Source organism: Actinomadura sp. J1-007 (genome assembly GCF_009793335.1).
Classification (GTDB): domain Bacteria; phylum Actinomycetota; class Actinomycetes; order Streptosporangiales; family Streptosporangiaceae; genus Spirillospora; species Spirillospora yumaensis.
This window is the reverse complement of sequence record NZ_WING01000002.1, coordinates 793,001-848,849: the sequence shown is the minus strand read 5'-3', so window position 1 is coordinate 848,849 and position 55,849 is coordinate 793,001. Positions and strand designations below refer to the sequence as shown.

Below are 55,849 nucleotides of genomic sequence, written 5' to 3'. Positions count from 1 at the left end.
CGGCGTTGTTGTTGACGACCTGCGCGGCGGCCGCCGCGGGGCACGCCGCGAGCAGCGCGTCGAGGGCGCCGCGCCCGCGCGGGCCGCGGCGGCCGGTGGACAGGTCGTACTCGACGTCGGCGCAGCCCGCCGCCGCGGCGACGGCCTCGCGGGCGGCGGCCGACAGCGGCGCCCGGCCGAGGTTGGTGTGCAGCAGGACGCCCGTGGCGTTCAGAACGGGCCCGAGGGACGCGGCGCGCGGGGCAGCCCGTCCAGCGCGGCGGCCACGACGTCGGCCGGGCCGATCTCGCCCGCCCGGACGCGTCCCTGCGCCCGCGCGACGGCCTCCTTGACGATCGTCCCGCCGAGCGCCCCGACGGCGTCGGCCAGCCGGGGTCGGCGAGGACCGCGTCGGTACGGGGCACGCCGCGCCGCGGATCGGGGTCCCGCGGCTCCGGCTCAGGGGGTTCGCCGGGCAGGGGGTCACGCAGACGGAGGTCCACGTCGAGCAACCCTATGGACGCCGGGGCCCGTCGCGGAAGCCGATCCGGCCCATACTCTGAGATCACTAATCTCACATCGCACACGTAAACCAGATGCCGGGACGAATCGTCGCCGGCGTGCTACGGCCGTCCCGCCACAGCGCTCCCGCGCTCCCCGAAAGCCCCGGAGACCACCCTGAGACCGCCCCGGAGCGCGGGTGGCTGCGCCGGGGACGGGACGGGAAGAGGCGGGACGGGAAGAGGCGGGACGGGAAGAGGCGGGACGGGAAGAGGCGGGACGGGAAGAGGCGGGGCGGGAACGCGCCGGACGAGCCGGACGAGCCGCCAACGCGACGGGCCGTGGGAGGGGCTCAGGGTTGGCGTTCGTAGTGCGGGTCGGCGGGGAGTCCGCACTGGTCGCTCAGCGAGTCGGCGTGCGCGACGAAGTCGTCGACCATGCGGTGGACGAGGCCGGCGAGCAGGCGGCGCTCGTCCGGGGACCATCCGGCGAGCGCCTCGTCCATCCAGCGCCGCCCGACCGCCCGGATGCACTCGACGGCGTCGCGGCCCGAGTCGCAGAGCCGGACCCGCTGCGCGCGGCCGTCGTCGGGGTCGGGGACCCGCTCGACGTAGCCGGCGCGTTCGAGGCGCTGCACCTGGCGGGTGACGTGCGGAGCCTCCACGGCCAGCCGGGCGGCCATCTCCGAGGGGCGCATCGGCTCGCCCTGCTCGGCGAGCAGCCGCAGCATCGGCACGGCGGCGCGGTCGACCGGCACGCCGGCCGCCGCCACGGTGCGGTCGTGCCGGCGGCTGCGGGTCAGCAGGTGGGAGATGCGGGTGATCGCGCGTTCGATCTCCATGATCTCGCGGGGGACCTCGGCCGGGAACTGCGGTGACGCCATGTGACCCAGCCTACCGGTTACTTACTTAAGGCAAGTAAGTAGAATCGCCGGGTCCCCCGTCCGGACCCCTAGGAGGTCACATGTCCCGCGTCCCCACCGTGGCGCCCGAGAAGGCCGGGCGCGCGGCGCGGCCCGCGCACACCGGCCTCACGCTGCTCGCGCTGGCGACCGCCGGGATGGTCGTCTCGGTCCAGCAGACGCTGGTGATCCCGCTGCTGCCCCGCCTGATGGAACGCTTCGACGTGTCGGTCACGGCGGTGACCTGGGTGTTCACCGCCTCGCTGCTCGCCGGGGCGGTCGCCACGCCGCTGCTGTCGCGGTTCGGCGACATGTACGGCAAGAAGCGGATGATCCTGCTGGCCATGGGCCTGCTGGTGGTCGGGTCGGTCATCTGCGCGGTGTCGGGCTCCCTCGGCCTGCTCATCGTCGGCCGCACCCTCCAGGGCACCTCGTCGGCCCTCATCCCCCTCGCGATCGGCATGATCCGCGACACGTTCCCGAGGGAGCGGGTCACCACCGCGATCGGCATCGTCAGCGCCACGATGGGCGTCGGCGGCACCATCGGGATGATCGTGACCGGCCTCATCGCCGACCGCACCGAGAGCCACCACCCGATGTTCTGGATCGCGGCGGGGCTCGCCGCCGCCGGGCTGGTGCTGGTCTGGTTCAGCGCGCCGGACGTCGGCGCGCGCACGGGCGGCCGCCCCGACATCGCGGGCGCGGTCGTGCTCGCCGGGTGGCTGGTCTGCCTGCTGCTCGGCATCAGCCAGGGCAACGCCTGGGGCTGGACGTCCGGCGGCGTCCTCGGCCTGTTCGGCGGCGCGGTCGCGCTGTGCGCGGCGTGGGTCGCGATCGAGCTGAGGGTGCGCGAGCCGCTGGTGCGGCTCGGGCTGCTCGTCGGCCAGAAGTCGCTGTCGGCGAACGTGGCGTCCGCGCTGCTCGGCTTCTCGATGTTCGCCGCGTTCACGCTGATCTCCAGCTTCGTGCAGTCGCCCAAGGACAAGATCGGGTACGGGCTGAGCGGGTCGGTGCTGGACGTCGGCCTCTACATGCTGCCGAGCACCGTGACGATGCTGCTGTTCTCCGCGCTCGCCGGACGGTTCGCGGCCCGGCTCGGGGCCGCGCACACCCTCGCGATCGGGTCGGTGTTCGCGGGGCTGAGCTACGTGTGGCTCGCGCTGTCCAACGCCCACGGGTACGACATGCTGGCGTTCAGCGCGATCCAGGGCGTCGGGTTCGGCATCGCGTACGCGGCGCTCGGCACCCTCGCGGTGCAGCACGTCCCGATGGACCAGAGCGGCATCGCCAGCGGCATCAACTCGCTGGTCCGCACGACCGGCGGCAGCATCGCGGGCGCCGTCACCGCGGCCATCCTCACCGGGCAGGTCATCGCGGGCACGTCCGTCCCGACGCTGCACGCCTACGAGCTGTGCTTCTGGATCGTCGCGGCCGGGGCCGTCCTCGCCGCCGCGGTCGCGCTCGGGCACGGCCTGCGGCACCGCGAAGCCTGACCGCCCGGACGTCCCCGCGGGGCCGTCCGGAGCGGGCGGGCGGCGGCGGAGTCCGGCGCGGGGCCTTGACGAACGGCGCCCGCGCCATGCCCTATAGGGATGCGCCCCGAATTGGTGATTGGGGCAGGGGACCGCACCGGAGGACGGACGACATGGGCGCCTACGCGGCCGCGTACGAACGGAGCATCGCCGACCCCACCCGCTTCTGGGGGCTCGCCGCGCGGGACATCCGCTGGCTCGTCCCGCCGGACCGCGTGCTGGACGACGGCGCGCCGCCGTTCTACCGCTGGTTCACCGGCGGCGAGCTCAACACGTGCGACAACGCGCTGGACCGGCACGTCGAGGAGGGCCGCGGCGACCAGCCAGCGCTGATCTACGACAGCCCGGTCACCGGCACCGTGCGGACCTTCACCTACCGGGAGCTGACCGCCGAGGTCGCGCGGTTCGCGGGCGCGCTGCGGGCGCTCGGCGTCGACCGCGGCGACCGGGTGGTGATCTACCTGCCGATGGTGCCCGAGGCGGTCGTCGCGATGCTGGCGTGCGCGCGGCTCGGCGCGGTGCACTCGGTGGTGTTCGGCGGGTTCGCGGCGCGCGAGCTGGCGGTGCGGATCGACGACGCCCGCCCGAAGGCGGTCGTGTCGGCGTCGTGCGGGATCGAGGGCGACCGCGTCGTCCCGTACAAGCCGCTGCTCGACCAGGCCCTCGACCTCGCCTCCCACAAGGTCGACCACTGCGTCCTGCGGCAGCGCCCGCAGCTGCACGCCGACCTCGTCCGGCCGCGCGACGTGGAGTGGGACGAGGCGGTCGAGCACGCCGAGCCCGCCGGGTGCGTCCCGGTCGCGGCGACCGACCCGCTCTACATCCTCTACACCTCCGGGACGACCGGCCGCCCGAAGGGCGTCGTCCGCGACAACGGCGGGCACGCGGTCGCGCTGCGCTGGTCGATGGAGAACGTGTTCGGCGTCGGGCCGGGCGACGTGTTCTGGGCCGCGTCCGACGTCGGCTGGGTCGTCGGGCACTCCTACATCGTGTACGCGCCGCTGCTCACCGGCTGCACGACGGTGCTGTACGAGGGCAAGCCGGTCGGGACGCCCGACTCCGGCGCGTTCTGGCGGGTGGCGGCGCAGCACCGGGTGAAGGCGCTGTTCACCGCGCCGACCGCGATCCGGGCGATCAAGAAGGAGGACCCGGACGGGGCGCGGCTCGCCGGGCACGACCTGTCGGCGCTCGACACGCTGTTCCTCGCGGGCGAGCGCCTGGACCCCGAGACGTACCGGTGGGCCTCGCGCGTGCTCGAACGCCCGGTCGTGGACCACTGGTGGCAGACCGAGACGGGCTGGCCCATCGTCGCGAACCTGCGCGGGCTGGAGCCGATGCCGCTCAAGCCCGGCTCCCCGTCGGTGCCGGTGCCGGGCTTCGACGTCCGCGTGCTCGGCCCGGACGGCGCGCCGCTGCCGCCGGGCGAGGACGGCGACATCGTGCTGCGCCTGCCGCTGCCGCCGGGGACGCTGCCCACGCTGTGGCAGGACGACGAGCGGTTCGTCGAGTCGTACCTGACCCGGCACCCGGGGCACTACCTGACCGGCGACGGCGGGCACATCGACGGGGACGGCTACGTGTGGGTGATGGGCCGCACCGACGACGTGATCAACGTGGCCGGGCACCGGCTGTCCACCGGGACGATGGAGGAGGTCATCGCGGCGCACCCGGCCGTCGCCGAGTGCGCGGTGATCGGCGTGCTCGACGCGCTGAAGGGGCAGGTGCCGCGCGGCCTGGTCGTGCTGAAGAGCGGGGTCCTCGCCGAGCCCGGGGAGCTGGCCGCCGAGCTGGTGGCGATGGTCCGCGACCAGGTCGGCCCGGTCGCGGCGCTGAAGGAGGTCACGGTGGTGCCGGCGCTGCCGAAGACCCGTTCGGGCAAGATCCTGCGCGGGGTGATGCGCGGCATCGCCGACGGGCGGGAGGTCACCGTGCCGTCCACCATCGAGGACCCGGCCGTGCTGGACGGGCTGCGGCCCGTCCTGCGCCGTCCCGATGCCTGACCCGGCCCCGCGCCGCCGGGGCCGGCCGCGCGGGCGCGCGGCCGGCCGGGCGGGCGCGTATCGGCTGGTCAGGCCGTCAGGCGGGCGTCAGCGCGCGGACTTCTTGGGCCAGAACATCGCGACGAGGTAGACCCCGAGGGCCGCGATCGCCACCTGGAAGATCGTCTCCCAGAAGTTCCAGCCGTGGGTCTTCAGGCCGAACAGATGGCTCAGGCCCGTTCCGGCGAAGGCCGCGACGATGCCGACCAGGACGGTCAGCCAGATCGACATGTTCTGCTTGCCCGGCACGATGAGCCGTCCCAGCGCACCGATGATCGCGCCGAAGACGATGGCGGTGATGATGCCCCCGATGGTCATGTCCGCTCCCCCGGTCGACGGTCGGCCTCGCGTCCAGCGGCGGCCGTGCTGGAGGGATACCCGCAATGACGATCACTGACACGACCAGCGGGAACGCGGCGCGCCGCCGCGCCGGGCCCCAGCCGGCGGCGGCGCGGCGGGAGCGCTCCGGTCAGCGGACGACGAGGGCCCGGCGGCCCTTCGGCACCAGCTCCCCCACGACGGGCGCGCCGGGGATCTCGCCCGCCACGAGGAGGCCGCCGGAGGTCTGCGCGTCGGCGAGCAGGAGCCGCTCCTCCTCGGCGATGCGGCCGAAGTCGGTGTGCGGCGTCACCCAGGCGAGGTTGCGGCGCGACCCGCCCGGCACGAAGCCGTCGCGGGCGGCGGCGCGGGCGCCGTCGAGGTACGGGACGGCCGCCGCGTCGACCACGGCGGTCACGCCGCTCGCGCGGGCCAGCTTGTAGAGGTGGCCGAGCAGCCCGAAGCCGGTGACGTCGGTCGCGCAGCCGATGCCGCGCTCCAGCGCCGCCCGTCCCGCCGCGGCGTTGAGGGCGGCCATCGTCTCGACGGCCTGCGGGAACACCTCGCCCGTCGCCTTGTGGCGGGCGTTGAGGACGCCGACGCCGAGCGGCTTGCTCAGCGACAGGGGGACGCCGGGGCGCCCGGCGCCGAGGCGCAGCAGGCGGGCCGGGTCGGCGGTGCCGGTGACGGCCAGGCCGTACTTCGGCTCGGGGTCGTCGATGCTGTGGCCGCCCGCGATCGGGCAGCCCGCCCCGGCGGCGGTGTCGCGCCCGCCGCGCAGCACCTCGCGGGCCATCTCGGCGGGCAGGACGTCGCGCGGCCAGCCGAACAGGTTGAGCGCCATGACGGGCTCGCCGCCGACGGCGTAGACGTCGGAGAGCGCGTTGGCGGCGGCGATGCGGCCCCAGTCGTACGGGTCGTCCACGACCGGCGGGAAGAAGTCGGCGGTGGACACGATCGCGCGGCCGTCCGCGACGCGCAGCACGGCCGCGTCGTCGCCGTCCTCGGCCCCGACGAGCAGGTCCCCGGACGCGGTGGCGGCGAGGCCGGACACGACCCGTTCCAGCTCCCCGGGCGGGATCTTGCACGCGCAGCCGCCGCCGCGGGCGTACTGGGTGAGGCGCGGTCTACCGCCGGGGATGGTCACAGCCGGAATTTATCCCACGATCCGGGCAAATGATCAAGAAACGGACGGTACGGGCACGGTCACCCGCCGGCCATGCTCGCCTCCGACCAGGTCCGGATCGCGCCGGGAGGGCGCGGGCCCCTTGTCCGAACGGGGTTCGGCATGGTGCGATTCCCCTCTGCAAGTGAACACTGACATCGGTGCATTCTGCACGGGCCGAGAGGGGCGCGAGATGGTCGAAGCCGGGATCCGGGAGCGGCGCGCTGAGCTGGAGCGGGCGATCGCGGGGCAGACGGTCTGCACCAGGCTGGCGGACACCGCCGAACGGCACGGCGGGCTGCCCGCCTACTCCGACCGCGACGGCGACGCGTGGACCACCCTGACGTGGGGCGACACGCGGCGGCGGGCGCTGGAGACGGCGGCCGGGTACGCCGCGCTCGGGCTGGAGCCCGGCGACGTGGTGGCGCTGATGATGCCCAACCGGTCCGAGCACGTGCTCGCCGACCTCGGCGCGGTGCACGCGGGCGGCGTCCCGACCACGGTGTACGCGACGCTCGCCCCCGACCAGGTCGCGTTCGTGGCCGCCAACTGCTCGGCGCGGATCGCCGTGCTGGACGGCCGCGACCAGCTCGACCGCTGGCTGCCCGTCCTGGACCGCCTGCCCGCCCTGCGCAGGATCGTCGTGGTCGACGCCGAGGCGTGCCCGTCCGGCGACGACCGGTTCCTCACCTGGGAGTCGTTCACCGCCCTCGGCCGCGAACGGCTCGCCGCCGACCCCGGCGAGGTGGACCGGCGCTGGCGCGCGGTCAAGCCCTCCGACACCGTCACCCTGCTCTACACCTCCGGGACGACCGGCGACCCGAAGGGCGTGCTGATCACGCACTCGATGGTGCTGAGCGAGGCGGCGATGGTGCGGTCCACCTCGGTGCTGCCCGAGCACCCGTCCGGCGTCTCCTACCTGCCGTTCGCGCACATCGCCGACCGCGTGCTCAGCTACTACCTCCCGGTCTGCCTCGCCGCGCACGTGCACTTCTGCCCCGACCCGGCCCAGCTCACGGCCGCGCTGCGCGACGTGCGCCCGCACTCGTTCTTCGGCGTGCCGCGGGTCTGGGAGAAGATCATGGCGGGCATCCAGGCGGTGCTGTCGGCCGAGCGGGACGAGGCGAAGAAGGCGGCCGTCGAGCAGGCCCTGGAGGCCGGCCGGGCGTACGTCGCGAGCCAGGAGTACGGCAGGACGACCACGCCCGAGGTCCGCGAGGCGTTCGAACGGGCCGACGCGGCCGTGCTGACGCCGATGCGGGCGCTGCTCGGCCTCGACCGGGTCGGGCAGGCGTCCAGCGCCGCCGCGCCGCTGCCGGTCGAGGTCGCGCGGTTCTTCGCCGGGCTCGGGCTGAAGATCTTCGACGCGTACGGGATGACCGAGACGACCGGCGCGATCACCGCCAACCTCGCCGACTCGTTCAAGCTCGGCACGGTCGGGCGGCCGTTCGACGGCGTGGAGCTGCGGCTCGCGGAGGACGGCGAGATCCTCGTGCGCGGCGCGACCTGCACGCCCGGCTACCTGGACCGGCCCGAGGCGACCGCCGAGCTGCTGGACCCCGACGGCTGGGTGCGCACCGGCGACGTCGGCGTGCTGGACGAGGACGGGTTCCTCAGCGTCGTGGACCGCAAGAAGGAGATCATCATCACCGCGGGCGGCGAGAACATCGCCCCGTCCCTCATCGAGAACCACCTGAAGGAGCACCCGCTCGTCGGGCAGGCGCTCGCGTTCGGCGACAAGCGCCCCTACGTCGTCGCCCTGATCACGCTGGACGGGGAGGTCGCGCCGGTCTGGGCCGCCGCGCACGGCGTGGACACGACCGACCTCGCGGCCCTCGCCGCGCACCCGCTCGTCCTGGAGGAGGTGGGCCGGGCGGTGGAGGACGCCAACGCGCGCCTCGCCCGCGTCCAGCAGGTCAAGAAGTGGCGGCTGCTCCCGGCCGAGTGGACCGCCGAGAGCGAGGAGCTCACCCCCACCCTCAAGCTGAAGCGCCGCGTCGTGCACACCAAGTACACCGACGTCCTGGAGTCCCTCTACGGCGCCTGACGCGCCCGCCGCGCCCGCCCCGTGCCGGACACGGCCCGTCGGGGCCGCGGGCCGGCACGGGCGGCTACGCTGCCCGGCGGAGGCGCGCGAGCGCCTGGTGGCCTCCCCGGCCTTCAAAGCCGGTGGACCCGAGGACCTCGGGTCGGCGGGTTCGATTCCCGTGCGCCTCCGTACGCCGAGTCCCCGGGCCCGGTGGGCATGATGGGATCATGAAGCGCCGCAGGATCGCGTACGCGATCATGATGGGCAGCTGCCTCACGCTGTTCGTGCTGGCCTGGGCCGTGGTGCGGCGGTTCTCGCCGCCCGCCGCGGTCGCGATGTCCGTCGCGGCCATGCTCATCCCGCCGTTCGCCGCCATCGTGGCCAACTGGGGGATCGACCGCCCGGACCGGGACGAGGCGGAGCGCGACGCCGCCCGCCGCGACCGCGAGCGCGGCGGCGGGCCCGGCGGGGACGGCGGCGGGGACGGCGGGGAGCCCCGGGCGGGCGCTGAGCACGGGGAGGGGCGGGGCATGATCGGGCCGGGCGCCGCCGGGCTCCTGGACCTGGCGGGCATCTTCGTGTTCGCCGTGTCCGGGCCCTCGCGGCCGTGCGCCAGCGGCTCGACGTGGTCGGCATGGTGGTGCTGGCCGAGATCACCGCGCTCGGCGGCGGGATCCTGCGCGACCTGGTGATCGGCGCGGTGCCGCCCGCCGCGTTCACCAGCCTCGGCTACGTGCTGGTGCCGCTCGGCGCGTCGGCGCTGGTGTTCTTCTGGCATCCGCAGGTGACGCGGCTGCTGCCCGCGGTGCTGTTCTTCGACGCGGCGGGCCTCGGGCTGTTCTGCGTGACCGGCACCGTGAAGGCCCTCGACCACGGCCTGTCGCCGCTGCACGCGGTGCTGCTCGGCGTGGTCACCGCCGTCGGCGGCGGCGTCCTGCGCGACATGCTGAGCGGCCAGATCCCGTCGGTGCTGTACGACCGGCAGCTCTACGCCCTGCCCGCCCTGCTCGGCGCGGTCGTGATCGCCCTGGCGTACGAGGCGGACCTGCACGGCGGGTTCGTCTCGGCGGGCGCCGCGCTGCTGGCGTTCGGGCTGCGGGTGCTGGCGCTGCGCTACGGCTGGCGGACCCCGCGCCCCCGCGGCGTCCCCGACTAGCGCCGCTGGCCGGGCCGGGGCGCGCCCCGGAAAGGGGACATGGGGGCCCGTACTTCGCGCTGGAACGGTCGAAGGGGTACCGTCACGGCTATGGGTCGGATCACCGTGCGCAGGCCCGTACTGCGGCTCGGCACAGGAGGGACGCGCGCGCGGCGGCCGGACACCCTCGCCGTCGAGGAGCCGCTGGAGATCCGGGTCGCCGGCCGTCCGCTGACGGTCACGATGCGCACGCCGGGCGCCGACTTCGACCTCGTCGCGGGCTTCCTGGCCGCCGAGGGGATCATCGGCGGGCCCGATGACCTGACCGCGATGCGCTACTGCGCCGACACCGAGGAGCAGAACACCCTCGACGTGGCGCTGGCCCCCGGCGTCCGGCCGCCGGACGCGCTGCTGGAGCGGGCGTTCACCACGACCAGCGCGTGCGGGGTGTGCGGGAAGTCCAGCATCGAGGCGCTGCGGGTCGAGCGCCCCTACGACGTGGCCGGCGACCCGGTCGAGCTGTCCCCAAGGTGCTGGCGGAGCTGCCCGACCGGCTGCGCGAGGCGCAGCGGGTGTTCGACCGCACCGGCGGGCTGCACGCCGCCGGGCTGTTCGACGCCGACGGCGGCCTCCTGGCCGTGCGGGAGGACGTGGGACGGCACAACGCGGTCGACAAGGTCGTCGGCTGGGCGCTGCGCAAGGGGCTGCTGCCGCTGCGGGGCCGGGTCCTGATGGTCAGCGGGCGCGCGTCGTTCGAGCTGACGCAGAAGGCGTCGCAGGCCGGGATCCCCGTGCTCGCGGCCGTCTCGGCGCCCTCGTCGCTGGCCGTGGAGCTGGCCGAGGACGCCGGGATGACGCTGGTCGGGTTCCTGCGGGGCGAGACGATGAACGTCTACGCGGGCGCGGAGCGTATCGGCCGCTAGGGCGGCCCGATTGTCATCCAGCGGTGAAAACCCGTAGGTAACTTGTGGTCCGCGCCCCAAGAAACGCGGCCGCCCGGGAGTTGACTGTCCCCCCAATGGGAGGCGCGTGCCGTCACGCCCTCGGGGGCGCGCGTGCCGCCGCACGCCTCCCGGCACGCGGGCGGGACGAGGGAGAGGGAATGACGAGGCCCCTGGCGCACGGCGGACGGGCGTCCGAGATCGACGAGCGGCACCCCCCGATCAGGACGCGGCGCGTCTCGTTCGACTGGGAGAGCACGCCGCTGCACTGGGTGCCGGGCGACCCCGTCGCCACCCACATCATCAACGCGTTCCACATCGTCCTGCCCGAGGGCGAGAAGTGGTTCATCCAGTGCGTCAAGGACGCCCGCCCGCACCTGAAGGACGAGCGGCTGCTGGAGGAGATCAAGGGCTTCATCGGCCAGGAGATGGTGCACTCGCGCTCGCACCAGGGCGTGCTCGACCAGATCCTGGAGCGCAACGGGATCGACGTCTCCAGGATCACCGCGCCCGCGGCGCGGGCAACGCGGACCGGGCGAAGCAGATGGCCGAGCTGAAGGAGCGCAACCCGCGCGCGTGGCGCCGCCGGCTGCGGTTCGAGCTGGCCGCGGTCGCCTCGATCGAGCACTACACGGCGGTGCTCGGCCAGTGGATCATGGACAACCGGCGGCTGGACGAGGCGGGCGTCGACCCGACGATGCTCGACCTGCTGCGCTGGCACGGCGCCGAGGAGGTCGAGCACCGCTCGGTCGTCTTCGACGTCTACAAGGCGTTCGGCGGCGGGTACGCCATGCGCGTCCTCGCGTGGGTGGTGTCGCTGTTCTTCCTCTACTGGGCGCTGATCGGCGGCTCGCTGTACCTGCTGCGGCAGGACCCGACGATCACGAGGCGCGTCACGTTCCCGCGCGTGTACCGCTCGTACCGGCGGTCCGTGCGGCGCGGGACGGTGCCCGGCGTGTTCCGGCTGCTGCTCGGGGAGGCGCCCGTCTACCTCAGGCCCGGCCACCACCCGTCGAAGGTGTGCTCGACGCCGCGGGCGCTGGAGTACCTGAAGACCTCGCCGGCCGCCCGTTCCGCCGGATACGACCCGTACTGAGGCGCCACGGCCCCTGACCGAGGCGTCATACTGGCCCTGCCGCGGATCATCGCGATCCGCGGCGCGGGGCCGGAGCACAGGCCGGCGCGCGCGGCGCCGGGCCCCCGCGGCGTTCGTGGCGAGCGTCACCCCGCCCCCGGCTTGACCGAGGTTCAATTCGGGGGTTAATTAACAGCGTGTCCAATAATGTGGCGCTCGCCCGCACCGACAGCCCCGCGGAGCTCGAGCGATTCCGTGAGATCCAGCGCCTGTGCTACGAGTGCGCCGACGAGGTGGCCGCCACGCTCGAACCGGGCGTGACCGAGCGCGAGGCGTGCCGCCGGATGCGCCGGTGGCTGCGCGCCCACGGCGTCGACGACTGGCTGCACACCCCGTTCGCCTGGTTCGGCGACCGCTCCGCGTTCACCGGCTTCAAGACCCCCGCCGCGTTCCTGCCGAGCGGCGCGCGCCTGGAGGAGGGGATGCCGTACATCCTCGACATGGCGCCCGTGAAGCGGGGCTACGCCGCCGACATCGGCTACGGCGGCGTCCTCGGCGAGAACCGGATCTGGGAACGGCTCGACGCCGACCTCGCCGAGTACCGGTCGTTCATCCTCGGCCTGGTCCGCGAGCGGCGCACGTTCGCCGACATCTACGCCGAGGTGGACGCGCTCATCGACCGGCAGGGCTACCAGAGCCGCCACCGCAAGTACCCCGGACGCGTCATCGGGCACCAGGTCGGCGTCATCGGCGGGATCCTGCCGAAGGGCGTCGGCTTCCCGTTCGGCGTCCGGTTCCTCCAGACGATCGGCCGCGAGCTGGTCAAGGAGCGCCTTGAGGGCCGCTCGCCGCTGTGGAACGGCGCCAAGGCGTCCGAGCACCCGCCGACGCCCGGCCTGTGGGCGGTCGAGCCGCACATCGGGTTCCGCGGCGTGGGCGTGAAGTTCGAGGAGCTCCTCGTGGTCACCGAGGACGACGCGTACTGGCTCGACGACGACCTGCCCCACGTGCACCGCTGGGCGCGGCGGGAGGCGCTGGCGTGATGGCCGCCGAAGCCGACAAGACCGTCCGGCGCGTCCGCGGCGACGGCGTCGACCTCGCCGTCTACGAGCAGGGCGACCGGTCCAGGCCGACCGTGCTGCTCGTGCACGGCTACCCCGACACCCACGCCGTCTGGGACGAGGTGGCCGAACGGCTCGCCGGCCGCTACCACGTCGTCCGCTACGACGTGCGGGGCGCGGGCGCCTCGTCCCGGCCGTACGGGAGCAGGCGCTACACCTTCGACTACCTGATGGCCGACATGCGGGCCGTGCTGGACGCGACGGCGCCCGAGCGCAAGGTGCACCTGGTGGGGCACGACTGGGGGTCGATCCAGGCGTGGGAGGCCGCCTGCACGATGCCCGACCGGTTCGCCTCGTTCACCTCCATGTCGGGGCCGTGCCTGGACCACGTCGGGCACTGGATGCGGCGCAGGCTGGCGCGGCCGACGCCGCGCAACGTCCGGCACGCCGCCGGGCAGGGCGTGCGGTCCTGGTACATCTACTTCTTCCAGACGCCCGTGCTGCCCGAGCTGCTGTGGCGCGGCGGGCTGGCGCGGCCGTTCGCCCGCGCGCTGGAGCTCGGCGAGGGCGTCCGGCCGCGCGAGGGCCACCCCGCGCGGACGCTCGGCCGCGACGGCGCCGCCGGCGTCGGCCTCTACCGGGCCAACATGCTGCGGCGGCTCCGCGCGCCGCGCGACCGCCGCACCGACGTGCCGACGCAGGTGATCGTCCCGACGCGCGACCTGTTCGTGTCGCCGCACCTGGTCGGCGGCCTGTCCGGGCGCGTCCCGAACCTGTCGCTGCGGACGGTCGCCGCCGGGCACTGGGTGCCCCGCAGCCACCCGGACGTCGTCGCGCGCTGGATCGACGAGCACGCCACCGCCGCGACCGGCGGGACGCTCACCGCCGCCGAGTCCCGCGCGCTGCGCCGCGCGAAGGTCGACCGGGGCCGGCGCCCGTTCGAGGCGTCCCTGGTCGTGGTGACCGGCGCGGGCAGCGGGATCGGCCGCGCCACCGCGCTCGCGTTCGCCGAGCGCGGCGCCGAGGTGGTCGCCGCCGACCTCGACCTCGCGGCGGCCGAGCGCACCGCGGAGCTGGCGGGCCTGCTCGGGCCGTCCGGCCACGCCTACCGGGTGGACGTGTCGGACGCCGCCGCCATGGAGGACTTCGCCAAGACGGTGCTGCACGAGCGCGGCGTCCCGGACGTGGTCGTCAACAACGCCGGGATCGGCATGGCCGGGTCGTTCTTCGACCACACGATGCGCGACTGGGAGAAGGTCCTGGACGTCAACCTGTGGGGCGTCGTCCACGGGTCGCGGCTGTTCGCGGCGCAGATGGCCGAACGGGGCGAGGGCGGCCACATCGTCAACACCTCGTCGGCCGCCGCGTTCACCCCGTCCCGGTCGCTGCCCGCGTACGCGACGAGCAAGGCCGCCGTGCTGATGCTGTCGGAGTGCCTGCGCGCGGAGCTGAAGGGCAAGGGCATCGGGGTCAGCGCGATCTGCCCGGGGATCGTCAACACCAACATCACCCGGACGTCGCGGTTCGTCGGGCAGGGCGACGCCGAGCAGGACCGCAGCCGCGCCCGCGCGTCCCGCGCGTACGCGCGCCGGGGCTTCGGGCCGGACGGCGTGGCGGAGCGCATCGTCCGGGCCGTCCAGGACGACCGGGCGGTCGTGCCCGTGACGCCGGAGGCGCGGCTCGGCTACCTGGCGTCGCGGGCGGCCCCCAGCGTGATGCGCCTGCTGGCCCGCCTCAACGTCGGCTGACGCGCCGAACGCCTCCGGGCCGGGGGCGGGGGCGTCCGGGCGCGGCTAGACGGACTCGGTGAGGTTCAGGCCCGTCTCGGGCTCGAAGAGGTGGATGGCGTCGGGGTCGTAGTCGAGCTCGATGTCCTCCCCCTCCCGCGCCTTGGACTTCGGGTCGAGGCGGGCCACGAGCTGGACGTGCCGCTCGTCGGCGACGTGGCCCTGGAACGCGTCGGCGAGGTGCTCGGACTGCACCGCGCCGACGCCCTCCAGGTCGATGTAGGCGAACTTCTCCGCGCCGAGCGACTCCAGGATGTCGACGTGGCCGGTGAAGGTGAGGTCGCGGCCCTGCGGGCGCGACTCGCGGATGAGGCGGGCGTCGCCGAACGCCTCGGGCCGGATGCCGAGGATCACGTGCTCGGGGGCGTGGTGGGCCTCCAGGGCGCGGCGCATCCGGGTCGAGAGCGGGATGACGCCGAGCACGTTGTGCAGGCCGTCGTCGCAGATGTCGGCGGGCAGGAAGTTCATCGACGGCGACCCGATGAACCCCGCGACGAACAGGTTGTGCGGGTGCTCGTACAGCTCCTCGGGCGTCCCGACCTGCTGGACGAGGCCCTTGCGCATCAGCACGATCCGGTCGCCGAGCGTCATCGCCTCGGTCTGGTCGTGGGTGACGTACACGGTGGTGGTGCCGAGCCGCTTCTGGAGCCGCGAGATCATCGTGCGCATCTGCACGCGGAGCTTGGCGTCCAGGTTCGACAGCGGCTCGTCCATCAGGAACGCCTTGGGCTCGCGGACGATCGCGCGGCCCATCGCGACGCGCTGCCGCTGCCCGCCCGACAGGTGGATCGGCTTGCGGTCCATCAGCGACTCGATGTCGAGGATGTGCGCCGCCTCGGCGACCTTCTTCCCCGTCGTCTCCTTGTCGACCTTGGCGAGCTTCAGCGGGAACGCGATGTTCTCCCGGACCGACATGTGCGGGTACAGGGCGTACGACTGGAACACCATCGCGATGTCGCGGTCGCGCGGCGCCTTCTCGTTCATCCGCTCGCCGCCGATGGTCAGCTCGCCCTCGCTGATGTCCTCCAGCCCGGCGATCATGTTCAGCGTCGTCGACTTCCCGCAGCCGGACGGCCCGACGAGGATGATGAACTCCCCGTCGGCGATGTCCAGGTCGAGGTCGTGGACGGCGACGGTGCCGTCGGGGTACCGCTTGGCCACCCTGTCCAGGACGATCTCAGCCATGGTCGCACCTCATCCCTTCACGGCTCCGGAGGTCAGGCCGGACACGATCCGGCGCTGGAAGAACAGCACGAACACCACGATCGGGATCGTGATCACGATGGCCGCCGCGGCGATCGACCCGGTCGGGTCCTCGAACTGCGAGCTGCCGGTGAAGAACGAGATCGTCGCCGGGGCGGTGCGGGCCCGGCTCGACGAGGTCAGCGAGATCGAGAACAGAAAGTCGTTCCAGCACAGGATGAACGCCAGGATCGCGGTCGTCACCACGCCCGGCATCGCCAGCGGCACGATCACCATCCGGAACGCCTGGAACGGCGTCGCGCCGTCCATCTTCGCGGCCTTCTCCAGGTCCCACGGGATCTCCCGGAAGAACGTCGAGAGGGTGTAGATGGTCAGCGGCAGCGCGAAGGTGATGTACGGCAGGATCAGCCCCGGCCAGGTGTTGAACAGGTGCAGCCCGCGCTCGATCTGGAACAGCGGCGTCACCAGCGAGATCTGCGGGAACATCGCGATCAGCAGCGAGATCCCGAGCACCATCGACTTGCCGGGGAACGCCAGCCGCGCCACCGCGTACGCCGCCATGGTGCCGATCACGATCGCCACCAGCGTGGAGATCACCCCGATGCCGATCGAGTTGACCAGGCCCCGCACGAAGTCGCCGTTGTCGAAGATGCCGGTGTAGTTGGACCAGGTCCACTTCGTCGGCCAGAACGTCCCCTTGGTGATCGTCGCCGGGTCCTTGAACGACAGCGACGCGATCCACGCCACCGGGATCAGCGCGTACAGCAGCACCAGGACGTCGACGGCCGTCCACTTCACCTTGCGGCGCGCCGCCCTGGACATCAGCGCCTCCCCGCGGGCCGGCCGGGCGCGCTCGTGCCCAGCAGCTTGACGAACACGAACGCGATGACGGCGACGGCGACGACGATCAGCACCGACATGGTGGAGCCGATGCCGAGGTTCAGGCCGCTGATCAGGTTGTGGTAGGCGATGATCGACACCGAGGACGTGCTGTCGGCGCCGTTCGTCAGCACGTAGATGTTGTCGAAGATGCGGAACGCGTCGAGCATCCGGAACAGCAGCGCGGCGAGGATCGCGGGCTTCATCAGCGGCAGCGTGATGAGCCGGAACCGCTGCCAGGGGCCCGCGCCGTCCATCGACGCGGCCTTCAGCGCGTCCTCCGGCACGAGCGCGAGGCCGGCCATGAGCAGCAGCGCCATGAACGGCGTGGTCTTCCACACCTCCGAGAGCGTGATGATCCCGATGGCGGGCCAGTGCTCGGTGAGCGGCGCGCTGCCGGCCGGGAGGACCCCGGCGAGCCAGCCCGTGCCGGGCGTCCAGGCGTACTTCCAGCCGTACGCCGCCGCGACGGTGACGATGCCGTACGGGATCAGCACGAGCGTGCGGACGATCCCCCGGCCGACGAGCGTCCGGTACATCGCGAGCGCGAGCGCCATCCCGAGCACCAGCTCGATGGCCACGCTCACCACGGTGACCAGCAGCGTCACCCAGAACGCCTCCCACCAGAACGAGCTGGACAGGACCGTCGCGTAGTTCTCGAACCCGATCCACGCCTTGCGCCCCGGGAACCTCAGGTCGTAGCGCTGCAACGACAGCAGCACCGAGTACACGATGGGCCAGCCGGTCACGAGGACCATGACGAGGGCGGCGGGCGCGCACAGCCACCAGCCCAGGCGGCGCTCGGACCTGCGGCCCTCGGACAGCGCCTTCTCCGGCCCGGACCCGGCCCCCCGCCCGGATCCGGCGGCGGAGCCGGATCCTGGCCGGGAGCCGCCCGCGGCCGCGGCGCCCGCTGCGTTCGCGCTCACGGAAGCACCCCCTTGCTCTGCAACGCGTCGGAGATCAGGCTGCGCAACGTGGTGAGGGACTTGCGCGGGTCGATCGACCCGGGCGGCGACAGCGTCACCGCGGTGACGGTCGACACGTTCTGGTAGGTGGGGGTCTTCGGGCGGGGCGCGGCGGTCTTGAGCGCGGCGAGGATCTCCGCCCGCATCGGGAACGTCTGCGCCATCCCGGAGCGTTGTAGACGGCGTTCATGGTGGGGGGCAGGCCGTCCTTGACGGCGGCGATCCGCTGGCTCTCGGGGTCGCGCATGCACAGCGCCGCGCGGAACGAGGCGTCGGGGTACCGGGAGTAGCGGCTCACCCCGAAGTTCGCGCCGCCGAGCGGGGCGCGCCCGGGGCCGTCGATGCCGGGGTAGGGCGCCCACCGGAACCGCGGCAGCAGCTCGGGCCGATTGGAGGCCATCGAGGCGTACACGAACGGCCAGTTCACCTCGTAGGCGGCGCGGCCGGCCTCGACGGCGAGCCGCGCGTCGTCCTCCTTGGTGTTGGAGATCGACGGGTCGGCGGCCTCGGAGCGCCCGAACTCGCGCATCACCCGCAGCGCCCTCAGCGCGGGCCCGCCGAGCGTCACCCGCTCCCCGGACGGGTCGAGGATGTGGCCGCCGCCCGACTCGACCAGGCTGTTCAGCCACACGACGATGCCCTCGTACTGTGCGCCGGTGACCTCGCCGTAGTGCGGCCGCCCCTGCGCGGCGAGCTTCGCGGAGGCGTCCATGAGGCCCGCCCACGTCTTCGGCGGCGCGGGCATGAGGTCGGAGCGGTACCAGAGGAGCTGCACGTTGGTGTTGTACGGCGCCCCGTACAGCCGCCCGTGCCAGACGGCGGTGTCGAGCGGGCCGGGCAGCGAGTCCCTGCGGGCCTCGCGGGCGTACGCGCCCGTCCACTCGCGGATCCAGCCGGCCTCGGCCAGCTCGGCGGTCCACGTGACGTCGAGGCCGAGGACGTCGAGGCCGGAGTCGCCCGCCGCGAGCCGCCGCACGAGCTGCTCGCGCTGGTCGTCGGCGCCGCGCGGCAGCGTGTTGTTGACGATCCGGTAGCGCCCCGCGGCCATCCGGTTGCAGCGGTCGACGATGGCGTCGAGGTTCTCCTGCGGCGCGTTGTAGAAGTTGATGACCGGGACGCGGGACCCGCCGCCCCCGCAGCCCGCGAGCAGGCTCCCGGCGAGCGCCGCCGGGAGGAGGAGGGCCGCGGTGGCGCGGGTCCGGCCGCCGTGCGGGCCACACGAACCGATCCGCATCGGACGTCCCCCTCACCACGCCGCGCCGGCGTCTTCCCCTCGGATGGACATCACGGCACCTACCCGGACGGAACGCCATGATCACCGAGTGTGGCGGAATCATTACCGTTCCATGATCGCGCCGTGCGGATCGCCCGCCCGGCGCGCCGGAGCCCCGCGAGCGGGCTCACGGAGCGGTCACAGGCTGTGCTCCACGTCGGCGAGGCTGCCGGTGCGGGTGTCCATCAGCCCGAGCCGGATCAGGTCGTCGCCCGCCACGGTGTGCAGCAGCCAGTCCCCCAGCACGCGCGTCTTGGCGCGGGCGGACGGCACCGTCATCAGGTGGTAGCCGCGCGTCACGGCCTGCGCGGTGACGCCCTTCAGCTCCGCGCCGAGCGGCCGGGCGACCGCCTGGGTGCCGCCGAGGTCGACCACCAGGCCGAGGTCGCGGTGCCGGTACGGCCGCGGCTCGCCGCCGAGCAGCGACGCGGCGACGTTGTGCGCGGCGGTGCGCGCCTGCCGGGTCGCGTGCTGCGCGGTCGGCGGGCAGATCGCGCCCTCGCCCTCCTCCAGGTCGGGCACCGCGGCGGCGTCGCCGAGCGCGAACACCTCGGGCCGCCCGGCCAGGCGCAGGTCGGCGCCGACGACGAGGCGGCCCTTCTGCGTCGGGGCGTCCAGCGTCGACACGACCGCGCTCGGCTGGACGCCCGCCGTCCAGATGGTGGTGCGGCACGGCAGCGTGCTGCCGTCGGTCAGGTGCGCGGACGACTCGGTCAGCCGCTCCACGCTCGTGCCGAGCCGGATCACGACGCCGCGCCGGACCAGCTTGCGCATCGCGACCTGCCCGAGCCGCTCGCCCAGCTCCGGCAGCAGGTGCGGCGCGACGTCGATGAGCGTCCAGCTCAGCAGCGCCGGGTCGAGCCGCGGGAAGCTCTTGAGCGCGCGCGTGGTGAGCAGCTGGAGGTTCGCGGCGGTCTCCACCCCGGCGTAGCCGCCGCCCACCACCAGGAACCCGAGCCGCGCGGCCCGTTCGGACGCGTCGAGGCTCGCGCTCGCCAGCTCCAGCTGCGCGATGACGTGGTCGCGCAGGTAGACGGCCTCGGCGAGGTTCTTCATCCCGTGGCCGTGCTCCTTCAGGCCGGGGATGTCGAAGCTGCGCGTGACGCTGCCCGGGCACAGCACGAGCCGGTCGTACTGGAGCGTCGCGGTCCTGCCGTCGATCTTGGTGAGCTCGACGGTCCGCTCCCCCGGGTCGACGGCGGTCGCCTTGCCGGCACCAGCCGGGTGCGGCGCAGCAGCCGGTGCAGCGGGCCGGCGATGGACCGCGGGTCCAGCAGGCCGGCCGCCACCTCCGGCAGCAGCGGCTGGTACAGGCTGTAGCCGAACGGCGAGACCATCAGGATCTCGGCCGCGGCGGGCCGGAGCCGCCGCTCCAGGCGGCGCGCGACGCCGTAGCCGGCGAAGCCGGAGCCCACGATCACGATGCGGGGTACAGGCACGGTCACTCCTCACAGTCGATCTACCACGCTACGTGACGTACCCCGGCCGCAATCGAACGCCCCGCCCGTCCGCCGCGCCGTTCCGCCGGAGCGCGGGCGCTTGACCCGCTCTTGGCGGTTTGGCTGCGAAGGGTTTCCCCGGCCGACGGAACATGCGACGTTTACAGGGACGAGCCCGGCATCCGGTCGCGCGGCCCGCCGGGCGCCCACCGGCACCGGAGCGTGAGGCATGCGGATTCGCGACGTTCTTCGACGGAAGGGAAGCACGGTGGCCACCGTGCCGCCCGAGGCCACCGTGCGCGACCTGCTCGCCACCCTGGCCGAGCACAACATCGGGGCGGTGGTGGTGTCGCCCGACGGCGTCGCCATCGCCGGGATCGCCTCCGAGCGCGACGTCGTCCGGCGGCTGCACGAGCAGGGCGCGGACCTGCTCGGCCGGCCCGTCAGCGACATCATGACCTCGCAGGTGCGGACCTGCGGACCGGGCGCCGCCGTGGACGAGCTGCGCCGCACCATGACCGAGCACCGCGTCCGCCACCTGCCCGTCGTGGAGGACGGGCGGCTCGTCGGCATCGTCAGCATCGGCGACGTCGTCAAGAGCGCGATGAACGAGCTGGAGAGCGAGCGCGAGCACCTGGTGGACTACATCCAGCGCGCCCCCTGACCGCGCGGCCGGGAGCGTCCGGGAGCGTCCGGGCCGTTCAGACGTAGGCGGGCAGGGGACGGGCCGCCGGGGCGGCCTCGACCTCGCGGTGCGCTCCGGCGAGCCGTTCGGCGGCGGTGCGCAGCGCCTCGGGCGGCAGCACGAACGACAGCCTCACGTAGTCCTCCAGCACGCCGTCGGCGCCGAACGCCGGGCCGGGCACGACGCGCACGCCGTGCCGCTCGGCGGTCTCGGCGAGCCGCGTCGCGACCGGCGCGGGCATCCGCGCCCACAGCGACAGCCCGCCCTCCGGCACGCGGAACTCCCAGCCGGGCAGGTGCTCGCGCAGCGCGCCGGCGAGCGCGTCCCGCGAGCGCGTGAGCTCCCGCGCGCGCTGCTCCCGCACGTCGTCCACGCTCGCCAGCAGCTCGCGGACGATGAGCTGCTCCAGGACCGGGCTCGCCATGTCGAACGGCTCGCGCGCGAGGACCAGGCGGCGGGCCAGGGGCGCGGTCGTGCGGATCCAGCCGATGCGCAGCCCGCCCCACATCAGCTTGGACGCCGACCCGACGCTGATCACCCGCCCGCCGCGGTCGTGGGCGGCGAGCGGCGGGACGCGCGGCGCGCCCGTGTCGTGGCCGAGGTCGGCGAACGTCTCGTCCGCGACGAGGAACGCGTCGGCGCGGCGCGCGGCGTCCACCAGCGCGGCCCGGTCGCCGTCCGGCATCAGCAGGCCGGTCGGGTTGTGGAAGTCGGGGACCGTGTACGCCATCCGCACCGGGGCCTGGCGCATGCTCCCGGCCAGCAGCTCGACGTCCCAGCCCCGTTGACGCCGACGGGGACGAGCCGGGCGCCCCGGCGGCGCAGCGCGCCGAGCGCGTGCGGGTAGGTGGGCCGCTCCACCAGCACGGCGTCGCCCGGCTCGACCAGCGTGTGGATGAGCAGCGTGAACGCCTGCTGCGCCCCGCTGGTGACCACGATCTGGTCGGCGCGGGTGGGCACGCCGCGCGCCGCGTACCCGGCCGCGACGGCCTCGCGCAGGCTCTCCAGCCCGGCGGGTTCGTAGCCGGGCCCGGCGGAGTGGCGGGGCAGCTCGGCGACCGCGGCGGCGACCGCGCCGTCGAACACGGCCGGGGCGGCGGGCGCGGCGCAGCCGAGGTCGAGGAACGCCGCGTCGCCGGGGCCGCGCCCCGGAGCGAACACCCCGCCCGCCGGGCGCGGGCCGGTGACCGACACGCCGGCGGGCGGCAGGGCGGTCCAGCTCCCGGCGCCCTGCCGGCTCTCGACGTACCGCTCCGCGCGGAGCCGGTCGTACGCGGCCGTGACGGTGGTGCGGCTCACGCCGAGCGCGGCCGCCAGGTCCCGTTCGGCGGGCAGCCGCGTGCGCGGCGCGAGCCGCCCGTCCTGGACGAGGCCGCGGACGGCGCGGGCCAGCGCCGCGTAGACGGGCCGTTCGGACGGGACGTCGCCCAGCAGCCTGGCCATCTGCGGGCCGCTCACGTAACGCGCGCTCATAGAACCACTTTCCCCCATTGGCCCTAGAATTTCCAGGCCACTCCCGTCCAGAATCACCCCATAAGCCACCCCATCACCTGCGAAGGACCTCCAGAATGGCCCTGCTAGCTCGCCGCGTCGTCCAGCTCTACGCGGGATTGGCCTTGTACGGCCTCGGCATCGCCCTCCAGGTGTCGTCCGGACTGGGCAACGACCCGTGGGACGTCCTGCACCAGGGCCTGTCGCGGCGGTTCGGCCTGTCGATCGGCGTATGGATCGTCATCACGGGGGCGCTGGTGCTGCTGGCCTGGATCCCGCTGCGGCAGCGGCCCGGCGTCGGCACGCTCAGCAACGTGGTGCTCGTCGGCGTGTTCACCGACCTGTTCCTGTGGCTGCTGCCCGACCCGCACGCCCTCGCCGCGCGCTGGACGTACCTCGTCGCGGCGGTGCTGGTCGGCGGGTTCGCGACCGGCTGCTACATCGGCGCCGGGCTCGGCGCGGGCCCGCGCGACGGCCTGACGACCGGCCTGGCGGCGCGGGGCCACTCGATCCGCGTGGTGCGTACGGCGATCGAGCTGAGCGTCCTCGCGGCGGGCTGGCTCCTCGGCGGAACGGTCGGCGTCGGCACCGTCCTCTACGCGGTGACGATCGGCCCCCTCACCCACGTCCTCCTGCCCGCCCTGACCATCGCCCCGAAACCGGTCCCCGCCTCCCCGCGGACCCGTCCACCCCCGCCCCCGAACCGGCCGTGACCCGCTGACGGTCCACCTCGACGGCGCGGGCGGGTCGGAGGGTCAGCGGGCGGCGTGGAGGCGGACGACCTGCTCGGCCAGGGCGGCGAGCAGGGGCGCGGCCTCGGCGGTCAGCTCGTCCAGCGCGCGCGGGCCGTCGGCCAGGCTGAACGCGGCGGTGAGGCCGAGGGCGTGCAGGTCGTCCAGCGGGCCCGCGAGGCCTCCGGCGAGCGCGACGGCCGGGATCCCGCGCTCGCGGGCGAGCCCGGCGACGACGGAGACGACCTTGCCTCCCGCGCTCTGCCCGTCGAGCCGCCCCTCGCCGGTGAGGACGAGCCCGGCCCCGGACAGCGCGTCCGGGAGCCCGACCGTGTCGGCGACCAGTTCGGCGCCGCGCGCGGGCTCGGCGCCGAGCAGGCCGGCGAGGCCGCCGCACGTCCCGCCCGCCGCGCCCGCGCCGGGCAGGTCGTGGACGCGCGCGCCGGTCGTCGCCGCGACGACGTCGGCGAACGTGCCGAGCGCCGCGTCCAGCTCTTGGATCTGGCCGGGCGTGGCGCCCTTCTGCGGCCCGAACACCGCGGCGGCCCCCGCGGGACCGACGAGCGGGTTGGTCACGTCGCAGGCGACGCGCAGCCGTACGGCCCTGACCTCGGCCGGGACGCCTGAGGCGTCGATCGCGGCGAGCCGGGCGAGGGCCGCTCCGCCCGGCGGCAGCTCTGCCCCGTCCGCATCGGTGAACCGGAACCCGAGCGCGCGCAGCAGCCCGGTCCCGCCGTCGGTGCTGGCGCTGCCGCCGACGCAGACCAGCACGTCGCGGGCGCCGCGCCGCACCGCGTCGGCGATCAGCTCGCCGGTGCCGTGCGTCCCGGCGTTCATCGGGTCGGGCGGGAGGTCGGAGACCAGCGGCAGCCCGGACGCCGACGCCAGCTCCACGACGGCGGACGCCCCGTCGCCCGACAGCGCGTAGCGGGCCCGGACGGGACGGCCGAGCGGGTCGGTCGCGGGCAGCTCGACCTGCTCGCCGCCGCGGGCGCTGAGGAAGCAGTCGAGCGTGCCCTCGCCGCCGTCGGCCATGGGCACCTCGGCGATCTCGGCGTCCGGCACGGCCCGGCGCGCGCCGTCCGCGACCGCCGCGCAGACGGCGGCGGCGCCGAGGCTGCCCTTGAACGAGTCGGGAGCGATCACGATGCGCAAGCGGGGTCCCTTCGAGTGCGGCCGACCGTTCCGACCCTAGAGACCGGACGGCCCGCCGCGCATGGGGCCGTACGCCGAACCTGGCCCACGTCAGCGGGGCGCGCGTTGTGCACGCGCACAACCGGCTCAGCCGGCGCCGGCCGCCAGGAGGGCGACGCGCAGCGTGGCCGCGTCCTCGAACCGGCGCGGGTCGTACGAGGTCAGCTCGGCGACGCGGCCGAGCCGGTAGACCAGGGTGTTGCGGTGCACGCCGAGGGCGCGGGCCGCCTCGGCGACGCGCCGGTCGCGGGCGAAGTACGCGCCCAGCGTGGCGCGCAGCCCCTCGTCCAGCGGCCCGAGGACCCGTTCGGCCAGCGCGGCGCGAACGTCCTCGCCCGCACGGGCCAGCAGCACGTGCACCTCCAGGTCCCGCAGCCGCGCGTCGTCCGGCAGGGCCGTTCCGCACAGGGCGAGCCGTCCGCGCCCGACCGCGTCGGCCAAGGCGGCGAACCCCGCCGCCTCCCCCGCGTCCAGGATCGTCCCGCCCTCGGGCAGGCGGTCCCGCAGAGCGGTGAGGCGGGCGCGCGTCGGCGCGGCGGCCTCCGCGACCACCCACAGCGTGCCCGTGGCGTCCACGGCCGCCAGCACGGTCTCCGGATCGTCCCCGAACGCGCCCTCCGCCCCGAACGCCCCCTCCGCTCCGAACGAGCCGCCGCCCAGCTCGGACGGCCGCCCCGCAGCGCGCGGACGCAGCGCGTGCACACGGTAAGGCGGAACGAGGCGCGCCCCGACGAGCCGCAGGCGCTGCCGCCACTCGGTCGCCGTGAGCCGCCCGGACGCCAGGTCCTCGACGATCTGGGTACGCGCCCGGCGCCGCCACTCCGTCTCGGCCCGCAGCGCGCGATGCGTGATCAGCAGCTCGCTCATCAGCACCACCGCCTCGGCGAGCGGCCCGACCTCCGCCGGTTCGCCGCTCACCCCGACCACGCCCGCGATGCCGCCGCCGAGCCGGATCGGCAGGTTGACCCCGGCGCGCGTGCCGCGCAGCTCCCGCGCCCGCTCCCCCGTCACCGAGAACGGCTCGCCCGTCTCCAGGACCCGCCGCGCCCCGTCGTGCACCGCGCCGACCCGCGCCCGGTCGCCGCTCGCGATGATCACGCCCCGGTCGTCCATGATGTTGACGTTGCGGCCGAGCCTCTCGATGATCTCGTCCACCACGGCCTGCGCCTCCGAGCCACTGCTCATCGGCGCATTCTAGGAGCCCTCGCCTGGGACGCCCGCCCGGCGGCTCGCGCCCTGCCCTTGCCCTGCCCGTGCCTTCGCGAGCGCCGCGTCGCCTCGCGATCCGTCCGACGGGCAGGGGACCGGACGCTCGGGCGCGTGGGTCGTTCGATCGGGTCGGCGGCGCGGGCCGCGGTCAGTGTTCGGCGGTGAGGGTGGTGAGGACCGTGGCGAACTCCTCGGGGAGGACCAGGGCGTCGCCCTCGTAGCGGGTCTCCAGGAGGGTCAGCTCGCCGCCGCGCCACCAGTACAGGTGCGGGCTGAGCGAACCCGGGCCGTCCTCGTACGCCCGGTGGGCCTGCGCCTGGAGCTCGCGGGCGGCGGCGACGGCGGCGCGGTAGCGGGCGCGGGGCGAGGCGTCCGACGGGCGCAGCGTGTGCGCGACGATCAGGCTGCGGTTGGGGGCGACGACGAGCGCGCCGTGCGGCCCGAGCGGGAGGTACTCCTCCAGCCAGGCCAGGTGGGTCACGGCGTAGAACGTCCAGCCGTGCAGCACCGAGACCCGCACGCCGCTCAGGTCCTGCTCGTCGAGCTGGAGCGGTCCGTCCGCGCGGACGTTGGCGCGGCCCAGCATGAACAGCGCGTCGCCGGAGACGGGCCAGCCGTCCATCTCCTCGTTGGTGACGGTCCGCACCGTGGTCGGGGTGTCGACCACCACGACCTCGATCAGGCCGGGCGCGAACGGGCGGGCGGCGAGCACGCCGTTGTCGGCCTCGGCCGGGTAGATCCGGGTCCGCAGCAGGTGCTGGGCGAGGTCGAAGTCGCTCAGGTCGAGCGGCTCCTCGATCGCGGTGACGATCGTGGTGACGTGGTCGGACACCAGCGCCGGCCAGTCGTCGCGCGGCACCAGCCGGGCGAGCTGGCGCAGGTTGCGCAGGCTGACGTGCAGCCGGTTGGCGCCCTCCAGCAGCATCACGTCGCCGGGGACCCGGCGGCACGAGTAGCCGAGGCTCTCGGCCACCAGCACCAGCAGGGAGTCGAGGGTGCCGTCGTCCCAGGGTTCGGGACGGGCGTGCCTGCCGCTCATCGCGCGCCTCCGGGAGCTCGAAGGGTCAGTGTCCCGGCGTCCAGAACGGCCGGGGCGCCCAGTTCCAGCGTGCGCTGGCGGGGCCCGTGCCCGGCGGGGACGCCGGCCACGATCGGGATGCCGAGCGGCCCGAGCCGCGCGGCGAACACCGCGTCGAGCTCGGCGGGGTCGCCGCACCTGTCCCAGGTGCCGAGCGCCACGCCGGCCGCGCCGTCGAACCAGCCCGCCTGGACGAGCTGGACGAGCATCCGGTCGATCCGGTACGGGGCCTCCGTGACGTCCTCCAGGAAGACGATGCGCCCCGCCGCGGGTGGCGGGGCGTAGGGGGTGCCGAGCATCGCGACGAGGAGGCTGAGGGTGCCGCCGGCCAGGAGGCCCTCCGCCCGCCCGGACGCGAGCGCGTGCGTGCCGGTGAGGGCGTCGCCGCCCTCGCGGAACAGGACCGAGCGGAAGCCGTCCACCGTCTCGGCGAGGTCGCCGCCGAGGTCGTCGCGCCCCGCGGCGTCGGCGAGGAGCCCCGCGGGCATCGGGCCGAACGAGGTGGTGACGCCCAGGCGCGTTCCAAACGCGACGTGCAGGGCGGTGATGTCGCTGGAGCCGTGCAGGGCCTTCGGCTCGCCGCCGGCGGCGGCCCGCAGGGCCTCCCAGTCGAGGTGGTCGAGGACGCGGGTGGCGCCGTAGCCGCCGCGGGCGCAGACGACCGCGCGCACGCGGGGGTCGCACCAGGCGGCCTGGAGGTCGGCGGCGCGGTCGGCGTCGGCGCCGGCGAGCCGCTGCCAGTCGCCGCGCAGGGGCCGGGGCCGCCGAGGCCGACGCGGTCGAGGGCGTGCTTGGCGACGGTCACGTCGAGGCCGAGGTCGCGCAGCAGCCGGCAGCCGTTCTCCAGCTTCGCCGGGTCGGCCGGGCCGCTCGGGGCCACCACCGCCACCCGGTCGCCCGGCCTCAGCCCGGCGAACCGTTCGGGCGCGGGACGCGGAACGCGTTCCGAACCGGATTCGGGCCGGGACCAGGGCATGGAACCGGGCGCGCCGGGCCGACCGTCCTCCGCCCCCGCGCGGGCGCCCCCGCTCATCAACCCGATCCCTCCTCGCACCGCAACGGATAGAGCTTGTCAGGATACGGTCGCCAGCGGAAGGGCCGTCCGGTCACGGGTCGCCAACAGATCACGAACCGGTACCGAGTACCAGACCGGCCAGCCGGGGCAGCGTCTCGCCGATCGGGCCGCGCAGCACCGCGTCGGCGACGTCGTCGTACGGCGTCTCCTGGGCGTTCAGGACGACCAGCCGCGCGCCGTGGTCCACCGCCTCCAGGCAGAGCCCCGCGGCGGGCTGGACGGTCAGCGACGTGCCGACCGCCAGGAACAGGTCGCAGGTCCGGGCGGCGATGATCGCCGCGTCCAGCACGTCCTGCCTGAGCGCCTGCCCGAACGAGATCGTCGCGGACTTCTGGACGCCGCCGCACTCGGCGCACGGCGGGTCCTCCTCCCCGGCCTCCACGCGCGCGAGAACGTCCTGCATCGGCGTCCTCAGGCCGCAGGAGAGGCATTCGGCCTCCCGGGCGGTGCCGTGGATCTCGATCACGGTGTCCGGACCGGAGCCGGCCGCCTGGTGCAGCCCGTCGACGTTCTGGGTGATCAGGGCGCGCAGCCGCCCGCCGCGCTCCAGCTCGGCGAGGGCGGCGTGCCCGGCGTTCGGCTCGGCGCGCAGGGCGGCCTGGTCGAGCCGCGCCCGCCAGGCGCGGCGCCGCACGTCCGGGTCGGCGAGGTACGATCCGATCGTCGACATCGCCTCGGCCGCCGGATCCCTGGTCCAGACCCCCTGCGGGCCCCGGAAGTCCGGGATCCCGCTGTCGGTGCTGATCCCGGCGCCGCTGAGGACCGTGATCGACCGGGCCTGGGGAAGCCATCCGGCGAGAGTGAGCGGAGCGTCCATCCGATCAGGCTAGGGCCGGGACGTCCGGCTCCGCGCCCCCGTTTCCGGGCCGGTCGGGCGGTGCGTCGCGGTCCGTCCGCCCTGCGATGGTGAGAAACTTGGTACTCGTATGAGGTCGACGCCGCACATCCTCGTGATCAACGGCACCAAGGTGCGCCGTCCGGTCTTCATCCTGGGCGCCCCCCACTCGGGCGCGGACCTGCTGGCCCGCGCGGTCAAGCGCTCGGCCGGCTTCCACCTGACCACGGGCCGCCCCGGCGTGCTGCGGGTCACCTACGCGTTCGCCCGCCGGCCGTCCATCGCGACCGAGCGCGGGCGCGGCGCGGCGCGGGTGCTGCGCGACGCCTACGCCGAGTCCTGGCTGATCTCGGGCCGGGCCTGCGCCGCCTGCCCGGCCGAGTGCCGGGAGCTGGCGGGCCTCCCGCCGAAGGCCGAGGAGCCCGTCGATCCGGGCGTGGCCGGGTCGTGCGTCCCCTCGCCCGACGTGGTGCGCTTCGCCGACGCGTCCCCCGACCTGCTCTACAGCGCCGACGTGCTCCTCGACGCGTTCCCCGACGCGCAGCTCCTCCAGGTGATCAGGGACGGCCGCGACGTGGTGGCGGGGATGCTGGGCGACGAGCGGTGCCTGGCCTGGTTCAAGCCGGGCCTCGCCAACCTCGACCGGGTGTTCCCCAACCCGTTCTTCGGCGTGGAGGAGCTCGCCGAGCGCGACCGGTGGGCGGGGTCGGCGACGGCGGTCAAGTGCGCGCTGCGCTGGCGCGGGTCCGTACGGCTCAGCGCCCGGCTGCGGCAGCAGACCCCCGAGGAGCAGCTCCACACCGTCCGCTACGAGGAGCTCGTCGCCGACCCGCGGCGCGCCGCCGACGCGGTCTCCGAGTACCTCGGCGCCCCGATCTCGCGGACGGCGCTGACGGGCCTGGTCAGGACGGGCCGCCGGGAGGCCGACGAGCACGGCGTCGGGTCCTGGCGCGAGCGCCTCACGGCCCGCCAGCTCGCCCAGGTCGAGAAGGTCGCGGGCACCGAGCTGCGCCGCCTCGGCTACCCGCTCGGCTCCCCCTGAGCCCCCGCCGGGTGCGGGCTGCGCGGGTGGCACGGGCGGCGCGGGTGGCACGGGCGGCGCGGGTGGCACGGGCTGCGCGCGGCCGGGTCAGCGGCGGCGGATGATCTCCGACGGGGACGGCACCTCGGGGCCGAGCCAGCCGATCGCGACGCCCGCGGCGCCGAGGCCGACCAGCAGGACGGTGTAGCGCCCCGGCCCGCTCCGCACGACCCGCCCCGGGTTGATCGTCACTCGCATGGTGTCCCCTCTCTCGCGGACGGCGCGGCCCGGAACGGACCGCTCCACCCGACTGTGACGCCGCCGGGTGGCCGCCGGGTTGCGAATCCGGCGCGTCCAAAGGAAGTCCAGGAAACCGCATCCGAAGTCCCTTAAGGGATGATTCCCCGCGAAACAGGGGCGTTACCGGTGACGCTGGTTACACGGAGCGCCGCCGCGCCGGACGTGCCGCCGCGCCAGGGGTGCCGCCGCGCGCCTCCCTACACCGAGGACGTCTTGGCGTGCGTCTCCACGCGCTCCTCGCCGTCCCCCCGGCCGTCGCTCTGCCGGGCGAACTGGGTGCGGTACAGCTCCGCGTAGAGGCCGCCGCGCAGGAGGAGGCCCTCGTGGCGGCCGCGCTCGGCGACCCGGCCGTTCTCGATCACCAGGATCTGGTCGGCCTCGCGGATGGTGGAGAGCCGGTGCGCGATGACCAGGGAGGTCCGCCCGGCGAGGGCCGTCTTCAGGGCCCGCTGGACGGCGGCCTCGGACTCGGAGTCCAGGTGCGCGGTCGCCTCGTCCAGGACGACGACGGACGGCTCCTTCAGCAGCAGCCGGGCGATCGCGAGGCGCTGCTTCTCGCCGCCCGACAGGCGGTAGCCGCGGTCGCCGACGACCGTGTCGAGCCCCTCGGGCATCTCGGCGAGCAGGCCCCCGACCTGCGCGGCCTCCAGTGCTTCGAGGATCTGCTCGTCGGTCGCGTCGGGACGCGCGTACCGCATGTTCTCGCGGATCGTGTCGTGGAACAGGTGGGCGTCCTGGCTGACCACGCCGACCCGGGTGCGCAGCGAGTCGAGCGTGACGTCCCGGACGTCCTCGCCGCCGATCCGGACCGCGCCGTCGGACACGTCGTACAGCCGCGACACCAGGTGGGTGATCGTGGACTTGCCCGCCCCGGACGGCCCGACCAGCGCGACGAGCTGCCCGGGCTCGGCGGTGAAGTCCACGTCGTGCAGGACCTCGCGGCCCGGCGCGGTGTCGGTGCGGGCGATCGACTCCAGCGAGGCCAGCGAGACGTCCTCGGCGGACGGGTAGGCGAACCGCACGTGGTCGAACGACACCGAGGGCGCGGCCGGGGCGTCGCCGTTCCCGCCGTTCGCGCCGCGCTCGGCGGCGGCGAGGTCGCGGGCGCCCTTCCGGTCGCGGATCAGCGGCTTCAGGTCGAGCACCTCGAACACGCGGTCGAAGCTGACGAGCGCGGTCATCACGTCCACGTGCACGTTGGACAGGGCGGTGAGCGGGCCGTACATGCGGGTCAGCAGGGTGGCGAGCGCGACCAGCGTGCCGAACTTGAGCGTGCCGTCCACGACCAGGACGCCGCCGACGCCGTACACCATCGCGGTCGCGAGGGCCGCGACGAGGGTCAGGGCGGTGAAGAACACCCGCCCGTACATGGCGGCCACGATGCCGATGTCGCGGACGCGCGCGGCGCGCTGGGAGAAGTTGCGCTCCTCCTCGGCCGGCCGCCCGTACAGCTTGGCGAGCATCGCGCCCGCCACGTTGAACCGCTCGGTCATGAGCGAGCTCATCTCGGCGTCCAGCACCATCTGCTCGCGGCTGATCCGCGAGAGCCGCTTGCCGACCCACTTGGCCGGGAGGATGAAGATCGGCAGCAGCAGCAGCGCGATCACGGTGACCTGCCACGACAGGACCATCATCGTGACCAGCACCAGGACCAGGCTGATCACGTTGGACACGACCGACGACAGCGTGGTGGTCAGGGCGCGCTGGGCGCCGATCACGTCGTTGTTGAGGCGGCTGACGAGCGAGCCGGTCTGGGCGCGCATGAAGAACGCGACGGGCTGCCGCTGGACGTGCCCGAACACCTGCGTGCGCAGGTCGTAGATCAGCCCCTCGCCGATCTTCGCCGAGTACCAGCGCTGCGCGAGGCCGAGCACCGCCTCCAGCAGCGCGAGCCCGGCCACGCCGACCGCGAGCCAGACCACCAGGCCGTCCCGGCCGGGGACGATGCCCCGGTCGATGATCGCCTTGAGCAGCAGGGGGTTGGCCACCACGATCAGGGCGGCGAGCGAGTTCAGGGCGAGGAACAGCACGAGCTCGCGGACGTAGGGGCGGGCGTAGCCCGCGATCCGCCTGGTCGTGCCGGGCTTGAGCTTCTGCTGGGTGACCGAGCCGTCACGGCGGAACGAGGCCATCACCTGCCAGCCGCCGCCCGGCATTCCCGGCATGCCCACGTGTGCCTCCGAGGGGTCCGCCGCCCGCGCGCGTCCCGCGGGCGTGCATGTACGTAATCAAGTAAGCATCTCAGTGTCCGAGGGCCACAACACGCGCCCGGGACGGCCACTTCCCCGGTCCGCTCACGGCGTAACACCCTGGCCGGAGCGATCGCCGCCCGGCCGGCCGCGACGGCCCGCGCCCGGGAGCGCGGACCAAAGCGCGGCCGGCGCCGCGGCCCGCCCCGCGCGGGCCGAGGTGCGCGGGCCGAGGTGCGCGGGCCGAGGTGCGCGGGCCGAGGTGCGGGCCGGAGCGTGGACCGAGGTACGGGCCGGAGCGCGGACCGGAACGCGGGCCGAGGTGCGGGCCGGAGCGCGGACCGAGGTGCGGGCCGCGCCACGCGGGCCGGAGTGCGGGGCGCGTCGTACCGGGTCTCGGGAGCGGGCCCGGGCGGGCGGGCGGCCCGCGCCGCGCGCGGCGGGGGCACGGCCGCGCCGCGCGCGGCGGCGGCACGGCCGCGCCGCGCTCCGGGCTCCCGGCCCCGCGCGGGCGGGCGCGCGAGGCGACGACGCCGCACGCCCGGCAGCGGGTCACAGGCCGTCCGATATCGGGCGTTCTTATGGACTTCCTGGCGATCCGGTAGTAGATGTGATCAACAATTTCAGGCTCACACCCCCCAGGAGCCCCTGTGACACGACGCTTCCTGCGAGGCGGCGCCGGCGCGATCACCCTCGCCTCGGCACTGCTCGCGACGACCGCCCTCCCGGCGGGCGCGGCGCCCGACCGGCCCGCGTCCCCCGGCGGGCCGCCCGCGGCGGGGCCGCGCGTGGCGAACGGAGAGACCCAGCCCGTCTACTCGCGCGCCGACGCGGTCACCCAGGTCGTCAACATCGAGACCACGGTCGACAGCGACCGCGACGGAGCCCGCGACCGCGTCCAGATGCGGATCATCCGGCCCAAGGAGACGGACGGGTCGCTGAAGGTGCCGACCGTGCTGGAGGCCAGCCCGTACTGGGCCGGCACCCACGACGTCCCGAACCACCCGGTCGACATCGGCGACGCGCGGTCGCGCGCCCTGCGCTCCTCGCCGCGCAACCTCGCCGAGATCTTCCCCGGCTACCTCGACAACTACTACGTCCCGCGCGGCTACGCGGTCGCCAACCTCGACAGCATCGGCACCGGCGGCTCGACCGGCTGCCCGACGTCCGGCGACCGGCAGGAGCAGGCGGGCGCCAAGGCCGCCGTGGACTGGCTGAACGGCCGGGCCCGCGGCTGGACCCCGCAGGGCGCGCCGGTCAAGGCCGGCTGGTCCACCGGCAACGTCGGCATGATCGGCCAGTCCTACAACGGGACGCTGCCGAACATGGCCGCCGCGACCGGCGTCCCCGGCCTGAAGGCGATCATCCCGATCGCCGGGATCTCCAGCTGGTACGACTACTACCGCGCGAACGGCGGGGTGCTGGCGCCCGGCGGCTTCCAGGGCGAGGACCTCGACGTGCTCGCCAAGGCGGTGCTGACCCGCCGGAACCCCGAGGTCTGCAAGAAGGTCATCGACGACATCGAGGCCACCCAGGACCGGGAGACCGGCGACTACTCCAAGGTGTGGGCGCAGCGCGACTACGTCGGCCAGGCCCGCAAGGTCCGCGCCGCCGTCATGGTCGTGCACGGCCTGAACGACTGGAACGTCAAGGTCAAGAACTCCGTCCAGTGGTGGAACGCCCTGAAGCGGGCGGGCGTGCCGCGCAAGCTGTGGCTGCACCAGGCCAACCACGCCACGCCGTTCCGCTGGCGCCTGGAGGAGTGGCTGCGGCAGACGCACCACTGGTTCGACCGCTGGCTCTACAACATCGACAACGGCATCACCAAGGAGCCCCGCGTCGACGTCGAGCGCGCCCCCGGGCAGTGGGAGACCGCGAAGGACTGGCCCGTGCCCGGCACCCGGTCCGTACCGCTCAGCCTGAACGCGGGCCCGGCGGGGCAGCCCGGCGCCCTCGCGCTGCGGCCCCGGCCCGGCGCCGACCAGTCGTTCACGGACGAGGGCCGGACCCGCACCGCCGAGCAGCTCCTGGTCAACGAGGACCGGGCCGACCCGAACCGGCTGGCCTACCTCACGCCGCCGCTGAAGGCCCCCGTGCGGGTGAACGGCATCCCGCAGGCGGCGCTGCGGGCCTCGCTCGACGGGCGGTCGCCGTACCTGACGGCGCTGCTGGTCGACTACGGCACCGACACGCGGCCGACGGGCGGGCGCGTCGACACCGGCCAGCGGGTCTGCTACGGCGAGAGCGTGCCCGGCGACGAGGGCTGCACGACCCGGCAGGCACTGCGCACCGAGACCGCCCCGTTCAAGATCATCACGCGGGGCTGGCTGGACGCCCGCAACCGGCGCGGCCCGAGCCGCACCGACCCGATCAGGCCCGGCAAGGCGTACGACTTCCGCTGGGACTTCGAGCCCACCGACTACGTCGTCAAGCCCGGCCACCGGCTCGGCGTGGTCGTCCTGTCCACCGACTACGACTACACGCTCCGCTACCCGGCGGGGACCAGGGTGACGGTCAGGCCCGGCACCAGCAAGGTCATCCTGCCCCTGGCCCGGGGAGGCCGCGAGGCCCTGGGCGGCTGACCCGCGTCCCGTTCAACCGCTGCGCGCCGCCGGCACGGACCTGTGCCGGCGGCGCGCCGCGTACGGGAGGGCACCCGAGTACGGGCGTCAGGGGGTGGGACGGAGGGCCGAGAGGGCTCTCAGGCGGGCCACCTGCTCGCGGCGCTCGGCGGCGGCCTGCTGTTCGAGGGTGTTCTCGGGGGCCTGCCACAGCAGGCGCTTGGTCGCGACGGCGGCCTCGGCGTTCACCGCCAGCAGCGCCTGCACCAGCTCCTGGACGGCGCCGTCGAGGTCCTCGCGCGGGACGACCCGTTCGGCCAGGCCGAGGCGGGCGGCCTCGTCGGCGAGGACGGTACGGGCCGTCAGGCACAGCTCCAGCGCCCGGGGGACGCCGACGATCTCGACGAGCGGCTTGGTGCCGGTGAGGTCGGGGACGAGCCCGAGCGCGGGCTCCTTCATGCAGAACTTCACGTCGTCGGCGACGATCCGGATGTCGCACGACAGCGCGAGCTGGAAGCCGCCGCCGATCGCGTGGCCGTGCACCGCCGCGACCGTCACGAGGTCGGGCCGCCGCAGCCACGTGTAGCCGTCCTGGAGCCCGGCGATGAACGCCTCGGTCTCCGCGGCGTCGGAACCGTCCGGGAAGCCCTCGCCGCCCTCGCCCGTGAACTGGGACAGGTCGATCCCGGCGGAGAACGAGGGGCCCTCGCCGCGTACGACCACGACGCGCACGGACGGCGGCAGCGACGCGCCCACCGCCGCCATGGTGCGCCAGGTGGCGAACGTGAGGGCGTTGCGGCGCTCGGGCCGGTCCAGCGTGAGCGTGGCGACCGCGCCGTCGACCTCCAGCCGCAGGCCCGCCGCGGCCAGGTCCTCCTCGGAGGGCCCCGCTCCGGCGGGGCCCGCCGGTCCGGCCGCGCCCTCCCCCGCGGCCGGGCCGCTGGCCGAATCCGGCCGTGCCCGCCCCGACTTCGCGTCCGTCATGACGTCCCTTTCCGCTGCGACCGTTTCCAGGGCGGAACATCGGTCCCGCCCGTCACGGCGGCCCGGGACGTCCGGAGGGACGGGCGGACCCGTGACGCCGGTCCCCGCCGACCGGCGTCACCCTGCCCGCCGCCGCGACCGAACCCTACTCGGCCGGTCGCGGCGGCGGCTCAGGCGGTGCGCTCATCCGGGGGTCGGCGTCCGTTCAGGACTTCTTGCCGCGGGTCGCGCCGCCGCGACCGCGCAGGTTGACGCCGGATTCGGTCAGAATCCGGTGGATGAACCCATACGAGCGGCCGGTGGCGGCTGCCAGGGCGCGGATGCTCTCGCCGGAGTCGTACCTCTTCTTGAGTTCCGCCGCCAGCTTGTCGCGCTCGGCACCGGTCACGCGGGTGCCCTTCTTAAGGGTCTCGGCCACGAGTACCTCCCGTAGTGATGTGGTGACCGCTGCGTTATCCCCCGCCATGATCAGTCATTCCCGGCCGTTCGGCTACCCACTCCGCCAGAAAAGATCTGCGGAAGTGACCATGCAGGTCACGCAAGTGCCACCAGATCGGCAAACTCGTCACTCCAGATGTCTTCGACACCATCGGGCAGCAAAATCACTCTTTCCGGCCGGAGCGCCTGCACCGCACCCTCATCGTGCGTCACCATGACGATCGCCCCGGCGAACGTGCGCAGCGCGCCGAGGATCTCCTCGCGGCTCGCCGGGTCGAGGTTGTTGGTGGGCTCGTCGAGCAGCAGCACGTTGGCGCTGGACACGACCAGCATCGCGAGGGCGAGCCGGGTCTTCTCCCCGCCCGACAGCACCCCCGCGGGCTTGTCGACGTCGTCGCCGGAGAACAGGAACGAGCCGAGGATCTTGCGGACCTCCACGGGGGCGAGGCCGGGCGCCGCCGACTGCATGTTCTCCAGGACGGACCGCTCGACCTCCAGGGTCTCGTGCTCCTGGGCGTAGTAGCCGACGCGCAGGCCGTGGCCGGGCACCACCGCGCCGGTGTCGGGCTTGTCGACCCCGGCCAGCATCCGCAGCAGGGTCGTCTTGCCCGCGCCGTTCAGGCCGAGCACGACGACGCGGCTGCCGCGGTCCACGGCCAGATCCACATCGGTGAAAATCTCCAAAGATCCGTACGATTTCGACAATCCCTCCGCGGTGAGGGGGGTCTTGCCGCACGGCGCCGGCTCCGGGAAGCGGATCCTCGCGACCTTGTCGGCCTGCCGCTCGCCCTCCACCCCGGCGAGGAGCTGCCGGGCCCGCCGGTCCATCTGCTGCGCGGCCTTGGCCTTGGTGGCCTTGGCGCGCATCTTGTCGGCCTGGGAGATCAGCGCGGTCGCCTGCCGCTGGGCGTTGGCCGTCTCGCGCTTGCGCCGCCGCTCGTCGGTCTCGCGCTGGTCGAGGTACTTCTTCCAGCCGACGTTGTAGATGTCGATCACGCTGCGGTTGGCGTCCAGGTGGAAGACCCGGTTGACCACCGCGTCCAGCAGCTCCACGTCGTGGCTGATCACCACCAGGCCGCCCTGGTGCGACTTCAGGAAGTCGCGCAGCCAGACGATCGAGTCGGCGTCCAGGTGGTTGGTCGGCTCGTCCAGCAGGAGGGTGTCGGCGTCGGAGAACAGGATGCGCGCCAGCTCCACCCGGCGCCGCTGCCCGCCCGACAGGGTGCCGAGCGGCTGGGACATGACCCGGTCGGGCAGGCCCAGGCTGGAGGCGATCGAGGCGGCCTCGGCCTCGGCCGAGTAGCCGCCGAGCACGTGCAGCCGCTCCTCCAGCCGCCCGTACCGGCGCACGGCCTTGTCGCGCCCGGCGCCCGACGCGGTCGCCATGGCCTCCTCGGCGGCGCGCAGCTCGCGGATCACCTCGTCCAGGCCGCGCGCCGACAGGATCCGGTCGCGGGCCAGCTCCGCCAGGTCGACGCCGCGCGGGTCCTGCGGGAGGTAGCCGATGGTGCCCGAACGGGTCACGTCGCCCTGCGCGGGGAGCGCCTCCCCGGCGAGGACCTTGGTGAGGGTCGTCTTGCCGGCGCCGTTGCGGCCGACGAAGCCGACCCGGTCGCCGGGGTTGACCCGGAAGGAGGCGGCCTCGATCAGCAGCCGGGACCCGGCGCGCAGCTCGATGTGGTTGGCAATGATCATGGTGACAGGGCTCCCCTGACGGAACGCTGGTGGACGAAGGGCAGCAGAACGGCGCGTCGCGGCCCGGGGCCCGCGACGCGCCGGGGAGCCTGTCAGCTCGCGTGCGGAAGCATCCGATCAGTGTACGTGACCCGGCGGACCGGAGCGGGTGACCCGCTCCGCCCGGCACCGCTCCGACCGCCCGTTCGGGAGGGCGGCCGGAGCGGGGACGGCCGTGAGCGGGGAGCGCGGTGCCGTGGCGGGGGGAACGGCCGGGGCGGATGTGGGTAGGGATGACCGTGCGGTGGCGGGCGTGCGACACGGTGCCGGGGCGCGGCCCCGGCGGAAGGAGTGAGCCTGCGATGACCCACGTGACCAGCAACGCCCCGACCGGCACGCCCAACTGGCTCGACCTCGGCATCCCCGACCTGGAACGGGCCAAGGAGTTCTACGGCGCCCTGTTCGGCTGGGACTTCCAGGACTTCGGGCCCGAGACCGGCCACTACCACGGCTGCTTCCTCGACGGCCGCATGGTGGCGGGGATGATGCGGAACCCCGACGAGAGCGCGGCGGCGTTCTGGTGGAACGTCTTCCTCGCGACCGACGACGCCGACGGCACGCTGGAACGGGTCGCCGACGCGGGCGGCACCGTGCTGATGCCCGCCGACGACGTGATGGAACTCGGGCGGATGGCGATGGCGGCCGACCCGGTGGGGGCGCCGTTCGGGCTCTGGCAGGGCCGGTCCCACATCGGCTCGCAGACCGTCAACGAACCGGGCTCGTTCACCTGGAACGAGCTGGTGACCGCGCGGCCGAAGCCCGCCCGCGACTTCTACACGGCCGTGTTCGGCTACACATTGGAGGCCGTGCCGGGCGGCGAGATCGACTACACGGCGCTGCTCCGGCCGGACGGGCGCGCGGTCGGCGGCATCCACGGGGAGCCGGACGCGGTGGCGTCGTCGTGGCTGACCTACTTCGAGGTCGAGGACGCCGACGCGGCCGTGGGGCGGGCCCGCGACGCCGGGGGCGCGGCGGCCGAGGCGTGGGACTCCCCGTACGGGCGCATGGCCGAGGTCCGCGACCCGTTCGACGTCGTCTTCCGGGTGATGCGGACCGCCGAGCACTGACCGCCGCCACCGGCCGCGCCGCCGCCGGCCGCGCCGCGGGCGCTACTGGCGTTCGGCGGACAGGCGCTGGGAGATGCTTTGCTGCAACCGCTGGAGGCCGGACGTGCCGACCATGCCGATCTGGCCCTCCAGGTCGCGCAGCATGACGTCGTCGCTCATCACGGCCTCGGAGGACTGCATCAGGACGGTGCCCTCGCCGGTGAAGTCGAACTGGTGCTCTTCGCCCGACGTCCCGCCGACCCCGAACACCATGCGAGCGGCGCCGAGCACGCCGCGCATGTAGGAGTGGTCGTAGTGGTGGCAGGGCGAGGGGCAGTCGGCCCAGCCGAGCAGCGCCTGCGGGTCGACCCGGATCGGCGGCTCGACGAAGTGGACGGGGCCGTTGGAGGCGGCCACGAACCGCCCGGTCCCGATCAGGGTGAGGAAGCCCGGGATGATCGACTGCTTGAGCTCCAGGCCGGGCTCGAACGCCAGCAGGTTCCCGGCGCGGATGGTGAGGTTGCCCTCGTCCAGGTCGAACGAGTTGACGTCGAACCCGCGGTCGGCGAGCAGCAGCTTGCCCTGCCCCTCGGCGACGATCCAGTCCTGCGCGTACAGCGGGGAGTGGAAGCTCGCGGCGACGAGCGCGTCGAGGGGCCCGGCCGACAGCGCCTCGAACCTGATCCGCCCGTAGTAGGCGATCATCTTGCCCTTCTGCGCGAACCACCGCCCGTTCAGGTCGACGCTGAACGCGTAGGGGTTGACGTTGTCGTTCGACGGGAGCGTGGCCGCGGTGAACGTGGGGGTGCTCACGGTCAGATCTTCCTCTCGCTGGCCTGCACGTAGACGACGCCGGAGCCGCTGAGCTGGAGCTGGAACCCCTCGCCCGAGCCGCGGCCGATCATCTCGCGCAGCCCGACGGCGGTGGTCAGCTTGTTCTGCACCTGGCCGCGGTGCGCCACGTACGCCTGCGGGTCGACGTGCACGGGCCGCTGCGGGGTGATGGGCAGCTCCATGACGCCGCCGTGCGACAGCAGCGCGCACGAGCCGTGCCCGTTGAGCGTGGTGGTGAACAGGCCCTGGCCGCTGACCGCGCCGCGGATCACGCCGCCGACGCCGCCCTGCTCGCCGAGGAACATCGTGCCGACCTGGAGGCTCGCGTCGTGCACGAGGAGCCGGTCGGCCTCGACGTAGAGGGTGTCGCCGGCCAGCTCGACGACGCCGACGTGCAGCCCCGACCGGCCGAACATCACCGTGCCCTGGCCGGTGACGTGCATCATCTCGGTGCGCTCGCCCGCGACGGCGCGGCCGAGGGCCCCGCCGATGCCCTGCCCGGCGGTCGCGGTCGGCGCGAACGCCACCCGCCCGGTGTAGGCGAGCATCGCGCCGCGCCGACTGTAGAGCTCCCGGCCAGGCCCGATCTCGACCTGGAGCATCTTGGAGTTGATCGAGGTGTATCCCGGCATCAGATCTCCAGAATCCCGCCGCGTTCGGCCGGCTGGACGTAGACCAGCCCGTGCCCCTGGTACCGGAACTGGACGCTCTCCCCCGAGCCCTGGCCGAGGACGGTGCGCCAGTTGACGTCGGTGACGACGTCCTGCTGGAGCTGCCCGAGATGGCCGACGTAGGCGTGCGGGTCCACGCAGAGCGGCTCGCTGGGCGAGACCTCCAGCGCGATCGCGGGCCCGTCCGACACGATCGCGGCGGTGCCGCTCCCCTCGACCTTGGTGGTCGCGAGGCCCTGCCCGGTGCCCATGCCGCGCAGCCCGACGAAGTGGACGCCGGTGCGCAGGCCCGCGTCGAGCGCGAGCAGGCTCTCGGACTCCACGAACAGCGTGTCGCCGTTCAGCCGGACCAGCGTGACCTCGGTCGCCTCGCTGGCGAGGAAGACGGTGCCCTGCCCGCTGACCTCCATGAGCGTCATGCCCTCGCCCGCGATCCTGCGCTTGAGCGCGCCGCGCAGGCCCTCGCCGCCGGTCATGCCCTGCCGCTTGAAGCTCATCTGCCCGTCGTAGGCGACCATCGCGCCGTTCAGCGCCTTGATCGTCTCCCCGGCGAGATCGACGGCCAGCATCTTGGAGCCGTTCAGTCGAAATTGCGCCACGGGCCCACAACCTACCGTCCGGAAGGGCCGAAAGGAGGGCCGAACCGGGACCGGCCGCGAACGGCGCGTTGGGAAGCCTGATCGCCCGGCTATCGGAGAAGATGTCCGGCATGTGGATCGCCCCCGAACACCGCAGCCTCAGCCGCTGGATCGTGCCCGGAACCGTCCTCGCCGCGGGGGTGGTGGTCGCCGCCGTGCTGGCGAGCGACGGGCACGGGGGCAAGGCGCTGGTCGCGCTCGCCGTCCTCGCCGGGTACGCCGCGCACCTGGCCTACCGGCGCAACGAGCCCGCACTGGCGATCAGCGAGTCGTTCGGCAGCGGCCACCGCGCCCGCGCGCACCTGAAGGCGGCGGCGATGACCGGCGACGTGCTGGTGGCCGCGCTCGTCGCGGCGGTCGTGGTGCAGGCGCTGCGCGGCGCGGACATCACGCCGTACGCGTGGCTCGCCGCGCTCGCCGGCGGAACGTACGCGGTGTCCGCGGTCGCGGGCGGCCGGGGCGTGTGAAGCGTTCCACGGCGCCCGGACCGGGACCGGGACGCCCGGACCCGTGCCCGGACGGCCCGCCGCCTGCGCGAATTGTGCGTTAACTTCTGCTGACAACTTCCGTTTCGTCCTTGGAGAAGCGGCATGATGCGGTTGTGTCAGCCGTGGATGTCCTGCTTCCGGCGAGGGCGGTGTTCCACCCGGTGGTCGATCTCGACACCGGGTCCGTCGTCGCCGTGGAGACGCACGCGGGGCCGTCCGGAGCGCCGCCCGCGGGCACGCGGGTGGACCCGGCGGCCGAGGACCTGCGGAGGGCGGTCGAGGCCGCGCGGGCCGCGGCCGGCCTCGGCACCCCCCTCCCCCTCCAGATCGGCCTGCGCGCCGACTCCCTGACCCACGGGGACGCGTTCCTCGCCGAGCTGCACCACGGGCTGGGCGAGACGGGACGGCGTCCCCAGGAGGTCATCATCTGCGTGACCGGCGGCTTCCACCCCTCGCAGCGCCCGGCGGTGTCCGGCGCGCTGCGCGGGCTGCGCCGGGCCGGCTACCTGGTCGGGCTCGCGGGCGTCGGCGCCGCGTACGCGCCGCTGGACCTGCTGGTGGACGGCGCGCCGTACCTGGCGAAGCTGGATCCTGAGCTGGCCCGGCGCACCGGCGGGGACCCGCGGCGGTCGGCGCTGGTGACCGCGCTGGTCGACCTCGCGCACCGGCTCGGCGCGCACGTGCTCGCGCCCGGCCTCGCGACCGAGGACCAGGTGCTGAACGTCCGCGAGCTCGGCGTGCGGCTCGTCCAGGGGCCCGCGCTCGCGCCGCCGGAGTGGCGGCCGGGGATGCCGATCACGGTCCCGGTCGCGGCGGAGGAGTCCGGGCGGCCCGACCGGGCGGTGCCCGACCTCGGGCCGCGGGTGTCGGAGTTCACGCTCCCGGCGGTCACGATGCCGCACACCGCGACCGCCGACGCCGTGCTGAACGCGCTGAACGCCGAGACGGGCACGACCAGCGTGGTCCTGGTGGACGAGCGGCAGCGGCCCCGCGCGACCGTGGACCGCACCCGGTTCCTGCTGCGGCTGTCGGGGGCGTACGGGCACGCGCTGCACGCGCACAAGCCCGCGGCGCGGCTGGCCGACCCGCCGCGGCTGGTGCCGCGGACCGTCCCGGCGGTCGCGGCGCTGCGGGCGGCGGGCCGGGAGGGCGACCGGGTGTACGACGACCTGGTCGTGGTGGACGAGCACGGCCGCTGCCTCGGGATCGTCCGGGTGTCGGACCTGATCCGCGGCCTCTCCCCCTGAAGCCCCTTTCCCTGGGCCCTCGTTCCGCCGGAAGTCCCTTCCCGCTGGGATTTCACAGGCTGTTGACCTGCCGCAAGGCCCTGAGACGGCCTTTGCGGGCCTGAGGGATCATTCGGGGGCGATACGTCCGTCATGCCGCCCGCGGCCGTCTCCTGCGCCAGGATCGCCGCCTGGACGCGGCTGCGCAGGCCGAGCTTGCCGAGGATGCGGCTGACGTGGGTCTTGGTGGTGGTCTCGGCCATGTCGAGGCGCGCGGCGATCTCGCCGTTGGACAGGCCCTCGCCGAGGCAGGCGAAGACCTCCCGCTCGCGCGGCGTGAGCTCGTCCAGGCCGGGCGGGCGGCCCGCGCCCTGGGCGAGCCTCGGGGCGCCGGCGAACGCGCCGATCAGCCGCCGGGTCACCTTGGGCGCGACGACGCCGTCCCCGGCGGCGACGGTCCGGACGGCCTCGACGAGGCGGTCGGCGTCGATGTCCTTGAGCAGGAACCCGGCCGCGCCCGCCCGCAGCGCCCCGAACACGTACTCGTCCACGTCGAACGTCGTGAGCACCAGCACGTCGGCGAAGCCCGAGATCTCGCGGGTGGCGGAGACGCCGTCCAGCCGGGGCATCCGGACGTCCATCAGCACCACGTCCGGGCGCAGGCGCCGGGCCAGCTCCACGGCCTCCTCGCCGTCGGCGGCCTCGGCCACCACCTCGATGCCGGGCGCGGCGCCGAGGATGAGCACCAGGCCCGCCCGCACCGCCGCCTGGTCGTCGGCCACCAGCACCTTGATCATCGGGTGTTCTCCCTCTCGCGCCCGTCCACCTCGACGGGAAGCTCGGCCCGGACCCGCCAGCGCCCGTCCTCGGGCCCGCGGCGAACGTCCCGTCCAGCATCGCGGCGCGCTCGCGCATGCCGATCAGCCCCGCGCCCGCGCCGGGCAGCCGCGGCGCGCCGTCCCCGCGCGGCAGCGGGCTGGACACCTCGACCACCACGCGGCGCGGGCCGTACTCCAGCAGCACCTCGGCGTGGCCGGGCCCGCCGTGCTTGAGCGCGTTGGTCAGCGACTCCTGGACGATCCGGTACGCGGCGAGCTCGACGGCGGACGGCAGCTCGGCGGGCTCGCCCGCCACCTTCAGCCCGGCGGTGAGGTCGGAGCGGGCGGAGCGCCGGACGAGCCGGTCCAGCTCGGCGAGGCGCGGCGCGGCCGGCGGGTCGCTCGGCGCCCCGGCGCTCCCGTCGCGGAGCAGGCCGATCATGCGGCGCATCTCGGCGAGGCCCTGCACACTGTTCTCCCGGATGATCTCCATGGACCGGTCGAGCCCCTCCCGGTCCAGGTCGCGGACCTTCAGGACGGCCGAGGAGTGCAGGGCCACGGCGCTCAGGTGGTTGGCGATGACGTCGTGCAGCTCGCGGGCCATCCGCGCGCGCTCGGCGCTCACCGCGCCGCGCCGGTCGAGCTCGGCGAGCCGCACCGTCTGCTCGGCCCGCACCCGCTCGGCCTCGGCCTTGTCGCGGTGCTCGCGGACGGCCATCGCCGTCAGCACCGGCCCGGTCCACGTCACCCCCGCGATCGCGGCGGTGACCACGGCGCCGCTGACGCTGTGCAGCGCCAGCCCGGCGGCGACGGCGCAGGCGGCGGTCACCGCGACGGTCGCGCCGAGCAGCCACTCCGCGGCGGGCCGGCGGCGGTAGAGGCTCGCGGCGTACAGCGCGTCGCCGTAGATGATCGCGCTCGCGAAGCTCGGCCCGATCACCACGTCGGCGATGTTGAACGGGGTGGCGGCGGCGAGCGCGAGCAGCGGAGCGGTGCGGCGGAACGGCACCATCGCGGCCAACCCGAGCAGCGGCACGAACCGCCAGCCGAGCCCCACGGCGTCGGACGGCGTCCAGCGCGCGTAGCCGTGCGCGAGGAGCACGAGCGCGCCGCCGGCCAGCGTCGCGAGGGCGATCAGGACGTCCTGGCGCGTGGTGGGGACGCGGCGGAGGGCCGCGCGGGCGAATGGCACCCCTCCATCTCAGCATCCCCGCGACGGTGCCCGGCTCCGACCTGCGGCCGGACCGCGTACATCGTTCGGAGGACGCCGGGCCGCCGGGCCGCCCCGGCTCCCGGGATCAGCTCCGGGTCGCCCGCAGCGCGAGGGTGAGGAGCGGGTAGTCGAACTCGCCGTCGGCGGTCTCGGGCACCGACCGCAGGTAGCCGACGATCGCGGCGAGCACGGCGTCCCGCTCGTCCGGCTCCAGCACCAGCATGTGGGAGTGGGTGCCGATCGTCGCGGCCATCGACTCGGCCGTGCGGCGGTGCGCGTGCGGGAACTCCCCGCGCTCGAACGCCGGGAACTCCTTGGTGGCGGGCAGCGTCTCCGACTCCTTGCGCTGGAACGACACGCTGCTGCGCGAGGCGGCCTTCAGCCCGGCGACCCACGGGACGGTGTCGACGTCGGTGTTCCACAGGGCCGCCAGGACGCCGCCGGGCGCGAGGACGCGGTGGATCTCGGGGAGCGCCCGGTCGTGGTCGAACCAGTGCATGGCCTGCCCGACCAGCACGGCGTCCACGGCGGCGTCCGGCAGCGGGATGTCCTCGGCGCCGCCCGCGAGCATCCGCACGCCCGGCACGCGGCGTCCGAACTCCTCCCGCATGCCCGGGTCGGGCTCGACGGCGGTGATCCGTCCGGCGGGGACGCCGTCGTTCAGCAGGACCTCGGTCAGCTTGCCCGTCCCGGCGGCGAGGTCGAGCACGCGGAGCGGCGCGCGGCCGGCGACGGGCTCCAGGGCCCAGCGGACGGCCGCGGCGGGGTAGTCGGGGCGCTCGTCGGCGTACGCGGCGGCGCTGGCTCCGAACGAGGAGGCGCGGCGTGCGGCGAGATCGGGATCGCTGTCGGGAACCTGGTACATCACGTGGCCACGGTAAAGGTTCAGCGGCCCGCCCGCGATCCCGCCCGGGACCGGCCGGGGCGGCGTGGCGGGGCCGGCCGGGTCGAGCGCGTGGCCCGGCCCCCGCGCGGGCGGGCGGGGGCCGGGCCGCGGTCAGGGGCCGCTGAGGGCCTCGGTCGGGCGAGGCGCGCGGCGCGGATCGCCGGGTACAGCCCGGCGACGCCCCCGATGACCAGCGTCGCGCCGACGCCGCCCGCCATCGCCCACGGCGGCACCACCGTCGGCCAGCCCTGCGTCACCGCGAAGACGGCGGTGACCGCGATGCCGAGCGCGACGCCGCCGACCCCGCCGAGCGCGGCGAGCAGCTGCGACTCGGTGAGGAACTGGAGCCTGATCTGCCCCGCGTTGCGCCGAGCGAGCGGCGCAGCCCGATCTCCGCGCGCCGCTCCAGCACCGAGATCACCATCGTGTTGGCGACGCCGACCCCGCCGACCAGCAGCGCGACCCCGCCGAGCCCGAGCAGCAGCCCGGTGAACGCCTCGTCGGTGGCGTTCTCGGCGGCGAGCGCGTCGGACGGGCGGCTCACCTCGATCTCGTTCGGCGACCGCGGGTTGGCCGTCGCGGCGAGCAGTTCCCGTACGTCCTCCACCGCGTCCTTCTCGGCGCGGGTGTAGACGGTCGTCGGGTGGCCGTCGAACCCGAGCCGCGCCGCCGCGACGTCCCAGCCGACGAGGGCCGCCGAGTCGAACTCGGGCGCCAGGTCGTTCGGCGCGAGGATCCCGACGACGGTGAACCACTGCGACCCGAGCCAGACCTGCGCGCCCGGCGCGGCGACGCCGAGCCGGTCGGCCGACGCCGAGCCGAGCACGACGGCCGGGTAGCGGCCGGTGCCCGCGTTCAGCCAGCGGCCCGCGACGGTGCCGAGGCCGACCGTGCGGGGCAGGTCGAGGCGGGCCGCGAGGACGCTGATCCCGCCGCTCTCCCCCTCGGGGATGCGGTCGTTGCGGTACACCTTCACGTCCAGCTTGCCGGTCCCCGACACCGACCGGACGTGCTCGATCCGGCTGATCATCGGCACCGTGTCCACGGGCAGCTTCGCGTCGTCGCCGAAGAAGTCGCGGCCGGGCGCGACGGTCAGCAGGTTCGTGCCGAGCCGGTCCAGGGTGGCCTGGAGCTGCGCGCGGCTGGAGGTGGAGATCCCGACGACGCCGATCATCGCGGCGATCCCGATCGCGATGCCGAGCGCCGACAGGAACACCCGCAGCGGGCGGGCGCGGAGCCCGGCCGCGCCGACGCGCAGGACGTCGCGGGGCCCGAGCCGGGCGGGCGCCGCCTCCCCCTCGTCCCCGCCGCGCCCGGGCGGCGGCGCACCGGGCGGCGTCGCCGGGAGGTCGGGCCGCGTGGCGGCGTCGCCGGTCACCGGTCCGCCTCCGTCCCGGTCTCGTCCCGGACGATCCGCCCGTCGCGCATCCGCACCCGCCGGGGCAGGGCCGCGGCGATGTCCCGGTCGTGGGTGATCACGATGACGGCGGTGCCGGACCCCGCGAGCCCCCGCAGCAGGTCCAGCACGCCCGCGCCGGACGCCGAGTCGAGGGCGCCGGTCGGCTCGTCCGCGAGCAGCATCGCCGGCTCGCCGACGACCGCGCGGGCGATCGCCACCCGCTGCTTCTCGCCGCCGGAGAGCTGGTGCGGGCGGTGCCCGAGGCGGTGCCCGAGCCCGACCCGCTCCAGCGCGCGCCGGGCGCGGCGGCGCCGCTGCGCCTGCGGGACGCCCCCGTACAGCAGCCCGTCGGCGACGTTGTCGAGCGCGCTGACCCCGGCGGCCAGGTGGAACTGCTGGAACACGAACCCGATCCGCCGGGCCCGCAGCGCCGACAGGCGCCGGTCGCTCAGCAGCGACACGTCCCGCCCCTCGACCAGGACGGTGCCGCCGCTCGGCCGGTCCAGCGTGCCGATCAGATGCAGCATGGTCGACTTGCCCGAGCCGGACGGCCCGGCGATCGCGACCAGTTCGCCCGCGCCGACCGCCAGCGACACCGCGTCCAGCGCGACCACGCCGCCCGGGTACGTCTTGCCGACGTCCCGGAGCTCCACCACCGGGCTCACGCGGGCACTCCGACCTTCGCCCCGGCCGCCAGCCCGGCCCCGGTGACCTCGACCTTGCCGTCCGCGAACGCGCCCGTCTCCACCGGGACGTCGCGCACCGCGCCGCCGTCCACGACCTGCACCGCGTAGCCGCCGCCGGGCCGCGCGAGCAGCGCCGCGACCGGCACCGCCAGCACGTCCGCGTGCCGGTCCGCGACCAGCAGCACGTCCACCGGCGCCTTGTCGTACGAGCCGAGCGTCCGCTGCCGCCGCACCGCGATGGTGATCTTGACGGTGGTCGGGTCGTCGCCGTGCCCCTCGGTCGCGACCTTCCCGACGCCGGTGATCGTGCCCTTGGTGGCGCCGCCCTCCGGCAGCTCGATCGACACCTCGGCGCCCTTCCTCGCGAGCCGCTGGTACTGCACGTCCAGGTCCACGCTCACCGTCCGGGTCGTCCCGGTGTAGGTGAGCACGGCCCCGCCGAGCCTGTCGCCCGCCTGCGCCTTGCGCTGCGCGACCCGGATCTCGCCCGGGACGACCAGCGCCGACCCCGGCGCGACCTTCCCCGTCTCGGTGACGCCGAGGTCCTCCTGCCAGCGCCGCACCGCGTCGGCGGTCGCCGGGCCGTAGGTCGTGTCGACCGTGAAGCCGGTGTAGCCGAGGGCCGCGAGGTTCCGCTCGAACTGCCTCACGTCCGTGCCCTCCGTCCCTCGGCGAGGGTCCGGTACAGCGGGAGCCGCCCGTACAGCAGCGGAACGGGGCGGTTGTCGACCATGTACGCCGAACGGCCCCGCGTCACCACCGCCCCGGGCGCGGCGATCCACGTCAGGGTGCCGCGACCGCCCCCGCCCGTCGCGACGCGGTCCCCGCCGTAGCCGAGCGTCCCGTCCACCTTCTGCGTCTCCACCAGCGTCGTCCGCTCCACCTCCGCCGTCGCGGGCGGGACCCGGCTGCGCGCCTCGGCCTTGTCGTCCCCGCCGCCGAGGCCCGCGGTCGCGAGCCCGGCCCCGCCGATCACCACCACGCCGCCGATGCCGAGCGCGACGGTCCGCGCGCGCCTCATCCGCCGCTCCGGCCGACCCGGGTCCCGCCGCCGCCCGGCTGGTACTTGCGGCACGCCTTATCGGCCGCCTTGAACGTGGCGCCGTCGGGGTTGTTCGCGCTGCCCGGCGCCTCCTTCGCGTCGAAGCGCATCCCGCCGTTCGCGTCCGGGTCCTGCATCTGGACGCCGTGCTCGCGCATGCACTTGGCGAACGCCCGCATCCGGGAGATCTCCTCCGGGGACGCCTTGCGCGGCTTCCCGCCGTCCGGCATGAAGTGCCGGCACTTCTCCTGCGCGGCCTTCGTCTTGTCGTCCGGGCCGCCGAAGTTCTTGGCCGGGCCGCCGGCGGTCCCCTGCGGTTTGGCGGAGTTGCGGATCTCGATCCGGCCGTCCACCGGGTCGTCCATGTCCACGCCGTTCTCGCGCATGCACCGGGCGAACCGCCGCAGCTTGTCCATGTCCCCGGCCGACGGGCTCTTGCGGTCGCCGCCGCCGGCGCCCTTCGCCTCGTTCCCGCCCGAGCCCCCGCAGCCGGACAGGGCGAGCGCGGCCGCCAGGAACAGGGCCGCGACCACTCGTCGTCGCATCGTCGTCTCCTCGTCGCCGCCGCCGGGCGCGTCCCGGCGGTCGGGGAGGAGTCCACCGGCGGGCGGATAACCCCGGCGTAACCGTTTCTCGTTATGCCCGCGTTACGCCCGGTGCCCCAGGATCTGGCGCAGACCCCAGCGGAACGAGGGACGGGACCCGTGCGCGTACTGATCGCCGAGGACGAGCGGATGCTCGCCGACTCCATCGCCGAGGGCCTGCGGGCCGAGTCCCTCGCCGTGGACGTCGTCTACGACGGGGACGCCGCGCTGGAGCGCCTCGGCGTGAACGACTACGACGTGCTCGTCCTGGACCGCGACCTGCCCGTCGTGCACGGCGACGACGTGTGCCGCGCCGTCGTGGAGTCCGGCGCGCACGTCCGCGTCCTGATGCTGACCGCCGCCGTCGCCGTCCCCGCCCGCGTCGCGGGCCTGCGGATCGGCGCCGACGACTACCTGACCAAGCCGTTCGCGTTCGAGGAGCTCGTCGCGCGCGTGCACGCCCTGTCGCGCCGCGCGCGCCCCGCCGAGCCGCCGATGCTGGAACGCGCCGGGATCCGCCTGGACCCGGCCCGCCGCGAGGTCTACCGCGACGGCCGGTTCGTGCACCTGGCCCGCAAGGAGTTCGGCCTGCTCGCCGAGCTGCTGCGCGCGGGCGGGGCCGTCGTCACCACCGAGCGGCTCCTGGAGAAGGTGTGGGACGAGCACACCGACCCGTTCACCAACACCGTGCGGGTGACGCTGATGAAGCTGCGCCGCAAGCTCGGCGACCCGCCCGTCATCGAGACCGTCCCGGGAGTGGGGTACCGCCTGCCATGAGCGCGCTCGACCACACGATCACGCAGCGGCTGCGGCCGACGATCCGGGTACGGCTCACGCTGCTGTACGGCGGGCTGTTCCTCGCGGGCGGCATCGTGCTGCTCGCGCTGACGTACCTGCTGGTGAAGGGCAGCCTCCAGCCGCCCGGCGACAAGCTGTTCGGCAAGAGCGGCGTCACCGAGCGGACCGTCGAGCAGGGGCCGCCGGAGACCTCGTTCAGCGGCACCGCCCCGAGCCCGGGACGGGCACCGTGCTGTCGCCCAAGCAGAGCCGGCAGGTCATCGGGCAGGCCGAGAACCTCCAGCGCGAGACGCTGAGGTCGCTGCTGACCCAGGGCGGGATCGCGCTCGGGTGGTCGGCGCGGCGGCGCTCGCGTTCGGCTGGCTGATCGCCGACCGGGCGCTGCGGCCGGTGCAGCGGATCACCGAGACGGCGCGGCGGGTGGCGCGCAGCCACGACCTCACCGAGCGGATCGCCTACGCCGGCCCGCGCGACGACGTCAAGGAGCTGGCCGACACGTTCGACACGATGCTCGGGCGGCTGGCGCGGGCGTTCGACGGGCAGCGGCACTTCGTCGCGAACGCCTCGCACGAGCTGCGCACGCCCCTCGCCATCAACCGGACGCTCGTGGACGTGGCGGTGCGCCGCCCGGACGCGACCGAGGACGTCAAACGGCTCGGCGAGTCGCTGCTGGTCGTCAACGGCCGCCACGAGCGGCTCATCGACGGGCTGCTCACCCTCGCCGGCAGCGAGAACACCGTCACCGACGCGTCCGCGCTGGACCTCGCCGACGTGGCCGGGCACGTGCTCGACCAGGCCGGCGCGGAGGCCGCGGCGCGCGGGATCGGGACGGCGCGGGAGCTGTCGCCCGCGCCGGTCGCGGGCGATCCCGTCCTCCTCGAACGGCTCGTCCAGAACCTCGTGGAGAACGCCGTCCGGCACAACCGCGACGGCGGCGACCTCACGGTCGCGACCGGCGTGCGGAACGGGTGGGCGGAGGTGGCGGTCGCCAACACCGGGCCCGTCGTCCCGCCGTACGAGATCGAGACGATCTTCGAGCCGTTCCGGCGGCTCGGCACCGACCGGGTCCGCTCCGACCGCGGGTCGGGCCTCGGGCTGTCGATCGTCCGCGCCACCGCGCAGGCGCACGGCGGCACGGTGACGGCGTCGCCCCGCCCGTCCGGCGGGCTGACCGTCACCGTCCACCTGCCGGCCCGGTGGTTCGTGCCGGGGAACGGCGCGGAGGCCGCGCCCCGCCGGGGCGCGGCCTCCGGATGACGCCGGGCCTCGCGGCGCCGGGGGCGCCGGGGGCGGCCAGGACGCCGGAAACGACTGTCAGACGTTGAAGCCGAGGGCGCGGAGCTGGTCGCGGCCGTCGTCGGTGATCTTGTCCGGGCCCCACGGCGGCAGCCAGACCCAGTTGATCTTGACGTCCTTGACCAGGCCCTCCAGCGCGCTGTGCGCCTGGTCCTCGATCACGTCGGTGAGCGGGCAGGCGGCGCTGGTCAGCGTCATGTCCAGGGTCGCGACCTCGTCGGACAGGTCGATCCCGTAGATCAGGCCGAGGTCGACCACGTTGATGCCGAGCTCCGGGTCGACGACGTCCTTCAGCGCCTCCAGGATCTCCTCCTCCGCGGCGGTCCCGGCCGGGCCCTCCGCGGCGGCGGTGTCCGGGGCCTGCGCGGCCTCCGGGGCCTGCGCGGCGTCGGTGGTCCGGGCGGCGTCGGTGGTCTCCGCGGCGTCGGTCGCGGGGGTGTCGCTCATGTTGCCTCTCCGAGTGCTCGGGCGGTCGCGTCCTTCCACGCCATCCAGGCGAGCAGGGCGCACTTGATCCGGGCGGGGTACTTGGACACCCCGGCGAAGGCGATCGCGTCCTCCAGGACGTCCTCGTCGGGCTCGGCGTCCCGGCCGCGCGACTGCATCAGCGCGAGGAACTCGTCGCCGACCGCCATCGCCTCCTTCACCGACCTGCCGATGACCAGGTCCGACATCACCGACGCGCTCGCCTGGCTGATCGAGCAGCCCATCGCGTCGTAGGAGACGTCGGCGATCCGGGCGTCCTGGCCCTCGCCCTCCAGGTGCACGCGCAGGGTCACCTCGTCGCCGCAGGTCGGGTTGACGTGGTGCGCCTCGCCCTCGAAAGGCTCCCGCAGCCCCTTGTGCAGGGGGTTGCGGTAATGGTCCAGGATGACCTCCTGGTACATCGCCTCAAGCTCCATGGCTTCCTTTCCGGGCCCTTCCTTCGTTCGTTCAAACAGGCGCGCGCCCCCACCTGTTCCTCAGGCGGTGCCATCCCCGCCCCGCCGTTCCTCAGGCGGTGCCGTTCCCGGCCCGCCGTTCCTCAGGCGGTGCCGAAGAACTTTTGGGCCTGGCGGACGCCGTCGGCGAGGGCGTCCAGGTCGGCCAGGGTGTTGTAGAGGTAGAACGTGGCGCGGGTCGTCGCCGGGATCCCGTAGCGGCGGCAGATCGGCCACGCGCAGTGGTGCCCGACCCTGACCTCGACGCCCAGCTCGTCGAGCACCTGCCCGACGTCGTGCGGGTGGATGCCGTCCACGGTGAACGACACCGCGCCGCCGCGCGCCTCGGTCGTGCCCGGCCCCACGAGGTTGACGCCGGGGATCTCGGTGAGCCGTTCGAGGGCGTACCCGACGAGGGTCTCCTCATGCTCGCGCACCCGGTCCATGCCGATCTCGGACAGGTAGTCGCACGCGGCGCCGAGCCCGACCGCCTGCGCGGTCATCGGGACGCCCGCCTCGAACCGCTGCGGCGGCGGCAGGAAGGTCGAGCCCTCCATCCGCACCACCTCGATCATCGACCCGCCGGTGATGAACGGCGGCATCGCCTCCAGCAGCTCGTGCCGCCCCCACAGCACGCCGATCCCGGTCGGGCCGAGCATCTTGTGCCCGGAGAACGCCAGGAAGTCGGCGCCGAGCGTCGCGACGTCCACCGGCTGGTGCGGCACCGACTGCGCGCCGTCCACCACGACGACCGCGCCGACCCGGTGCGCGCGCTCGGCGATCAGCGCGACCGGCGGAACGGTCCCGAGCACGTTGGACTGGTGGGTGACCGCGACGACCTTGGTGCGCTCGTTCACCAGCGTGTCGAGCTCCGCGAGGTCGAGCCGCCCGTCGTCGGTCAGGCCGAACCAGCGCAGCGTCGCGCCCGTCCGCTGGCAGAGCTGCTGCCAGGGGACGAGGTTGGCGTGGTGCTCCATCTCGGTCACCACGACCTCGTCGCCGGGCCCGACCCGGAACCGCTCGGCCTCGGGACCGGCCGTCGCCGCGTTGCTCATCGCGTACGCGACGAGGTTGATGCCCTCGGTGGCGTTCTTGGTCAGCACGATCTCGCCCGGCACCGCGCCGATGAACGAGGCGATCGACGCGCGCGCGTTCTCGTACGCCTCGGTCGCCTCCTCGGAGAGCAGGTGCGCGCCGCGGTGCGGGCGGCGTTGTGCCGCTCGTAGAACTCCCGCTCGGCGTCCAGCACCCGCACGGGCTTCTGCGACGTGGCGCCCGAGTCGAGGTAGACCAGGTCGCGCCCGCCTCGGACGGTCCGCTGGAGCAGCGGGAAGTCCTTCTTGAGCTCCTCGGGCAGCAACGTCATAGCGCCGCGCCCGCCTTCGCGTACTTCTCGTAGCCCTCGTTCTCCAGCTCGTCGGCCAGCTCCGGGCCGCCGTCGGCGACGACGCGGCCGCCCGCGAACACGTGCACGAAGTCGGGCTTCACGTACCGCAGGATGCGCGTGTAGTGCGTGATCAGCAGCACGCCGGTCTCGCCGCTCGCGCCGAACCGGTTGACGCCCTCGGAGACGACCTTCAGCGCGTCCACGTCGAGGCCGGAGTCGGTCTCGTCCAGGACGGCGACCTTCGGCTTCAGCAGTTCGAGCTGGAGGATCTCGTGGCGCTTCTTCTCGCCGCCGGAGAAGCCCTCGTTCAGGCTGCGCTGCGCGAACGCCGGGTCGATGGCCAGGTTCTCCATCGCCGTCTTCAGCTCCTTGGAGAACTCGCGCAGCTTCGGCGCCTCACCGCGCACGGCGGTCATCGCCGAGCGCAGGAAGTTGGACACCGAGACGCCCGGCACCTCGACCGGGTACTGCATCGCGAGGAAGAGCCCGGCGCGGGCGCGCTCGTCGACGCTCATCGCGAGGACGTCCTCGCCGTCCAGCGTCACCGCGCCCGAGGTCACCTCGTACTTCGGATGCCCGGCGACGGCGTAGGCGAGGGTGGACTTGCCGGAGCCGTTCGGCCCCATGATCGCGTGGGTCTCGCCGGCCTTGACGGTCAGGTCGACCCCGCGCAGGATCTCCTTGGTCCCTTCGGCGCCGTCGGCGACGGAGACGTGGAGGTCGCGGATCTCTAGCGTGGCCATAACTGTTCGGGACCTTCTATTCGTCAGAGCCGAGGGAGACGTAGACGTCGCCGTCCTCGACCTTCACCTTGTACGTGGCGACCGGCTGCGTGGCCGGCGGGTTGGTGGGCTTGCCGCTGGCCAGGTCGAAGCACGACCCGTGCAGCCAGCATTCGATGGTGCCGTCGTACACCTCGCCCTCGGAGAGGGACACCTCCGCGTGCGAGCAGATGTCGCTCAGCGCGAAGACGCCCTCGCCGCTGCGGACGAGCGCGACGGGCGTGTCGTCGATCTCGACGGCGAGCGCGCCGTCCTGCGGGATCTCGGCCAGCGGGCACACCCTGGTGTACGTCATCGGTCGAGCTCCGCCTCGATCGCCTCCCGGACCTTCTCGCGGACCTCGTCGACCTCGATCCGCTCGATGAGCTGGCCGAGGAAGCCCCGCACCACCATGCGCCGGGCCTGGTCGAACGGGATGCCGCGCGCCTGGAGGTAGAACAGGTGCTCGTCGTCGAGCCGGCCGGACGCCGAGGCGTGCCCGGCGCCGACGACCTCGCCGGTGAGGATCTCCAGGTTCGGCACCGAGTCGACGCGCGTCCCGTCGGTGAGGACGAGGTTGCGGTTGAGCTCGTAGGTGTCGGTGCCCTCGGCCTCCGCGCGGATGATCACGTCGCCGATCCAGACGGCGTGCGCGCCCTCGTCCTGGAGCGCTCCGCGGTAGTCGACGCGGCTGCGGCAGTTCGGCACGGTGTGGTCGACCAGCAGGCGGTGCTCCAGGTGCTGGCCGCCGTCGGCGAAGTACACGCCGTAGAGCGTGGCGTCGCCGCCGGGCGCGCCGTAGGAGACCGTCGGGGACACCCGCACGAGGTCGCCGCCGAGCGTGACGTTGTGCGAGGTGAACCGGGCGTCGCGGCCGAGCCTGGCGTGCTGGTGCGAGACGTGCACGGCGTCGTCGGCCCAGTCCTGGAGGCTGATCACCGACAGCGCCGCGCCGTCGCCGACGACGAACTCGACGTTGTCGGCGTACGTCGCCGAGCCGCGGTGCACGAGCACCACGGTGGCCTGGGCGAACGGCTCCAGGATGACCGTGGTGTGCCCGTACGCGGCGGCGGAGGCGTCCTCGCCGCGCAGCCGCAGGACGGTCGGCGCGGAGGCGACCGCCTCCTTCGGCACGGTCACGACCGTGGCCTGGGAGAACGACGCCCACGCCTGGGCGCTGACGCGGTCGGCGGGCTCGTAGGCCCGGCCGAGGCGCGCGTCGTCGCGGCCGACCGTCTCCACGGCGGCCTCGGGCGCGGCCTCGACCTCGACGATGACCTTGCCGTCGGCCTCGGCCGTCCCGTTGTGCAGGCCGCGCAGGCGGCGCAGCGGCGTGAACCGCCACTCCTCCTCGCGGCCCGTCGGGACCTCGAAGTCGGCGACCTCGTAGGAGGCCTTCTCGTGCA

At 74.4% G+C, this 55,849-nt stretch carries 52 protein-coding genes, 1 tRNA gene and 6 pseudogenes (2 of these 59 cut by a window edge); 21 read left to right on the top strand and 38 right to left on the bottom strand.

Annotated elements, in window-relative coordinates:
* Positions 1-466, bottom strand: the 5' portion of a protein-coding gene (gene selA, locus GEV43_RS37875; protein ID WP_309240145.1) for an L-seryl-tRNA(Sec) selenium transferase. Its footprint begins 914 nt before the window's first position; 466 of the gene's 1,380 nt are visible here — the first part of the coding sequence; its start codon is at positions 464-466; its stop codon lies beyond the left edge, outside the window.
* Between the two features lie 366 nt (positions 467-832).
* A complete protein-coding gene (locus GEV43_RS37870; protein WP_160825507.1) occupies positions 833-1,363 on the bottom strand; it encodes a MarR family winged helix-turn-helix transcriptional regulator in 531 nt (176 codons plus the stop codon).
* Between the two features lie 80 nt (positions 1,364-1,443).
* Here GEV43_RS37870 and GEV43_RS37865 point away from each other — a divergent pair, with 80 nt between their 5' ends.
* Positions 1,444-2,874, top strand: coding sequence for an MFS transporter (locus GEV43_RS37865; RefSeq protein WP_160825506.1), 1,431 nt, complete (start codon positions 1,444-1,446; stop codon positions 2,872-2,874).
* Positions 2,875-3,026: 152 nt separating this feature from the next.
* Entirely contained in the window at positions 3,027-4,913 is a 1,887-nt protein-coding gene (locus GEV43_RS37860; protein ID WP_160825505.1) for a propionyl-CoA synthetase, read from the top strand.
* Between the two features lie 87 nt (positions 4,914-5,000).
* Here GEV43_RS37860 and GEV43_RS37855 read toward each other — a convergent pair whose 3' ends face one another.
* Positions 5,001-5,270, bottom strand: a complete 270-nt coding sequence (locus GEV43_RS37855) for a GlsB/YeaQ/YmgE family stress response membrane protein (protein ID WP_160825504.1) — start codon at positions 5,268-5,270, stop codon at positions 5,001-5,003.
* A gap of 151 nt (positions 5,271-5,421) precedes the next feature.
* Positions 5,422-6,411 (bottom strand): selenide, water dikinase SelD, encoded by a 990-nt coding sequence (gene selD, locus GEV43_RS37850; RefSeq protein ID WP_160826072.1) that lies wholly within the window; start codon positions 6,409-6,411, stop codon positions 5,422-5,424.
* A gap of 217 nt (positions 6,412-6,628) precedes the next feature.
* Between selD and GEV43_RS37845 the strand changes: the two genes are divergently transcribed.
* From GEV43_RS37845 to GEV43_RS37810, 9 genes and pseudogenes are all read left to right on the top strand, one after another.
* Positions 6,629-8,482 carry a long-chain fatty acid--CoA ligase gene (locus tag GEV43_RS37845; protein ID WP_160825503.1) on the top strand — a complete coding sequence of 618 codons (1,854 nt, stop codon included), beginning with the start codon at positions 6,629-6,631 and terminating at the stop codon, positions 8,480-8,482.
* 78 nt (positions 8,483-8,560) lie between these two features.
* Positions 8,561-8,653: transfer RNA gene (locus GEV43_RS37840), tRNA-Sec, on the top strand.
* A gap of 38 nt (positions 8,654-8,691) precedes the next feature.
* Entirely contained in the window at positions 8,692-9,156 is a 465-nt protein-coding gene (locus GEV43_RS52170) for a DUF3099 domain-containing protein (protein WP_175250981.1), read from the top strand.
* A complete protein-coding gene (locus tag GEV43_RS37830; RefSeq protein ID WP_309240143.1) occupies positions 9,072-9,620 on the top strand; it encodes a TRIC cation channel family protein in 549 nt (182 codons plus the stop codon). Before GEV43_RS52170 ends, GEV43_RS37830 begins: the two co-directional genes overlap by 85 nt.
* Positions 9,621-9,710: 90 nt before the next feature.
* A pseudogene (gene fdhD, locus GEV43_RS37825) lies at positions 9,711-10,522 on the top strand (formate dehydrogenase accessory sulfurtransferase FdhD).
* A 179-nt stretch (positions 10,523-10,701) separates the two neighbouring features.
* Complete coding sequence (locus GEV43_RS52165; protein WP_241684189.1) at positions 10,702-11,097, top strand: metal-dependent hydrolase; 396 nt, start codon at positions 10,702-10,704, stop codon at positions 11,095-11,097.
* Positions 11,085-11,636 (top strand): metal-dependent hydrolase, encoded by a 552-nt coding sequence (locus GEV43_RS52160; RefSeq protein ID WP_241684188.1) that lies wholly within the window; start codon positions 11,085-11,087, stop codon positions 11,634-11,636. The genes GEV43_RS52165 and GEV43_RS52160 overlap by 13 nt, the downstream gene beginning before the upstream one ends.
* A 176-nt stretch (positions 11,637-11,812) precedes the next feature.
* Positions 11,813-12,658 (top strand): M24 family metallopeptidase, encoded by an 846-nt coding sequence (locus GEV43_RS37815; protein WP_375539127.1) that lies wholly within the window; start codon positions 11,813-11,815, stop codon positions 12,656-12,658.
* On the top strand, positions 12,658-14,424 hold the full coding sequence (locus GEV43_RS37810; RefSeq protein WP_160825502.1) for an SDR family oxidoreductase: 1,767 nt from the start codon (positions 12,658-12,660) through the stop codon (positions 14,422-14,424). Before GEV43_RS37815 ends, GEV43_RS37810 begins: the two co-directional genes overlap by 1 nt.
* A gap of 45 nt (positions 14,425-14,469) precedes the next feature.
* Here GEV43_RS37810 and GEV43_RS37805 read toward each other — a convergent pair whose 3' ends face one another.
* The 6 genes from GEV43_RS37805 to GEV43_RS53440 form a co-directional block, all read right to left on the bottom strand.
* A complete protein-coding gene (locus GEV43_RS37805; protein WP_160825501.1) occupies positions 14,470-15,648 on the bottom strand; it encodes an ABC transporter ATP-binding protein in 1,179 nt (392 codons plus the stop codon).
* A gap of 9 nt (positions 15,649-15,657) precedes the next feature.
* Positions 15,658-16,488: a carbohydrate ABC transporter permease gene (locus tag GEV43_RS37800; protein ID WP_160825500.1), complete on the bottom strand. Its 831-nt coding sequence runs from the start codon at positions 16,486-16,488 to the stop codon at positions 15,658-15,660.
* Entirely contained in the window at positions 16,488-17,474 is a 987-nt protein-coding gene (locus tag GEV43_RS37795; RefSeq protein WP_160825499.1) for a carbohydrate ABC transporter permease, read from the bottom strand. The genes GEV43_RS37800 and GEV43_RS37795 overlap by 1 nt, the downstream gene beginning before the upstream one ends.
* Positions 17,475-17,568: 94 nt before the next feature.
* Positions 17,569-18,747 carry an extracellular solute-binding protein gene (locus GEV43_RS37790; RefSeq protein ID WP_206681569.1) on the bottom strand — a complete coding sequence of 393 codons (1,179 nt, stop codon included), beginning with the start codon at positions 18,745-18,747 and terminating at the stop codon, positions 17,569-17,571.
* A gap of 177 nt (positions 18,748-18,924) precedes the next feature.
* Entirely contained in the window at positions 18,925-19,947 is a 1,023-nt protein-coding gene (locus GEV43_RS37785) for an FAD-dependent oxidoreductase (protein ID WP_309240241.1), read from the bottom strand.
* Positions 19,860-20,225, bottom strand: a complete 366-nt coding sequence (locus tag GEV43_RS53440) for an FAD-dependent oxidoreductase (protein ID WP_309240240.1) — start codon at positions 20,223-20,225, stop codon at positions 19,860-19,862. Before GEV43_RS53440 ends, GEV43_RS37785 begins: the two co-directional genes overlap by 88 nt.
* Positions 20,226-20,454: 229 nt before the next feature.
* On the opposite strand from GEV43_RS53440, the gene GEV43_RS37780 reads away from it, so the two are divergent.
* A complete protein-coding gene (locus GEV43_RS37780; protein ID WP_160825498.1) occupies positions 20,455-20,889 on the top strand; it encodes a CBS domain-containing protein in 435 nt (144 codons plus the stop codon).
* A 37-nt stretch (positions 20,890-20,926) separates the two neighbouring features.
* Here GEV43_RS37780 and GEV43_RS37775 read toward each other — a convergent pair.
* Positions 20,927-22,383, bottom strand: a pseudogene (locus GEV43_RS37775) (PLP-dependent aminotransferase family protein).
* A gap of 95 nt (positions 22,384-22,478) precedes the next feature.
* Between GEV43_RS37775 and GEV43_RS37770 the strand changes: the two are divergent.
* A complete protein-coding gene (locus GEV43_RS37770) occupies positions 22,479-23,114 on the top strand; it encodes a YitT family protein (protein ID WP_160825497.1) in 636 nt (211 codons plus the stop codon).
* A gap of 42 nt (positions 23,115-23,156) precedes the next feature.
* Here the strand turns inward: GEV43_RS37770 and GEV43_RS37765 are convergent, their stop codons facing one another.
* The 5 genes from GEV43_RS37765 to GEV43_RS37745 form a co-directional block, all read right to left on the bottom strand.
* The gene (locus tag GEV43_RS37765; RefSeq protein WP_309240239.1) at positions 23,157-24,278 is read right to left on the bottom strand and encodes a glycerate kinase; all 1,122 of its coding nucleotides are present in this window, start codon (positions 24,276-24,278) and stop codon (positions 23,157-23,159) included.
* A gap of 135 nt (positions 24,279-24,413) precedes the next feature.
* Entirely contained in the window at positions 24,414-25,511 is a 1,098-nt protein-coding gene (locus GEV43_RS37760) for a sugar diacid recognition domain-containing protein (RefSeq protein ID WP_160825495.1), read from the bottom strand.
* A 172-nt stretch (positions 25,512-25,683) separates the two neighbouring features.
* Entirely contained in the window at positions 25,684-26,574 is an 891-nt protein-coding gene (locus GEV43_RS37755; RefSeq protein WP_160825494.1) for a hypothetical protein, read from the bottom strand.
* A complete protein-coding gene (locus tag GEV43_RS37750) occupies positions 26,571-27,365 on the bottom strand; it encodes an LD-carboxypeptidase (protein WP_241684343.1) in 795 nt (264 codons plus the stop codon). The genes GEV43_RS37755 and GEV43_RS37750 overlap by 4 nt, the downstream gene beginning before the upstream one ends.
* 372 nt (positions 27,366-27,737) lie before the next feature.
* Positions 27,738-28,505 (bottom strand): NAD-dependent deacylase, encoded by a 768-nt coding sequence (locus tag GEV43_RS37745; protein ID WP_160825493.1) that lies wholly within the window; start codon positions 28,503-28,505, stop codon positions 27,738-27,740.
* Between the two features lie 109 nt (positions 28,506-28,614).
* On the opposite strand from GEV43_RS37745, the gene GEV43_RS37740 reads away from it, so the two are divergent.
* The gene (locus tag GEV43_RS37740; RefSeq protein WP_160825492.1) at positions 28,615-29,565 is read left to right on the top strand and encodes a sulfotransferase; all 951 of its coding nucleotides are present in this window, start codon (positions 28,615-28,617) and stop codon (positions 29,563-29,565) included.
* 87 nt (positions 29,566-29,652) lie between these two features.
* On the opposite strand, the gene GEV43_RS37735 is transcribed toward GEV43_RS37740, so the two are convergent.
* Both GEV43_RS37735 and GEV43_RS37730 read right to left on the bottom strand, forming a co-directional pair.
* Entirely contained in the window at positions 29,653-29,802 is a 150-nt protein-coding gene (locus tag GEV43_RS37735; RefSeq protein ID WP_160825491.1) for a hypothetical protein, read from the bottom strand.
* Between the two features lie 239 nt (positions 29,803-30,041).
* Entirely contained in the window at positions 30,042-32,009 is a 1,968-nt protein-coding gene (locus GEV43_RS37730) for an ABC transporter ATP-binding protein (protein WP_375539139.1), read from the bottom strand.
* Positions 32,010-32,683: 674 nt separating this feature from the next.
* Here GEV43_RS37730 and GEV43_RS37725 point away from each other — a divergent pair.
* Positions 32,684-34,615, top strand: a complete 1,932-nt coding sequence (locus GEV43_RS37725) for a Xaa-Pro dipeptidyl-peptidase (RefSeq protein WP_160825490.1) — start codon at positions 32,684-32,686, stop codon at positions 34,613-34,615.
* Positions 34,616-34,702: 87 nt separating this feature from the next.
* Here the strand turns inward: GEV43_RS37725 and GEV43_RS37720 are convergent, their stop codons facing one another.
* The 3 genes from GEV43_RS37720 to GEV43_RS37710 form a co-directional block, all read right to left on the bottom strand.
* Entirely contained in the window at positions 34,703-35,578 is an 876-nt protein-coding gene (locus GEV43_RS37720) for an enoyl-CoA hydratase/isomerase family protein (RefSeq protein ID WP_160825489.1), read from the bottom strand.
* Positions 35,579-35,783: 205 nt separating this feature from the next.
* Complete coding sequence (locus tag GEV43_RS37715) at positions 35,784-35,996, bottom strand: helix-turn-helix domain-containing protein (RefSeq protein ID WP_012852589.1); 213 nt, start codon at positions 35,994-35,996, stop codon at positions 35,784-35,786.
* Positions 35,997-36,112: 116 nt separating this feature from the next.
* Positions 36,113-37,711, bottom strand: a complete 1,599-nt coding sequence (locus tag GEV43_RS37710; RefSeq protein WP_160825488.1) for an ABC-F family ATP-binding cassette domain-containing protein — start codon at positions 37,709-37,711, stop codon at positions 36,113-36,115.
* A gap of 341 nt (positions 37,712-38,052) precedes the next feature.
* Between GEV43_RS37710 and GEV43_RS37705 the strand changes: the two genes are divergently transcribed.
* Positions 38,053-38,817 carry a VOC family protein gene (locus tag GEV43_RS37705; protein ID WP_160825487.1) on the top strand — a complete coding sequence of 255 codons (765 nt, stop codon included), beginning with the start codon at positions 38,053-38,055 and terminating at the stop codon, positions 38,815-38,817.
* A 42-nt stretch (positions 38,818-38,859) separates the two neighbouring features.
* Here the strand turns inward: GEV43_RS37705 and GEV43_RS37700 are convergent, their stop codons facing one another.
* Genes GEV43_RS37700 through GEV43_RS37690 form a run of 3 tightly spaced genes read right to left on the bottom strand, consistent with a single transcriptional unit; the run spans position 38,860 to position 40,900 of the window.
* On the bottom strand, positions 38,860-39,609 hold the full coding sequence (locus tag GEV43_RS37700; RefSeq protein WP_160825486.1) for an AIM24 family protein: 750 nt from the start codon (positions 39,607-39,609) through the stop codon (positions 38,860-38,862).
* Positions 39,610-39,611: 2 nt separating this feature from the next.
* Entirely contained in the window at positions 39,612-40,262 is a 651-nt protein-coding gene (locus GEV43_RS37695; RefSeq protein ID WP_160825485.1) for an AIM24 family protein, read from the bottom strand.
* Positions 40,262-40,900, bottom strand: a complete 639-nt coding sequence (locus GEV43_RS37690) for an AIM24 family protein (protein WP_309240142.1) — start codon at positions 40,898-40,900, stop codon at positions 40,262-40,264. Before GEV43_RS37690 ends, GEV43_RS37695 begins: the two co-directional genes overlap by 1 nt.
* Positions 40,901-41,010: 110 nt before the next feature.
* Here GEV43_RS37690 and GEV43_RS37685 point away from each other — a divergent pair, with 110 nt between their 5' ends.
* Complete coding sequence (locus tag GEV43_RS37685; RefSeq protein WP_160825484.1) at positions 41,011-41,406, top strand: ABC transporter permease; 396 nt, start codon at positions 41,011-41,013, stop codon at positions 41,404-41,406.
* Between the two features lie 134 nt (positions 41,407-41,540).
* Positions 41,541-42,674 carry an EAL domain-containing protein gene (locus GEV43_RS37680; RefSeq protein ID WP_309240141.1) on the top strand — a complete coding sequence of 378 codons (1,134 nt, stop codon included), beginning with the start codon at positions 41,541-41,543 and terminating at the stop codon, positions 42,672-42,674.
* 137 nt (positions 42,675-42,811) lie between these two features.
* On the opposite strand, the pseudogene GEV43_RS37675 reads toward GEV43_RS37680, so the two are convergent.
* The 8 genes and pseudogenes from GEV43_RS37675 to GEV43_RS37645 all read right to left on the bottom strand — a co-directional run.
* Positions 42,812-43,450: pseudogene (locus GEV43_RS37675) on the bottom strand (response regulator); the annotation flags it as partial.
* Between the two features lie 499 nt (positions 43,451-43,949).
* Positions 43,950-44,075: pseudogene (locus tag GEV43_RS52155) on the bottom strand (histidine kinase); the annotation flags it as partial.
* 694 nt (positions 44,076-44,769) lie between these two features.
* Positions 44,770-45,549 carry a class I SAM-dependent methyltransferase gene (locus GEV43_RS37665; RefSeq protein ID WP_160826067.1) on the bottom strand — a complete coding sequence of 260 codons (780 nt, stop codon included), beginning with the start codon at positions 45,547-45,549 and terminating at the stop codon, positions 44,770-44,772.
* A 20-nt stretch (positions 45,550-45,569) separates the two neighbouring features.
* Positions 45,570-46,744: pseudogene (locus GEV43_RS37660) on the bottom strand (ABC transporter permease).
* 200 nt (positions 46,745-46,944) lie between these two features.
* Entirely contained in the window at positions 46,945-47,625 is a 681-nt protein-coding gene (locus GEV43_RS37655) for an ABC transporter ATP-binding protein (protein ID WP_160826066.1), read from the bottom strand.
* Positions 47,626-47,630: 5 nt separating this feature from the next.
* Complete coding sequence (locus GEV43_RS48570; RefSeq protein WP_206681568.1) at positions 47,631-48,305, bottom strand: peptidoglycan-binding protein; 675 nt, start codon at positions 48,303-48,305, stop codon at positions 47,631-47,633.
* Positions 48,302-48,676 carry a hypothetical protein gene (locus GEV43_RS48565; protein WP_206681567.1) on the bottom strand — a complete coding sequence of 125 codons (375 nt, stop codon included), beginning with the start codon at positions 48,674-48,676 and terminating at the stop codon, positions 48,302-48,304. Before GEV43_RS48565 ends, GEV43_RS48570 begins: the two co-directional genes overlap by 4 nt.
* Positions 48,673-49,242 carry a hypothetical protein gene (locus tag GEV43_RS37645; RefSeq protein ID WP_160825483.1) on the bottom strand — a complete coding sequence of 190 codons (570 nt, stop codon included), beginning with the start codon at positions 49,240-49,242 and terminating at the stop codon, positions 48,673-48,675. The genes GEV43_RS48565 and GEV43_RS37645 overlap by 4 nt, the downstream gene beginning before the upstream one ends.
* Positions 49,243-49,401: 159 nt before the next feature.
* On the opposite strand from GEV43_RS37645, the gene GEV43_RS37640 reads away from it, so the two are divergent.
* Genes GEV43_RS37640 through GEV43_RS37630 form a run of 3 tightly spaced genes read left to right on the top strand, consistent with a single transcriptional unit; the run spans position 49,402 to position 51,336 of the window.
* On the top strand, positions 49,402-50,058 hold the full coding sequence (locus GEV43_RS37640; protein ID WP_309240140.1) for a response regulator transcription factor: 657 nt from the start codon (positions 49,402-49,404) through the stop codon (positions 50,056-50,058).
* Entirely contained in the window at positions 50,055-50,375 is a 321-nt protein-coding gene (locus GEV43_RS37635; protein WP_160825481.1) for a hypothetical protein, read from the top strand. The genes GEV43_RS37640 and GEV43_RS37635 overlap by 4 nt, the downstream gene beginning before the upstream one ends.
* Positions 50,376-50,409: 34 nt before the next feature.
* Positions 50,410-51,336 (top strand): HAMP domain-containing sensor histidine kinase, encoded by a 927-nt coding sequence (locus tag GEV43_RS37630; protein WP_206681566.1) that lies wholly within the window; start codon positions 50,410-50,412, stop codon positions 51,334-51,336.
* Positions 51,337-51,393: 57 nt separating this feature from the next.
* On the opposite strand, the gene GEV43_RS37625 is transcribed toward GEV43_RS37630, so the two are convergent.
* The 6 genes and pseudogenes from GEV43_RS37625 to sufD form a co-directional block, all read right to left on the bottom strand.
* Positions 51,394-51,822, bottom strand: a complete 429-nt coding sequence (locus GEV43_RS37625; protein WP_160825480.1) for a metal-sulfur cluster assembly factor — start codon at positions 51,820-51,822, stop codon at positions 51,394-51,396.
* The gene (sufU, locus tag GEV43_RS37620; protein WP_160825479.1) at positions 51,819-52,277 is read right to left on the bottom strand and encodes a Fe-S cluster assembly sulfur transfer protein SufU; all 459 of its coding nucleotides are present in this window, start codon (positions 52,275-52,277) and stop codon (positions 51,819-51,821) included. Before sufU ends, GEV43_RS37625 begins: the two co-directional genes overlap by 4 nt.
* A 122-nt stretch (positions 52,278-52,399) precedes the next feature.
* Positions 52,400-53,661 (bottom strand): annotated as a pseudogene (locus GEV43_RS37615) (cysteine desulfurase).
* Positions 53,658-54,425, bottom strand: a complete 768-nt coding sequence (sufC, locus tag GEV43_RS37610; RefSeq protein WP_160825478.1) for a Fe-S cluster assembly ATPase SufC — start codon at positions 54,423-54,425, stop codon at positions 53,658-53,660. Before sufC ends, GEV43_RS37615 begins: the two are co-directional and overlap by 4 nt.
* Positions 54,426-54,441: 16 nt before the next feature.
* Positions 54,442-54,759: a non-heme iron oxygenase ferredoxin subunit gene (locus GEV43_RS37605; RefSeq protein ID WP_160825477.1), complete on the bottom strand. Its 318-nt coding sequence runs from the start codon at positions 54,757-54,759 to the stop codon at positions 54,442-54,444.
* Positions 54,756-55,849, bottom strand: the 3' portion of a protein-coding gene (sufD, locus tag GEV43_RS37600) for a Fe-S cluster assembly protein SufD (protein WP_160825476.1). The gene runs 31 nt beyond the window's last position; 1,094 of the gene's 1,125 nt are visible here — the last part of the coding sequence; its start codon lies off the right edge, out of view; the stop codon is at positions 54,756-54,758. Before sufD ends, GEV43_RS37605 begins: the two co-directional genes overlap by 4 nt.

Coding starts and splice junctions, on each gene's coding strand:
- GEV43_RS37755 (WP_160825494.1), bottom strand. CDS start 26,574: ATGAGCGGCAGGCACGCCCGTCCCGAACCCTGGGACGACGGCACCCTC.
- GEV43_RS52170 (WP_175250981.1), top strand. CDS start 8,692: ATGAAGCGCCGCAGGATCGCGTACGCGATCATGATGGGCAGCTGCCTC.
- GEV43_RS37705 (WP_160825487.1), top strand. CDS start 38,053: ATGACCCACGTGACCAGCAACGCCCCGACCGGCACGCCCAACTGGCTC.
- GEV43_RS37870 (WP_160825507.1), bottom strand. CDS start 1,363: ATGGCGTCACCGCAGTTCCCGGCCGAGGTCCCCCGCGAGATCATGGAG.
- GEV43_RS37860 (WP_160825505.1), top strand. CDS start 3,027: ATGGGCGCCTACGCGGCCGCGTACGAACGGAGCATCGCCGACCCCACC.
- GEV43_RS37780 (WP_160825498.1), top strand. CDS start 20,455: ATGCGGATTCGCGACGTTCTTCGACGGAAGGGAAGCACGGTGGCCACC.
- GEV43_RS37605 (WP_160825477.1), bottom strand. CDS start 54,759: ATGACGTACACCAGGGTGTGCCCGCTGGCCGAGATCCCGCAGGACGGC.
- GEV43_RS37645 (WP_160825483.1), bottom strand. CDS start 49,242: ATGCGACGACGAGTGGTCGCGGCCCTGTTCCTGGCGGCCGCGCTCGCC.
- GEV43_RS37810 (WP_160825502.1), top strand. CDS start 12,658: ATGGCCGCCGAAGCCGACAAGACCGTCCGGCGCGTCCGCGGCGACGGC.
- GEV43_RS48565 (WP_206681567.1), bottom strand. CDS start 48,676: ATGAGGCGCGCGCGGACCGTCGCGCTCGGCATCGGCGGCGTGGTGGTG.
- sufU (WP_160825479.1), bottom strand. CDS start 52,277: ATGGAGCTTGAGGCGATGTACCAGGAGGTCATCCTGGACCATTACCGC.
- GEV43_RS37800 (WP_160825500.1), bottom strand. CDS start 16,488: ATGTCCAGGGCGGCGCGCCGCAAGGTGAAGTGGACGGCCGTCGACGTC.
- GEV43_RS37845 (WP_160825503.1), top strand. CDS start 6,629: ATGGTCGAAGCCGGGATCCGGGAGCGGCGCGCTGAGCTGGAGCGGGCG.
- GEV43_RS52165 (WP_241684189.1), top strand. CDS start 10,702: ATGACGAGGCCCCTGGCGCACGGCGGACGGGCGTCCGAGATCGACGAG.
- GEV43_RS37730 (WP_375539139.1), bottom strand. CDS start 32,009: ATGCCGGGAATGCCGGGCGGCGGCTGGCAGGTGATGGCCTCGTTCCGC.
- GEV43_RS37865 (WP_160825506.1), top strand. CDS start 1,444: ATGTCCCGCGTCCCCACCGTGGCGCCCGAGAAGGCCGGGCGCGCGGCG.
- GEV43_RS37635 (WP_160825481.1), top strand. CDS start 50,055: ATGAGCGCGCTCGACCACACGATCACGCAGCGGCTGCGGCCGACGATC.
- GEV43_RS37710 (WP_160825488.1), bottom strand. CDS start 37,711: ATGATCATTGCCAACCACATCGAGCTGCGCGCCGGGTCCCGGCTGCTG.
- GEV43_RS37805 (WP_160825501.1), bottom strand. CDS start 15,648: ATGGCTGAGATCGTCCTGGACAGGGTGGCCAAGCGGTACCCCGACGGC.
- GEV43_RS37735 (WP_160825491.1), bottom strand. CDS start 29,802: ATGCGAGTGACGATCAACCCGGGGCGGGTCGTGCGGAGCGGGCCGGGG.
- GEV43_RS37770 (WP_160825497.1), top strand. CDS start 22,479: ATGGCCCTGCTAGCTCGCCGCGTCGTCCAGCTCTACGCGGGATTGGCC.
- GEV43_RS37745 (WP_160825493.1), bottom strand. CDS start 28,505: ATGGACGCTCCGCTCACTCTCGCCGGATGGCTTCCCCAGGCCCGGTCG.
- GEV43_RS37695 (WP_160825485.1), bottom strand. CDS start 40,262: ATGCCGGGATACACCTCGATCAACTCCAAGATGCTCCAGGTCGAGATC.
- GEV43_RS37720 (WP_160825489.1), bottom strand. CDS start 35,578: ATGACGGACGCGAAGTCGGGGCGGGCACGGCCGGATTCGGCCAGCGGC.
- GEV43_RS37740 (WP_160825492.1), top strand. CDS start 28,615: ATGAGGTCGACGCCGCACATCCTCGTGATCAACGGCACCAAGGTGCGC.
- GEV43_RS37790 (WP_206681569.1), bottom strand. CDS start 18,747: ATGCGGATCGGTTCGTGTGGCCCGCACGGCGGCCGGACCCGCGCCACC.
- GEV43_RS37685 (WP_160825484.1), top strand. CDS start 41,011: ATGTGGATCGCCCCCGAACACCGCAGCCTCAGCCGCTGGATCGTGCCC.
- GEV43_RS37855 (WP_160825504.1), bottom strand. CDS start 5,270: ATGACCATCGGGGGCATCATCACCGCCATCGTCTTCGGCGCGATCATC.
- GEV43_RS37665 (WP_160826067.1), bottom strand. CDS start 45,549: ATGTACCAGGTTCCCGACAGCGATCCCGATCTCGCCGCACGCCGCGCC.
- GEV43_RS37760 (WP_160825495.1), bottom strand. CDS start 25,511: ATGAGCAGTGGCTCGGAGGCGCAGGCCGTGGTGGACGAGATCATCGAG.
- GEV43_RS52160 (WP_241684188.1), top strand. CDS start 11,085: ATGGCCGAGCTGAAGGAGCGCAACCCGCGCGCGTGGCGCCGCCGGCTG.
- sufC (WP_160825478.1), bottom strand. CDS start 54,425: ATGGCCACGCTAGAGATCCGCGACCTCCACGTCTCCGTCGCCGACGGC.
- GEV43_RS37625 (WP_160825480.1), bottom strand. CDS start 51,822: ATGAGCGACACCCCCGCGACCGACGCCGCGGAGACCACCGACGCCGCC.